Here is a 53,699-nt window from a genome sequence, read left to right as displayed (position 1 = left end):
GCCGGACCACCAGCGCGGCCAGCTCGTCATACGACGGGCGGCGATCCGGGGTCTTCGGCACCCAAAGATCATCCCATCACCAGGGCGGTACTCACACCCAGATGATCAAGAACTGCTGAATGCATACGGCACGTCAGCGTCCAGCTCATACCGGAGATCGCGAGTTCGGTACCGGACGCTTACGAACAGGCCCGCAAGTACCTCACGCACTACCTGGACGGCTGGAACATCTCCATCTTCATTGGCACGGCCAGCCAATTCTGCGAAGAACTGCGAGGGCGGATGACATGACACCCGTGCGGCGCGCTGATGGACGGGCCGGCAATCCCTACGTGGGGATGCGCCCCTATTACCAGGACGATCACAACCTCTTCTTCGGCAGGGAAAGCGAGGCACGTGAGGTTGCGACGATGTGGCAGGCCACCGGCCTGAGCGTGCTGTACGGCGCCTCCGGCGTCGGCAAGACATCCCTCCTGCACGCCGGTGTCCTGCCACGGCTCGATCCGGAACGGGCCGACGCGCTGCCCGTGGGCAGAGTTTCACCGGGCCGGGTGCTCCATGCCTCCCAGCCGGGGAATCCCTATGTCCTGGCCCTGCTCGCCTCGTGGGCACCGGATATCCCCCTCTCCGGTTTCGCCGGCATGACGATCTCCGACTACCTGAGCCTTCGGCCGGAGAAGGTCGACCGCTATGGCGATCCCGTGCTGGTCCTGGCGGCCGTGGACCAGGCTGAGGAGATATTCCAGGGTCCGACGTTCAGGGAGAACGAGCGCGCCGAGTTTCTCGATCAACTGGCCGCGGCCATGCGCACGCACGAAGGTCTGCACTTGCTTCTCGCGTTGCGCGAGGAGTATCTGTACGCGGTCCTGCCGCATGAGCAGGTGCTCGGCCAGGGCACGCGATCAAGGTTGCACCTGAAGCCGCTCAGCCGCGAGGCCGCCCTGCAGGCCGTGGTCAACCCGCTGGAGGGTACGGGAAGGTCCTTCGTCTCCGGCGCCGCCGAGCTGCTGGTATCCGATCTCAGCACGGTTCTGTTCACCAACGACGACGGCGTTGAGACCATCCTCTCGCTGGACAGCGTTGAGCCGGTCCAGTTGCAGGTGGTGTGCTCCGCGCTCTGGACGTCGCTGCCCCCGGAGGTCGGCCGGATCACTCCGGAACACGCCAGGGCCTATGCCGACGTCGACAGATTCCTCGTGCGCTTCTGCAAGACGGTGATCGACGAGGTGGCCGAGGAGCACCGGGTGCTGGCCGGTGAGATCCTGCTCTGGCTGCGCAACACCTTCATCACCGAACACGGCACTCGCAGCACCGCTTACGAAGGGCTGCGCGAGACCGCTGGCATGCCCAATTCGATAGCCCGCGCGCTTGAGGACAGGCACGTGCTGAGGGCCGAGCATCGACTGGGCATTCGCTGGTACGAGCTCCAGCACGACCGGCTGATCGGCCCGATCAAGCAGCACGAAACACCTGCCGTCTACCTGCGGGAAGCCCGAGACGCCCTCGAGCGTGAGAGCTGGCCGACGGCTCGCGCCCTTGCGGGGGAGGCGATCCGAGTCGCGAGTGACCAGGGCAGCTGGATTCACGCGGAGGCCACCGAGATATACGGCGTGGTGGCCGCCGCCCAGGGGGATGTCGAAGCGGCCCATGCCCACTTCGACAAGGCGCTGGAGATGTTCGCCGTGCGACAGCAGTTCGGCGGCGTGGCGCGGGTTCTGACCGCCGACGGCAAGCTGCTCCTCGCGCAGGGGAAGGTCGAGGCGGCGATCGAGCGGCTGAAGACGGTCCAGGCGTGGGAGAGCAACAATGTCCAGGCCAAGCTCGCGCTCGGCGAGGCGTTGTGGGCGGCGGGACAGCCCGGCGCCGCGCTGTCCCATCTGAACGGCGCGCTGGCGTTGTCGGATCAGCCGCCGGTCGCGGCGCTGGCCCTTCGCGGCGAGATCCTCGCCGACATGGGACAGGCGGAGGCGGCGCTACGCGATCTCGATCGAACCGCGGTGCGGCGGAACCAGCAGCCGGGCACCCTGGCCGCCAGGGCCCTTGCCCTTGCCCTGGTCCGGCGATTCGACGCGGCGGAGCAGGAGATCCTCGACGCCACGGCTCCGGGTTCCGCCAACGGCCCTGTCCTGCATCGCGCCGCCCGCGTCTACGCGCTCCTTGGCCGTAACGGGATATCTCATGACTACGTCACCCAGGCTCTGCGTGCCACCGAACCCGGGCTGCCGTCGCACCTGCGCGAGCAGGCCTTGCTCCTGGCCCGAGAGCCCGCCTGATCTGGTCCGGCGTAGTCACCCCTTCACCGCGCCGATGATCACGCCCTTCGTGAAGTGTTTCTGGACGAAGGGGTAGATGATCAAAACGGGGATCAGGGCGACCACGATGATGGCCATCTTGATGGCCAGGTTCGGGGGGAGGGCGCCGGCGGCGGAGTCGTACGTGCGGGTGTTGGGGACCAGGTCCATGCCCTGTTGCACGTACTGGCGGAGGATGAGCTGGAGGGGCCATTTGGAGTTGTCGTTGATATAGAGGACGGCGTTGAAGAAGGCGTTCCAGTAGCCGACGGCGTAGAAGAGGCCGATGACGGCGGTGACGCCTTTGGACATGGGCAGGACGATGCGGCCCAGGATGCGGAAGTCGCCGGCGCCGTCGATGCGGGCGCTGTCGATGACCTCGCCGGGGATGTTCATAAAGAAGGCGCGCATCACGACCAGGTTGAAGGCGCTGATCGCGGACGGCAGGATCAGTGACCAGTAGCTGTCGATCAGGCCGAGCTCGCGGACCATCAGGTAGGTGGGGATCATGCCGGGGGTGAACAGGAAGGTCAGCAGGAACAGGAACAGCAGCGGGCGGTGGAACAGCGAGTTGGTGCGGGACAGGCCGTAGGCGGCCAGGATGGTGAGGCCCAGGCTGACGGCGGTGCCGACGAGGGTGACGCCGGTGCTGACCAGGACGGCGCGGGTGACCACGCCGCCGCCGAAGAGCTCGCGGTAGGCGTCCAGGGAGAGGTCGGTGGGCAGGGTCACCAGGCCGCCGGCCGCGGTGACGGCCGAAGCGGTGGACAGGCTGGTGAGGATCACCACGTAGATCGGGTAGATCATGACCAGCACGATGAGGGTCAGCGTGAAGCCTTTGAGCGTCAGCCCGAAGAGGGTGGGCCGCTCCTGCCAGGTCGGTCGGTTATTCATGATCGTTTGTAGATTCCCTGTTCGCCGAACCGGTGTGCCACCTTGTTGGCGATCACGATGAGGATGAGGCCGACGACGCCCTTGAACAGGCCCGCCGCGGCGCCGTAGCTCCACGCGCCGGTCATCAGGGTGCGCCAGTAGACGAAGGTGTCGAGGACCTCGGCCGCGTGCGAGCCGACCGCGTCGCGTTGCAGGAAGAACTGCTCGAAGCCGACGTTGAGCGCGTCGCCCAGACGCAGGATGAGCAGCAGCAGGATGACTGGCCGCAGGCCGGGCAGGGTGATGTGCCACATCCGCCGCCACCGGGACGCGCCGTCGACGGCGGCGGCCTCGTAGAGGTTCTGGTTGATGGCGGCCAGGGCGGCCAGGAAGATGATCGTCCCCCAGCCCGCGTCCTTCCAGACCGACTCGGCGGTGACCAGGACGATGAACGCGTCCGGGTTGGTCATGATGTCCCAGGGTTCGTGCCCGTGCTGCCGCAGCGTCTGGGCGAGCAGTCCGGCGCCGCCGAGGATCTGCTGGAAGAGGCTGACCACCAGCACCCAGGAGAAGAAGTGCGGCATGTAGACGATGCCCTGGATGAACAGGCGCAGCTTCCGGGAGAGCACGCTGTCCAGCAGGATCGCCAGCCCGATCGGGATGGGGAAGTAGAAGATCAGCTGGAATGTGGTGATCGTGACGGTGTTGCGGAGGGCCTGCCAGAACTCGGGGTCGGACAGCAGCCACTGGAAGTTGTACAGACCCACCCAGGGGCTGCCGCTGATCCCGTCGTACGGGGTGTAGTCCTGGAAGGCGATGACGTTGCCCAGGGTCGGCACGTAATGGAAGACCAGCACCAGGCCGAGGGCCGGGAGCGTCATCACCAGGAGCTGCCAGTCCCGCCGCAGCCGCGCGAGGAAGGGCATCTTTCCAGGGCGGGGGCCGGGGCCGGCGGGTGAGGTCAGGTCACCCGCCGGTCCCGAGTCGGTACGGCTCCGCGAGCGGCTCCTAAGCACGGCCATTGTCGGTGAGGACCTTCTGGTAGAACTCGCGGCCCGCGTCGCCGCCGCCCTTGCGCCACTCGTCGATGGCCTGGGACAGCGTGCTCACGTCGCGGCGGCCCCGGATGATGTCCGTCACCTTGTCCTCGAAGGGCTTCACGGCGGCGGTGAAGTCGCCGGGCTCCTGCACCCGGATGCCGTCGAACGGGTCCTGGTGCCGTACCTGGACGGCGGAGTTCCACCAGGTGGTGGCGGCCTGCACGTAGTTGGGGTGGGCCTGGGATTCGAAGATCGGGTCGACCCGGCCGCCGAGCCAGACGTAGCTGCCGACGATCTCCTTGGGGCCGAGTTCGGTCTGCTGCGGCGCGCCGGTCGCGTCCCGGGTGAAGTGCTTGCCCTCGACGCCGTTGTTGAACAGCAGCTGCTCCTGGGTGCCGAAGGGGGAGGAGAAGTAGTTGAACAGTCCCAGCAGCTCCTCGATCTTCTCCTTGGGGGTGCCCTTCTTGATGAAGGTGTAGCTCGGGTCCTGGTTGACCCGGTATTCGGGCTTCCCGCCGTCCCCGCCGAAGATCGGGACGGGCTCCATCCAGAAGTCGGGGTTCTCCTTGGACATCTGGATCAGTGTCTCGGCCCAGAAGCTGAAGCCATCCGAGGTCACCAGCATCTGACCGGACTTGAACAGCTCCTTGGCGTCGGCGGCCTGCTTGGCGGACAGCACGTTGGGGTGGACCAGACCGTTGTCGACGATCTTGCGCATCCACGCGACCGTGGCCTCGTACTCCGGCGTCTCGTACGCGTGGACGAGCTTGCCGCCGTCCTTACGCCACTTGCGCGGCACCCGGAAGATCTCCCGCATGATCTCGAAGATGTCGCCGAACGCCCAGCGCTTCTCCTTGGGGTCGGTGACCTGCTTGCCCATCTCGAACAGCTCGTCGGCGGACTTGGGGGCGGTCAGGCCGTACTTGTCCCAGAGGTCCTTGCGGTGGAAGAGCACCAGGCCGAACATGGGCGTCGGCCAGGCGGGGACCGCCTTGAGCTTGCCGCCGAAGACCGAGTACTGCCAGGCCAGCGTGGGAATCGCCGCCAAAGCCGGATATTTCGTAGAAATATCGCCCGCCAGGTACGGCGTGAGGTCCTCGAACAGCCCGTCCACGGCCTTGGAGTAGTCCGGCACGGCGGTGAGCGCCCACCCGGGCACGGTGGTCACGTCCGCGACGTCGCCTCCGGCCAGCAGGGTCGGCAGCTTCTCGTGGATGGTCATGCCGTCGAGGTAGTTGAAGTCGATGGTGGCGCCGATGTCGGTGTTGACGGCGTCGTAGTAGGAGTTGCTGCCCAGCGGCGGCGGCAAGGGGCTCCAGGTCGGCACCATGACCTTGTAGCTGCCGCCCTTGCCGGGCTTGGCGGTGATCGAGTCGACGAGCGTGGCCGGATACTTGAGGAAGCCGTCCCGGCCGAAGCCCGGCACGCTGCTGGTGATGTCGGGCTTGACGACCTGGAGCGGGACGTACTTGGGGATCAGGGCGGTGAGCTTGTCCATGGCCGCGGCGGTCGCCTTGGCCGCGCCCGGCTTGGGCCCGGCGGGGGCCGCGCAGGCGGATAGGGCGGTAAGGGCGACGAGCCCTAAGAACCCGCGCCTGGTGGGGGATTGCGTCACGACGCGCTCCCTTCCTTTAGGTTCGTACGTGCGAAGAGGGGTGTTGGAGAACGACATCCACGCGATAGAGTTAGTTCGTCTTTCGACCAAACAAATTAGTCCAGGGTGGCGGTTACCACAAGGTTTCGCCCCGGCGGGACCCCCGGGACCCGATCACAGATTGATGACAGAGGCCGGATCGGGGGCACATGAGGCATGATGAGCCCGAGCAGGAACGGGGCTGACTTTTGATCACACCGCAGACATCGCACCATGGGCCTCAGCCGGCCGACTTCACCGACGTCCGCGCCACCAACCTGGCCGTCGTCCTGCGGTTCGTCCGCGAGAACTCACCCTGTTCCCGCGCGGACATCGCCGCGTCCACCGGCCTGAACAAGGCTACGGTCTCCAGCCTCGTGGCCGATCTGATCGACCGGCGCCTGCTCCGCGAGACCGGCCTCACCGAGAACCGGGTGGGCCGCCCGGCGACCATGCTGGTGCTGGACGGCTCGCCGTACGCGGCGATCGGCATCGAGGTCAACGTGGACTACTTGACGGCGGTCGCGGTCGACCTGAAGGGCGAGGAGCTGCTGTCTTGGCGGCGATCCTTCTCGGGAGGCACGGCTTCCGCGGGCCAGGCGGTGGTCGGAATCGCCGCCATCGCCCGCCGCGTGGTGAGCCGGATGGCGAAGGAGGCCCGCCAGGTGCTCGGCCTCACGGTCGCGGTGCCGGGCCTGGTGGACGTGAACGGTTCAGTGCGGCTCGCCCCGAACCTCGGCTGGCGCGACGTCGATCTGTGCGGCGACCTGACCAAGGCGATGCGCGATCCGGGCTTTCCGGTGATGGTCGACAACGACGCCAATCTGGGCGCGCTGGCGGAGCTCCGCTTCGGCCCGCACGGCGGCGTGAACGACCTGGTCTACCTGACCGGCGAGGTCGGCGTCGGCGCTGGCGTGATCATGGATGGACGGCTGCGGCGCGGCGGCCAGGGCTATACCGGCGAGATCGGGCACATCGAGATCGACCCGAGCGGCCCGCTCTGCCAGTGCGGGCGGCACGGCTGCCTGGAGGCCATGGCCGGGATCGGCGCGGTGCTCGCGCCCGGAGTGTCGCCGTCGGAGCTGGAACCCGAGCTCGACGAGGTGCTGCGGCGGGCCCGCGCGGGTGACGCCGAGATCCTCGCTTTGCTCGACTCGGTCGGCCACAACCTCGGCAAGGGCGTGGCGATCGTGGCGAACACCCTGAATCCCGAGGTCATCGTGCTCGGGGGATATTTCGTGACGCTGGCCCCCTGGGTGCACAAGCGCGCGGAGGAGGAGATGTTCCGCCGCTCGATCGCGCCCGGAGGCGGCGGCTGCCGCCTGGTCGTCTCCACGCTCGGCCACGGCGCGGGCGCGCTCGGAGCCGCTGCTAGGGTCCTTGATTCAGTCGATTCGGGACGGCTACCCGCGCTGACCTAGCCGGGTTGCTCGCCGTTATCCGGCGCCGTTCACGTGCGTGATGGTTCTCGCCGCACCGGCGCCAAGACCGGCAGCTGCAGCCCGACAAATGGGTCTTGACCGGAAGTTCCTCAAGCGGGACCCTTCGGTTGTGAGGCCGATTTCATCCGGGTGAAACCTATCGAAGCGCTTCGACAGAAGCGCCTTCTTTTGCCCGTCCATCGAAGCGCTTCGACACATGAGGATGGTGGATCCACATGACCGAGCCGTTCCGCGATCCAGGCCTGCCCACGCGGACCCGGGTCAGCGACCTCGTCGCCCGGCTCACGCTGGCGGAGAAGATCGGCCTGCTGCACCAGTACCAGGCGCCGGTCGACCGGCTCGGGCTCAAGCCGTTCCGGACCGGCACCGAGGCGCTGCACGGCCTGGCCTGGCTCGGCCCCGCGACCGTGTTCCCGCAGGCGATCGGCCTGGCCAGCACCTGGAACCCGGAGCTGGTGCGCGGCGTGGGCGCGGCCACCGCGGACGAGGTGCTCGCCTTCCACCGCAAGGATCCGGCCGGGGCGGGCCGCAACGTGTGGGCTCCGGTGGTGAACCCGCTCCGCGATCCGCGCTGGGGGCGCAACGAGGAGGGCTACTCCGAGGATCCGTGGCTGACCGGCGTGCTGGGCACCGCGTACGCGACGGGCTTGCGCGGGGACGGGCCCGTGCTGAAGACCGCGCCGACGCTCAAGCACTTCCTGGCCTACAACAACGAGACCGACCGCTGCGTCAGCTCCAGCAACCTGCCACCCCGGGTGCTGCACGAATACGAGCTGCGCGCCTTCCGCCCCCCGATCGAGTCGGGCGCGGCGGTCGCCGTGATGCCCAGCTACAACCTGGTCAACGGCCGCCCGGCGCACCTGTCCCCGCTGATCAACGACGTCCTGCGCACGTGGACCGGCGAGGACGTCCTCGTGGTCAGCGACGCGTACGCCCCCGCGAACCTCTTCGGCATGCAGGCCTACCACGCCGACCCCGCCGAGGCGTACGCACACGCGCTCAAAGCGGGCCTGGACAGCTTCACCCAAGATGACGCGAACCCCGAAGCCACCCTGGGTCACCTCAGGACCGCCCTCGACCGCGGCCTGATCACCGAGGCCGACATCGACACCGCGGTCCGGCACGCGCTGTCCATCCGGACCAGGCTCGGCGAGTTCGACCCGGTGGAACCGCAGGAGGAGATCAGCGAGGAGGTCGTCAACTGCACCGAGCACCAGCGCCTGGCCCGGGAGGCGGCCCGCCAGTCGATCACGCTGCTCAAGAACGACGGCCTGCTGCCGCTCTGCGCGCCCAAGCGGGTGGCGGTGATCGGCCCGCTGGCCGACGTGCTGCTGGAGGACTGGTACAGCGGCACGTTGCCGTACCGGGTGACGGCCAGGAACGGCATCGCCGAGCGGTGCGAGACGGTCTACTGCGAGGGTGTGGACCGCATCACGCTGCGCGCCGAAGAGGGCTACGTCAGCGCCACCGCCGACTACACCGGCGGCCCGCTCGGCATCGGCGCCTCGGCCGAGTTCGACGTGTTCGACTGGGGCGGCGGGGCGTACGCGTTCCGCAGCGTCGCCAACGGCAGGCACGTCAGCGTGGGCCGGGACGGCGTGCTGGTCAACGACCAGCCGGGCCCGAACGGCTGGGAGGTCAGGCAGACCTTCCGGATGGAGGAGCGCTTCCGCGGCGTCGTGCTCCGCCACATCTCCACCGACCAGTACGTCACCGCCGATCGCGGCACGCTCCGCCTCACCGACGACCCGGACGCGGCCACCCTGCTCGTCGTGGACCTGGTCGAGAGCGGCGCCGCGCGGGCCGCACGGGCCGCCGCGGACGCGGACGTGGCCGTCGTCGTGGTGGGCGACCACCCGCTGGTCAACGGCAGGGAGACCGAGGACAGGGCCGACCTGGCCCTGCCGCAGGGGCAGGAGAAGCTGGTCAGGGCGGTCCACGAGGCGAACAGGGCGACCGTGCTGGTGGTCTCCAGCGGCTACCCGTTCGCGGTCACCTGGGCCGACGCGCACGTGCCCGCGATCCTGTGGTCCTCGCACGGCGGCCAGGAATACGGCCACGCCCTCGCCGACGTGCTGTTCGGCGACGCCGATCCGAGCGGCCGCCTCACCCAGACCTGGTATCGCTCGGCCGGGGAGCTGCCCGACCTGTTCGACTACGACATCATCGCCACCGACGCGACATATCTGTACTACCGAGGCACGCCCCTCTACCCGTTCGGCCACGGCCTCAGCTACACCCGCTTCACCTACTCCGACCTCAGTCTGTCCAGCGACGACCTGGCCCCCGACGACACTCTGACCGTCCAGGTCACGGTGACGAACTCCGGCTGGCGCGCGGGTGAGGAGGTCGTGCAGGTCTACACCCACCAGCAGCGCTCCCGCGTCAAGCAGCCGGTCCGCGCCTTGCGCGGCTTCCGGAAGGTACGGCTCGCACCGGGCGAGAGCCGTACCGTCGAGATCGGTGTCCCGATCGAGGACCTGGCGTTCTGGGACGTCACCCGGGGGCGCTTCGCGATCGAGGACGCCTCCCACAAGGTGCACGTCGGCTCCTCCAGCCGGGACATCCGGCTGTGCGCGCCCTTCACCGTGAAGGGCGAACGCGTGCCGCCCCGGGACCTGCGCGCACTGGACGCGGCCGACCATGACGAGTACGACGGAATAGTGCTGTGTGACGCCGCCAGGGAGCGGGGAGACGCCGTGCGCTCGGCCGGGCCAGGCGCCTGGATCGTGTTCCGCGACGCCGACCTGGACGGCAAGCCGGAGCAGGCCGTGCTGAGCGCCGCCAGCACCGAGGGCGGCGTGCTCACCCTGCGCCTGGACGATCCCCTGCACGGCGAGGTCCTCGGCACGGTCACGGTCAGGCCGACGGCGGGCGGTCACGACTTCGTCGAGGCGGCCACGGCTCTTTCGCCCGCGACCGGCGTGCGCGATCTTTATGTGGTGTTCGAGAACGAGGGAGTCACGGTGCGCACGCTCGGGTTCGGCCGGTGAGGAAGGTGCGTACGGTGACCATCGCCGACGTCGCCAGGCACGCGGGAGTCGCGGTCAGCACCGTGTCGTACGTGTTGAGCGGCAAACGGGCGATATCCGCGACCACCCGGCAGCGCGTGCTGGAGAGCGTGCGCGCGCTGGGATACCACCCCAACGCCGGGGCGCGGGCGCTGGCCAGCAAGCGGGCGAACGTGATCGCGCTGGTGCTGCCGCTGCGGGCGGGCATGAACCTGCCGGTGCTGATGCAGTTCGCCACCTCGGTGGTGGCCACCGCCCGGCAGTTCGACCACGACGTGCTGCTGATGACCGCCGACGAGGGCCCGGAAGGTCTGCAGCGGGTGGCGGCGAGCGCCCTGGTGGACGGGCTGCTGCTGATGGACGTGGAGGTCCGCGATCCGCGCGTGCCGCTGCTGCGCGAGCTGGGCGAGCCGAGCGTGCTGATCGGGTTCCCGGCCGACGCGGAGGGGCTGACCTGCGTGGACCTGGACTTCGCGCGGGCGGGGGCGCTGTGCGCCGAACATCTGGCGGCGGGCGGGCATCGCGAGATCGCGCTGCTGGGCGCGCCGCGCGTGGTCTACGAGCGGGGCACGGGTTTCGCCGAGCGCACGCTGGCCGGGTTCACGGCCGCGGCGAAGGACCTGAAATCGGTCGCGGTGCCGTGCGAGGAGACCTACGACGAGGTCGCCGAGACCGTGAAGATCCTCTTCGACCAGCATCCCGGATTGACCGGTCTGGTGGTGCACAACGAGGCGGCGGTCGGGCACGTCCTGGCCGCGTTGCGCGAGCTCGGCCGATCGGTCCCGGAGGACGTGTCGGTGGTGGCGATCTGCCCGGATGACGTCGCGGAACGGGCGAGTCCCGCGCTCACCTCCGTGCTCATTCCGGCCGAGGATGTCGGGCATCAGGCGGTTAGGCTGCTGATGGCCAAGCTCGACGGCCTTCCTGCGGATTCGATGCTGCTGGAACCACGACTCACGATCAGGGAGAGCACACGTTGACCGTTGCTTCCGGCAATCCCATGCCGACTTCTGGGATCGCTGTGTCCAGCAATCCCATGCCGACTTCTGGGATCGCGACCTTCCCCCAAGGATTCGTATGGGGTGCGGCCACCGCGTCGTACCAGATCGAAGGAGCGGTGCGTGAGGACGGCCGGGGACCATCCATCTGGGACGTGTTCAGCCACACACCGGGGAAGGTGGCCGACGGGCACACCGGGGACGTCGCCTGCGACCACTACCACCGGTATCGCGAGGACGTCGCGATCATGGAAGACCTGGGGCTGCACGCCTACCGGTTCTCGGTGTCCTGGCCGCGCGTGCTGCCCGGCGGCACATTCAACGCCGCCGGCCTGGACTTCTACGACCGGCTTGTGGACGAGTTGCTGGCGCGCCGCATCTCGCCCATCGCCACCCTCTACCACTGGGACCTCCCCGCCGAACTCGACTGGCGGAACCCGGACACAGCGGCGAAGTTCGCCGACTACACGGAGATCGTCCACCACCGCCTGGGGGACCGGGTCGCCACCTGGACCACCCTCAACGAACCATGGGTCTCGGCCTTCGTCGGGTACGGCTCCGGCCGCCATGCCCCCGGGGTGACCGATCCGGCCGCCGCGTTCACGGCCGCGCACCACCTGCTGCGCGCGCACGCGCTGGGGGCGCAGGTCCTGCGCGCGGGCGGCGCGGGCGAGGTCAGCGTGACGCTCAACCTCACGCCGACGGTCGGCGACCCCGAGGTGACCACGCTCATCGACGGCCTGGCCAACCGCCTCTTCCTGGACCCGGTCCTGCGCGGCACCTACCCCGACGACATCCGCGCCCATATCGCGAAATTTACTGATCTGGATTTGGACGATCTGCCGTTCGAGCCGATCGACGTGCTCGGCGTGAACTACTACACGATCGCCCGGCTGGCCGCCGACCCCGCCTCGCCCGGGCACGAGGAGTATCCCGGCAGCGAGGGCATCGCCTGGCTGCCCCCGCACGGCGTGCCCACCGAGATGGGCTGGGAGGTCATCCCCTCCGGCCTGGAGGAGCTGCTGCTGCGGATCACCCGCGACTACCCCGGCACCCCGCTGATGATCACCGAGAACGGCGCGGCCTACGCCGACGTGGTCAAGGACGGCCGGGTGCCCGACACCGACCGCATCGCCTTCCTCGACGGCCATTTCCGGGCCGCCCACAACGCGATCCAGCGGGGTGCCGACCTGCGCGGCTACCTGGTCTGGTCGCTGCTGGACAACTTCGAGTGGGCCCGCGGCTACCACAAGCGTTTCGGTCTGGTACGCGTCGACTACGAGTCCCTGGAACGACTCCCCAAGGACAGTGCCCACTGGTACCGCGAGGTCATCGCCAGAAACGGCCTGGACTAGGTACGGACCCGGGCCTGCCGGCCCGGGTACTCGCGCACCACCACGTCCCTGGGCGTGATCCGCAGCACCTCGTTGTCGGCGATCGCCACCCCGGTCACCTCCGCCCAGAACCGCGGATCGCCGACGAAGATGGCCACCCGGGGGTCGCGCTCCACCGCCTCCCACGCCTCCTCGCCCGCGATCACCCGCAGCTCGCCCGACCGGCTCACCGACGTCACCGCGCTCACCGCGATCGACCGGGGGCCGTCCGGGCCGGTGTAGGAGAGCACCACGCTGCGCGAGAAGGTGACCGCGTGCCTGACCTCGTCGGTCAGGTCCGAGGACGGGCTGATGTCCCCCGTCGGCAGCTCGACCCGGGTCAGCGCGACCCGCCACGGCCCGGGCGTGCCCCGCCACCTGGCCCGGACCGCCCGCGCGCAGAACGCCACCGCCACGGCCAGCAGCGCCAGCCAGGCCCCCTGCCAGGCCCTGGCCATCGCCGGGACGACGCCCGCCACCGCCAGGCAGATCGCCGACGCCACCAGGAAGCCCAGCGCCCCCACCAGCCAGCGGTCTCGCCGGACCACCCCGCGCAGGTTGGCCTTGCGCCCGACCAGCACCATCGCCACCGGCACCGCCAGCGCGGCCAGCGCGATCCAGGGGACCGGCAGCACCGACAAGACCAGCAGCCCCCACCAGGCCCGCCCCGCGATGATCCACAACGCCACGTCCATGTTCCGCCGGGCCACCCGCGAGCTGGAGGCCAGGGCGAACTCGGTCAGCGCCTGCACCGGCCGTCCCCGCCACGCCTCCACGAGCAGCCAGAGCAGCCCCACGGCCACGGGGTTGAACAGGACCAGCCCGAGCGCCCCGGACCACGCCCAGCTGACCGTGTCCGGTTCGGGGAGGGTGGCCAGGCCGACCACGTACGCGGCGATCACGAAGAACGCCACGGAAAGCGCGACGCTCAGCCACAGATCCCGGCCGAGCATGGCGGGGACGTGCGACCAGATCCGGATTTTTCCGGCCTGCCGGAGCGTCACCGCGAGGACGCCGCCCAGCACGACAGCGCCGCCGATCTGCGCTTGCAGGTGCAGGTCGAAGCCCAGCGCGGCCACGGCGACGGCCGTCATGGCGATCGCCAACAGCCCCCTGACCTGCCAGGACCAGACCTGCAACGCCCTTCTCGCCTGGCCGGTCTCGGCCGGGTCGACCTCCCAGGCCGGGTCGTGGTGGACGTCCGGGGCTTCCCAGCCGAGAAAGGTGAGGCCCAGGTTCACCCGGGCCCCGACATGGTCGTGATCGCGGCGCAGTACCGCCCGATACGCGGCGGCCGCCCGCCTGTGGTCGCCTCGCGCCAGTGCGAGATCCCCGGAGAGGGAATGCGGGCCGGGTTCCTCAGGGGCGTACCTGACGGCCTTCTGGGCCTCCGCCCACGCCTCGCGCCAGCGGCCCGGAAGGTGCCGCAGCGCGCCGGCGAGGCGCAGCCGCGCGGCCCAGGAGCCCGGCGCCAGCCGCACCGCCTCCTGGGCCGAGTCGACTGCCTCCCGCGCGCGGCCCAGGCGCTCCAGGGCGAGGCTCGCCAGGCGGTGCCCCCACTCGCCGTGCGGTTCACGATCCACCGCCTGACGAGCGGCCTCCAGCGCCGCCTCTGGTTGGTCGCGGCCGAGCCTGGTAGCCGCAACCGCGCACCAGGACCGAGGGTCGGCACTGTCTTTCGGGGCCGAGTCCTCGGAACCGGTTTCGCGCCGGGCACGCGCGGATGACTCCTCGGCATCGTTCCCCACCCAACGCATGATCCGCCGCCTGTCCCTGATTGCCTAGGTGTCGGACATATACCTATATCTCTCTAGAGAGGTTCTCAGGTGTCAAGCGGGGAGCGAGCCACTTGACGGCCAGGACGTACCGATGTTCAAGGTTGCTGTGCGTGCCGTCGAAGAGTTCGAACACGACGTCCTCGGCGGGCACGCCGGCGGCCTGGACGGCGCGGTGGAAGGCCGTCGCGCCCAGGTCGAGGAAGTATTCGTCGCTCTTGCCCGCGTCGATCCAGATCGAGTGCAGGCCGCGCAGCGCCTCGGGGCGCACCGTCGCCATGGTCACGGGATCATATTCCCGCCATCTGTCCCAGACCTCGGGAAGCAGGTGGCCGAGGTCGTCGAACGGGATGTCAACCGTGCCGTCGGGGTTGGAGGAGTAGGAGGCGGCGTTGCCGTACAGGAGGATCATGTCGTGGCCCGGGCAGCGGCCGCCGGTGGCGAAGAAACGGTCCAGGAAGTTCGTCCAGGAGCCGTCGTACTCGTCCCGGAGGGTGCGGGCGGCTTTGGGGAAGTCGCGCAGGTAGAGGACGTCGAAGAGGGCGTCTCCCGCGTGGGTGGCGAGCGCGCCGAACAGGCCGGGGCGGAGCATGGGGGTGATCATCGCGCCGTAGCCGCCGCTGGACTTGCCGGTGATCGCGCGGTGTTGTTTGCCGGGGAGAGTGCGGTAGCGGGCGTCCACGTACGGGACGATCTCCTCGCACAGGTAGGAGTGGTAGCGGCCGTGGCCGGGGGAGTCGACGTACTGGCTGCCGCCGAGCCGGGTCCAGGCGTCGACAAAGACGACGATCGCGGGCGGCGTCTCGCCCGAGGCGAACAGCTCGTCCAGGAGTTCCGGGTAGTTGCGCCGCCACGCCGACCGGTTGCCCCACATCGTCACCTGCCCCGAGTAGCCCTGGAGCACGTAGATCGACGGGTAGCGGGCGTCGGTGTCGTCGTAGCCTGGGGGCAGGTAGATCCAGAGCGGCCGTTCGTACGGATCGCCGAGGGCGTTGCCGCGCAGCTGCTCGCTGACGATCGTGACCTTCTCCACGCGTCCGGACATTTCAGGACTCCAAGGCATCATGGCCTCACGATATGTGGCCAATCTCGTCCATAAATGTGTGACTTGACTGTTTGCCGGAACGCCTGAGGATCCTTCGGCTATCACCTAAGCTGCCACGCATGTCCACCCGGGCTATGACCCCCTGAGCGACCTATGATTATTTTTGGGCGCGAAATCGGCGGGGCCGGGCGGCGCGCGAACCGGTGGTCGGTCCTGGCGCTGCTCTGCTTCAGCCTCCTGCTCGTCGCCGTAGACGCCACCGTGCTGCACATCGCGGTGCCCGCGCTGACCGCCGCGCTGGAGCCCTCCGCGGTCCAGCTGCTGTGGATCATCGACATCTACTCCCTGGTCGTGGCCCCCCTCCTGGTCACTTTCGGCACCCTCGGCGACCGGTACGGCAGGCGCGCCTTCGTCCTCGGCGGCTACGTCGTGTTCGGCGTGGCCTCGCTGGCCGCCGCGTTCGCCGCCACCCCGATCGCCCTGATCCTGGCCCGGGCCTGCCTCGGCGTCGGCGGCGCGATGATCATGCCCGCCACCCTGTCCATCATCCGGCAGGTCTTCACCGACCGCAGGGAACGCGCGATCGCCCTGGGCGTGTGGGGCGCGGTCGCGGCCGGCGGCGCGGCGGTCGGCCCGATGCTCGGCGGCGTGCTGGTCGAGCACTTCTGGTGGGGCGCGGTCTTCCTCATCAACGTGCCGCTGCTGCTGGTCGCCCTCCCGCTGGCGATCCGCCTGCTGCCCCCGACCACGAGGCGCGCCCACCCGTGGGACGCCCTCAGCGCCGCTCTCTCGGTGGCCGGGCTGCTCGCCCTCGCCTTCGGCCTCAAGGAGGCCGGGTACGGCCACACGATCGGGCGCGGCCCCGCCCTGCTGGTCTTCGCGCTCGGCGTCGCCCTGCTGGTGTGGTTCACCAGGCGGCAGCGCCGCCTGGCCGCGCCGCTGCTGGACATCGGCCTGTTCACCCAGCGCGGCTTCGCCACCGGCGTGGCCTGCGTGCTGCTGGCCATCTTCGCGATGGTGGGCCTGGAACTGATGCTCGCCCAGTACCTGCAGCTGGTGCTCGGCCTGTCGCCGCTGGGCGCGGCCCTGCGGATGGTGCCGCTCATGGTCGCGGCCATCGTGGGCGGCCTGACCGCGGCCCGGCTGCTGGACCGGATCGGCCTGCGCGCCACCATGAGCGGCGGCCTGGCGCTCACCGCGCTGGCCCTGATGCCGGTGCTGAACTGGGGAGTCGAGGACCACCCGGTGACGCTCGCGCTGTGCTTCGTCGGGATCGGCTTCGGCGTCGAGGTGGCCCTGCTGGCCGCCTCCGACACGATCATGGCCTCGGTCCCGGAGTCCCGGGCGGGCGGCGCGGCGGCGATCGAGGAGACCGCCTACGAGCTCGGCGCGGGCCTGGGCATCGCCGTGCTCGGCACCATCACCACGATCGTCTACGCGCCCGCGCTGCTGGTTCCGGCCGAGCTGCCGCCCGATCTGGCCGTGCTGGCGCGCGAGTCGCTGGCCGCCGCCGCCCACGTGGCGACCGAGCTCGGCGGCCCGGCCGGGGCGTCGCTGCTGGCCGAGGCGCGGCTGGCCTTCGTCTCCGGGCTGCACGCGGCCGTGCTCGTGAGCGTGCTGTTCCTGCTGGTCACGGCCGTCTCGGTGGCGGTGCTGCTGCCCCGGCGGCAGGCCGCGCGAGCCGCGGCGCGGGAGCGTGAACGCGTCGCCGCCTGACATGACCGTGCCGGTTATGGGGAGAAATGCATAGGAAGCGTCCCCGAGGAGCTCCAGAATGGTCCCCGTGAACAGAACACTCCACGACCTCGCCTCGCTGGCGGCCCGGATGGGCGTCGGCGGGATCTTCTTCGCCCAGGGCTGGCAGAAGCTGGAGGCCGGCCTGATCGAGACCGGCGGCCAGTTCGCCCAGCTGGGCGCGCCCGCCCCCCGGTTATGGGCGGGCGCCACGATGCTCATCGAGCTGGTCGGCGGCACCCTGCTCATCGCCGGCCTCGCCGTCTCCTTCGTCGGCATGCTGCTGTTCGCCGAGGCGCTCGCGGTGTTCATCCTGACCGCCGGCGACGCCGGGCTGCCGCTCACCGGCGGCGACATCAACCTCATCGTCGGCCTCGGCGCGGCCTCCGTGCTGCTGTCGGTGAACGGCGGCGGGCGGCTCTCGGTGGACCACATGGTGGTCATCAAGCGGCGCGACGCCGAGGAGGCGGACGACCTCGCGGCCGAGGCCGAGGCTGACGCGGTGATCAACGCCCTGCGCGAGCCACGCGCCAAGACCGACCCCGACCCGAAGGGCCCGGTCACGTTCCCCGCGTCCGCGAGCACCTCCGAGGAGGTCACCGAGGCGCTGCCGAAGCCGAGAACGGCCCGGCGGTCCAAGCGGGCCGAGGAGACCACGGAGAGCAAGACCGAGGCTCCGGTGGAGGTCTCCCGCCCGACCGGCGGCGAATCGGGCGACACGCTGGTGGCCGGCCGCCGCACCGGAAAGGCGGATTAGGGCTGCTCTTTCCGCAAGGCGGCGATGGTTGTCAGCGCGCTCACATCACGGCTATGCGTCCAACAGGATGGCAGGTCGTCGGCTTGCTCGCCGTTATCCGGCGCCGTGCAGGCGGGTGATGGCTCGCACCGCACCGGCGCCAAGAGCGGCACCAGCATCAGGCGTTCCAAGCGGCTTGGTCAGGGACCTGGGGGTCGTGGTGGAGACGCCGAGGCGGCACCGGCATTGGGCGTTCTAGGCGGCCACGGAAGGCGGCAGCTGGTGGTCGAAGCGGAGAGAATGGCGTGATGGGTAGCGAACTGCCGGTTATTGATGTTTCGCCGCTGCTTGCAGGGGAGTCTGCCGCGACTGTCGCTCGGCAGATTGAGGCGGCTTGCGTGGATAGTGGCTTCTTTTACATCAGCGGCCATGGGGTGCCGGCCGATCTGATCGCCCGGATGGACGCGAGTGCCCGGCGGTTCTTCGAGTTGCCGCTGGACGCCAAGATGAAGATCTCGATGGCGCATGGAGGGCGGGCCTGGCGGGGGTTCTTCCCGGTGGGCGGGGAGCTCACCTCGGGGCGGCCCGATCTCAAGGAAGGTATCTATTTCGGAGCGGAGCGGGAGCCTGACGGGCGTCCGCTGAGTGGCCGGAATCTCTTCCCTGACGAGGTGCCCGAGTTGGGTGCGTCGGTGCTGCGCTACCTGGACGTGATGACTGAGGTGGCCCAGGCGGTCATGCGGGGAGTCGCGCTGAGCCTGGGGCTGGACGAGGACTACTTCGCGACGGGCTACACGGCCGACCCGACCATCCTGTTCCGGATATTTCACTATCCGCCCGCTTCGGCGGACGACGGGTGGGGCGTCGGCGAGCACACCGACTACGGGCTGCTCACCCTGCTCCTCCAGGACGACAACGCGGGACTCCAGGTGCACAGCGCGCGCGGCTGGATCGACGCGCCGCCGATCCCCGGCACCTTCGTCTGCAACATCGGCGACATGCTCGACAAGCTCACCGGCGGCCACTACCGCTCCACCCCGCACCGGGTGCGCAACGCCAGCGGCCGGGAGCGGCTGTCCTTCCCGTTCTTTTTTGATCCCGGCTGGGACAGCGAAGTGCCACCCCTGCCGTCCCGCCCCCGGCTGGACGGGGGCAGGGCCCGCTGGGACGGACAGGATCTCAGGGCTTTCACCGGCACATATGGCGATTACCTTCTGTCCAAGGTCGCCAAGGTATTTCCGCAACTCCGGGCCGACGTGCTGGACTGACGGATTCGGGGCAGCGGAGAAGACGCGCCGAAACTCGCTGGGGCGTCCATTCGGCGCTTCGGTGCGATATAACCGGGGGCGGACCGGGGAGGCGTCATGCGGGAGGATGGCCGGGCCCGTCCCACGGGACGCGCGGCAGCACGGGACCTGTTCGAACAGGTGCGACTTCGCTATTTCCACCTCCCGCCGTTCGCCAGACGGGCGGTCTTCATCGGCGGGCTGATCGGCGCGCTCGCTCTGGCGGTCGCCTTCGGGTGGTCGCTGTGGAGCACGTTTTTCGTCACCGTCATCCTGCTGGCCTTCCTCGCGCTGGCGCTGCGCTTCCCGCGCGCCGCCGCGACCACGCTGGTGGTGGCCGGGTGGACCGCCGTGTCCCCCCTGGCGCTGCACGCGCTCAGCGGCCAGGGCGCGACCCCCTACGTGCTGTTCATGCTCCTCCTGCTGGGCATCCTCGTGGCGGCGGCGGCGCATCTGATCCGCTGGGTGCCGCCCTGGCTGACCGCGCTCGCCGCGCTGGCACCCGCCGCCGTCGTGTGCTTCGCGATCTCCTCGATCTCCTTCGCCGCCGCCATCTGGGGTGCGTACGGCATCTCGGCGGTCGCCCTGGTGTTCAGGTTCGTCCAAGCCCGGCGCGTGAAGGCGGAACTGCCGGCGGAGGAGCAGCCGGTCCAGCAGCGCGGCCGGGCGGGCGGATTCCAACCCGCTCCCCGCGACCGGGGGCCGAAGGCGCCGCCGCCCATCACCGTCGAGCAGGCGCTCGGCGAGCTGGAAGGCATGATCGGCCTGACCCCGGTCAAGGAGCAGGTGCGCTCGATCGCGGCCTCCATCGAAGCGTCCCGCCTGCGCAAGGAGGCGGGCTACAACACCGAACCGCCAATGGGCCATTTCGTCTTCGTCGGCCCGCCCGGCACCGGCAAGACCAGCGTGGCCCGCAGCCTCGCCAAGATCTTCTACTCGTTCGGGCTGCTGGAGACGCCGTTCGTGGTCGAGGCGCAGCGCGCGGACCTGGTGGGCGAGTATCTCGGGGCCACCGCCATCAAGACCAACGAGCTGATCGACCGCGCCCTGGGCGGCGTGCTGTTCATCGACGAGGCGTACGGGCTGATCAACTCCGGGGACGGGCAGCCGGACCGGTTCGGCCAGGAGGCCGTGCAGACGCTGCTGAAACGGGCCGAGGACGACCGGGACCGGCTCATCATCATCCTGGCGGGATACGAGAAGGAGATGGCCACGTTCCTGGGCTCCAACCCGGGGCTGTCCAGCCGCTTCTCCAGCCGGGTGAGGTTCCCCAGCTACGACGCCGACGAGCTGCTGGCGATCACCGAGTCGCTCCAGGCCGGGCGCGGCGACCGGCTCGCCCCCGAGGCGCGGCCGGTGCTGCGCGGCCTGTTCGAGGATGTGCACCGGCGCGGCCTGGTCGACGAGCTGGGCAACGCGCGGTTCGCCCGCAGCGTCGCCGAGGCGGCCTCGCAGGCCAGGGACGTCCGGGTGGTCAGCGCCGGGGGCGCGCCCCGGGGCGAGGACCTGGTCACCACCACGGCGGCCGACGTGACCAAGGCGTTCCACGAGATCACCGCGCGCTTCCGCGGCTACCAGGCCACGCCGACGCTGGAGGACGCGCTGCGCGACCTGGACCGGATGGCCGGGCTCGAACCGGTCAAGCGGCAGGTGCACGCCATCACCGCGCAGCTGCGGGTGGCCCGGATGCGGGAGGAGCAGGGGCTGCCGGTGCAGTCGCAGATGCGGCACTTCATCTTCGCCGGGCCGCCGGGCACCGGGAAGACGACGGTGGCCCGCATCCTGGGGCGGATCTTCTCGGCGCTCGGGCTGCTGGCCAAGTCCGACGTGGTCGAGGCGTCCCGGGCCGACCTGGTCGGGCAGCACCTGGGGGCGACCGCGATCAAGACCAACGAGCTGGTGGATCGGGCCATCGGCGGGGTGCTGTTCGTGGACGAGGCCTACAGCCTGGCCAACACCGGATACTCGGGTGGTGACGCGTTCGGCCAGGAGGCCGTACAGACGCTGCTGAAGCGGGCCGAGGACGACCGGGACCGGCTGGTGATCATTTTGGCGGGTTACGAGCGGGAGATGGACGGCTTCCTGGCCACCAATCCCGGGCTGGCCAGCCGGTTCAACCAGCGGGTGGCGTTCCCTTCGTACTCGCCGGACGAGCTGGCCGAGATCGCGGCGATGACCGCCGCGACGGCGGGGGACCGGTTCGACCTGGCGGCCACCCGGGACCTGGCCGACGTGTTCGCGTGGGTCTGCCAGGAGCGGCTGATCGACGGGCTCGGGAACGGGCGGTTCGCCCGCTCGCTCTACGAGCGGGCCGCGTTGCGGCGCGACGTGCGGCTGGCCGAGCAGAGCAGCGCCAGCGCGGCGGAGCTCGTCACCATCACCAGCCAGGACGTTCGCTCGGCGGTCGACGAGCTGTCCTGAACAGAGTTTTGCCTGTTCATGGCATTACCGCTCCACACCGGATCACACTATTGATCCCGGGGGGTGGGCTCGGTGAAGATCCGCGACGGCATGGCGCTCGCGACGGTCCTGATATTCGTGGGGACGGCCTGCGGCCCCGGCGTCGCTCCCGGCGACGGCTCGGTCCCGGTGCGGGGCGGCACGCTCAAGGTCATCGGGTCGGGGGATGTGGACCATCTCGACCCGGCCTCCTCGTATACGACCGTGGCCTACACCCTGAACCGGACCTGGACCCGGCAGCTGGTGACGTATCCGGCGAGCAATGAATTCAACAAGGCCACCACGATCGTGCCGGATGTGGCCGAGGCGCTGCCGGAGATCAGCGCGGACGGTCGCACGTACACGTTCAAGATCCGCGACGGGGTGCGCTGGAACACCACGCCGGCCCGGCAGGTGACCGCGGCCGACTTCGTACGCGGGCTCAAGCGGCTGGCCAACCCGGTGCAGCCGTCCGGCGGGATCTCGTACTACACCGGGACGATCGAGGGGATGCAGGAGTTCTTCACCGCGTTCCAGAAGGCGCCCAAGACCGCGGCCGGCATCGCGCAGTTCATGGCGCGCAACCAGATCAAGGGCGTGCGCGCGGTCGACCCGGAGACCCTGGAGATCAGGCTCACCACGAAGGCGAGCGACTTCCTGAACATCCTGGCGCTGCCGTTCGCGTCACCCGCTCCGGTGGAGTACGAGAAGTACGTGCCCGACGGGCCGGACTTCCGGCAGAACACGATCTCGCTGGGGCCGTACCAGATCACCACCTATCAGGCCGGGCGGGCGATCCTGCTGAACCGCAGCCCCGCCTGGAAGCAGGAGGCCGACCCGGTCCGGCGCCAGCACGTCGAGCGTATCCAGATCATGCTCGGGCAGGAGAGCGCCGATGTCGTGCAGCAGCAGCTGGAGGCGGGGACCGCGGACCTGTCCTGGGACCAGCCGGTGCCGACGTCGGCGATCCAGCGGATGAACGGCGACCCGGAGTTCCACGTGTTCGAGGGCTCCTCGCTCAATCCCTTCCTGGTGTTCAACCTGCAGAGCCCGAACAACAACCGGGCGCTCGCCAACGCGAAGGTGCGGCAGGCGATCAACTTCGCGATCAACAAGGTGGCGATCGCGCAGATCTACGGCGGGCCCAGGCTGAACACGGTGCTGGACGGCGCCATCCCGCCGGGCAGCATCGGCTTCGACGTCGACGTCAAGCCGTATACGACGCCCGGGCACGTCGGCGATCCCGCCAGGTGCCGGGCGATGCTGGCCGAGGCCGGAGCGTCGGGCCTGACGTTCCAGTTTCCCTACCGGACCACCGGCAACCACCCGAAGGTGGCGCAGGCGATCGCGGCCGATCTCACCAAGTGCGGGATCGCGACCACGCTGATCGCCACCTCGCCGGACGACTTCTACGGGCGGTACCTGTCCAGCGTGGCCAAGAGCCGCGAGGGCAAATGGGATATCGGCGGGCCTTCGTGGCTGCCCGACTGGTACGGCAACAACGGCAGGTCGATCGTCGTGCCGCTGTTCTACGGGGCCAACTACGCGGAGGGCTCCACCAACTACGGCGCCTACAACAACCCCGCGGTCAACGCGACCATCGCGAAAGCCCTGACGGCCGCGTCGGCGAGCGCGGCGGAGACGTCCTGGAAACAGGCCAACGCCATGATCATGGCCGACGCCCCGATCGTGCCGCTGATCTCCCAGAACGTGCCGACCTTCCACTCCAGCCGGGTGCAGAACGCGCTCTACTCGCCGATATCGCAGCAGTTCGACTACACGCAGCTGTGGCTGGGCTGATGGCGCTCCTGGAGGTGTCCCGGCTCACCGTGTCGTTCCCGACCCCGGACGGCGCGGTGCAGGCCGTACGCGGACTGAGCTTCGACGTCGAGCGGGGGCGCACGCTGGGGATCGTCGGCGAATCCGGGTCGGGCAAGAGCGTCAGCACGCAGGCGCTGATGGGCCTGATCCGGGGGGCCGAGGTCGCCGGATCGGCGCTGTTCGAAGGGCGCCAGCTGATCGGCATGCCGGAGGAGGAGCTGCGGCGGCTGCGCGGGGCCGAGATCTCGATGATCTTCCAGGATCCGCTGTCGAGCCTGCATCCGCTCTACACGGTGGGGTGGCAGATCGTGGAGCTGATCCGGATTCACGAGCCCTTCGTGGGGAAAGCGCAGGCGCGCAAGCGGGCGGCCGAGCTGCTGGGGCTGGTCGGGATTCCGCAGCCGGAGCGGCGGGTGGACGACTATCCGCACCAGTTCTCCGGCGGTATGCGGCAGCGGGCGATGATCGCGATGGCGCTGGCGCTCAACCCGAAGCTGATCATCGCCGACGAGCCCACGACGGCGCTCGACGCGACCGTGCAGGCGCAGATCCTGGATCTGATGATGCGGCTGCAGAAGGAGTTCGACACCGCGCTCATCATGATCACCCACGATCTGGGGGTGATCGCCGACATCGCCGACGAGGTGCTCGTCATGTACGCGGGCAAGCCGGTCGAGCGGGCCGGGCGGCGGGATCTCTACTACCGGCCGCACCACCCCTACACGGTGGGGCTGCTGGAGTCGGTGCCCAGCACCACCGGCGCCAAGGAGCGGCTCAAGCCGGTGCCCGGCCAGCCGCCGAGCCTGCTCCGGCCGCCGAGCGGCTGCACTTTCCATCCGCGCTGTCCGTACGTGATGAGCCGGTGCCGGCGGGAGGAACCGCCCTTGATGGGAGAACCCGGTCATCAGTCGGCCTGCTGGCTGCCCCTGGACGTGGTCGGGCTCGGTCCCGAGGCCGCGCGGCGGCGGGAGGAGGAGTCCTCATGAGGCCGCTGCTGCGGGTTACCGATGTGCGGAAGTATTTCCCGATCCGGGAGGGGCTGTTCGTCAAGAAGGAGGTCGGGCGGGTTCACGCCGTGGACGGGGTGAGCCTGGAGGTGCGCGCGGGGGAGACACTCGGCATCGTGGGCGAGTCCGGGTGCGGCAAGTCCACGCTGGCCAGGTGCATCACCGGGTTGTATCCGGTGACGTCGGGGTCCATCGAGTTCGATGGGGATCCGCGCCGCGAGGTTCAGATGATTTTTCAGGATCCGTACGGGTCGTTGAATCCGCGGCGGCGGATCGGGTCGATCATCGCGGATCCGCTGGTCATCCATCGCGTGGGGACCAAGGCGGAACGACGCCGGCGGGTTCAGGAGCTGATGGAGCTGGTGGGGCTCAATCCCGAGCATTTCAACCGGTTCCCCGCCGAGTTCTCCGGGGGGCAGCGGCAGCGGATCGGGATCGCGCGGGCGCTCGCGCTGCGGCCCCGGCTGGTGGTCTGCGACGAGCCGGTGTCCGCGCTGGACGTGTCGATCCAGGCCCAGGTCATCAACCTGCTGAAGGACCTGCAGGCGGAGCTGGGGCTGACCTACGTGTTCATCGCTCATGATCTGTCGGTCGTGCGGTATGTGAGCGATCAGGTGGCGGTGATGTATCTCGGGCGGATCGTGGAGACGGCGGCGGGGGAGGATCTGTACAAGCTGCCGCGGCATCCGTACACGAACGCCCTGCTGTCGGCCGCGTCCGTGGCGGACCCCGACCTGTCGGCCCGGCGCGAGCGGATCGTCCTGACCGGGGATGTGCCGTCCCCGATCGCGCCCCCATCGGGCTGCCGGTTCCATCCGCGCTGCCCGAAAGCGATGCCGAAGTGCGTGACCGATGATCCGCGGCTGCTCGCGCAAGGGCGTCCCGAAGGCGGGCATTTCGCCGCTTGTCATTTTCCGGTGGAACCGGGCGAGCGTCTCGGCTCGGAGAAGGCCCAGATCGAGCAGGTATCCACCGAGCCGCATCTGGAGAAAGGGGGTGGAGCATGAGCCTGACCGAGGCGTCGGCTGAGGCCGAGCACATTCCCGAGCAGGCGGAGGCGGTCCGCGGCAAAGGGCCCTGGCAGCTGGCCTGGGAACGGCTGACCCGGGACCGCGCGGCCATGGTGTCGCTGGGGGTGATCGCCGTGATCGTGCTGCTGGCGCTGCTCGCCCCGGTCTTCGCCGCCATCACCGGGCACGGCCCGCAGGAGGCGTTCCCGGCGGCCGGGCTCACCCCGGAAGGGCTGCCCGTCGGGCCCGGCTCCGGGTTCTGGCTGGGAGCCGACAGCCTCGGCCGGGACCTGTTCGTCCGGATCCTGTACGGCGCGCGCATCTCGCTGCTGGTCGGGCTGCTGTCCACCCTGCTGGCGACCCTCTTCGGGGTGGTGGTCGGCATCGTGGCCGGGTTCTACGGCGGCTGGGTGGACGGGGTGCTGGCCCGGGTGCTCGATGTGGTGCTCAGCTTCCCGTACCTGCTGGTGGCGATCGTGCTGGTGGCGGTGCTGGGCGCCAGCGTGCCGCTGATGATCCTCGTGATCGCGTTCTTCTCGTTCGCGGCGATGGCCCGGGTCGTACGGGGGCAGACCATCACCTACAAGGAACGGGAGTTCATCGAGGCCGCCCGATCGATGGGCGCGAGCAAGCCCCGCACGATGTTCGTGGACGTGGTCCCGAACCTGATCGCGCCGGTCACCGTGCTGGCCACCCTGCTGATCCCGACCTCGATCGTGTTCGAGGCCACCCTGTCCTTCCTGGGACTGGGGGTGGATCCGCGCACGCCGAGCTGGGGCGCGATCCTGTCCGACTCGGTGGACTACTACCGGGTCGCGCCGGGACTGCTGATCTTCCCTGCCGTCATGCTGCTGCTGACCACGCTGGCCTTCAACCTGCTGGGCGACGGGATCCGCGACGCCCTCGACCCGCGCGGAGAGGGCAGCCGCTGATGTCACGCCTTTTGCTGCTAACCACGCTGGCTTTCAATCTGCTCGGTAGTGACGCCCTTGATCCGCGTGGGGAAGGTGGCCGCTGATGTCGCGTTTCCTTCTGCGCCGAGTGTTGTTTGGCGTGCTCGTGCTCTGGCTGGTTGCCACTACGGTCTTCTTGCTCTTCTTCGCCGGGCCCGCCGACACCGTCGCCCGGCGGCTGGCCGGGCCGCGCGCCCCGATCGAGGTGATCGACCAGATCAGGAACACACTGGGGCTCGACCGGCCGTTGTGGGATCAGTACCTGTCCTTTCTGGGCAAGCTGCTCCACGGTGACCTGGGGGTCTCCTTCATCAGCCAGACTCCGGTGACCACGCTGATCGCGCAGAGCCTGCCCGGCACGCTCTGGCTGGTCTTCGGGGCGGCGGTGTTGTGGATGACCGCCGGGATCACTGGGGGAGTGCTCAGCGCGACCAAGCCGCGCGGGCTGCGGGATCGGGTCACGACCGTGCTGGTGCTGGCCGGGATCTCGCTGCCGACGTTCGTGCTCGGCATGCTGATGATCTATCTGGCCCTGTCGGTGTTCCCGTGGTCAGGGCTCCAGCCAGGGCCGTACGTGTCGCCGCTCTGGGATTTCGCCGGGTTCCTGCAGGTCATGATCATGCCGTGGATCTGCCTGGCCGTCGTGCAGGCCGCCGTCTACGTCCGGCTCACCCGGGGATCCATGCTCGACACGCTCGGCGAGGACTACATTCGCACCGCCCGGGCCAAGGGCGCGCCGGAGCGGCGGGTCACCTACCGGCATGGGCTGCGCGCCGCGCTGACCCCGGTCGTCACGCAGTTCGGCGTGGACATCGGCACCCTGCTCGGCGGCGTCGTCGTCACCGAGTCGGTCTTCGGCCTGCAGGGACTCGGCCAGCTCATGATCCGTTCGGTCCGGAACGGGGACCTGCCGGTGATCATCGGGGCGGCGATCCTGGCGTCGGCGTTCATCGTGATCGCCAACATCCTGGTGGACGTCGCCTACTCGTTCCTCGATCCGCGGGTCCGGCTGGCCTGAAACTGTCACTCAGAGTCGCTAGTCTGTTGCGCACTGTTGATTTCTTTCGGTGGTGGGAGGCGATTCGGTGGCGGGGTTCCTGGCCCGGCGGCTGATCGGGTATGTGGTGCTGGTGGCGGTCGCCACCAGCATGGCCTACCTGCTGGCCGCCGCCGCGCTGAACCCGCGCGCCAACTACGCCGAGCGTATGCCGCGCCCGCCCGAGACGGCGGTCGACGCGCAGCTCGCCGCCTACAACCTCAACGACAAAGAACCTTTGGCCGCCCGCTACCTCACCTGGGCCGCGGGAGTGCTGCACGGCGATTTCGGGCGCGCCTGGAACGGCTCGTCCGTGAACGAGGACCTCGGCCGCCGGGCCGGGGTGACGTTGCGCCTGGTCGTGGCGGGTCTGCTGCTCGGGGCGATCGCCGGCGTCGCGGTGGGCGCGTGCGCGGCGGTGGGGCAATACGGCTGGTTTGACCGCCTGTCGACCGTCGCGTCCTTCGGGGTGCTGGCGGTGCCTACCGTGGTCCTGGCCAACATGCTGATCATCGGCGCCGTCTGGTTCAACGAGCTGGCCGGCGTAAAGATCTTCCTGGTCAGCGGCGAGGCCACCCCTGGCGTCGAGTCGACCCTCGACCGCGTCCAGCACCTGGCCCTGCCCACCCTCACCCTCGCCCTCGGCATGGCCGCCGTCTTCTCCCGCTACCAGCGCAACATGCTCCTGGACGTTCTAGGCTCCGACTTCGTCCGCACCGCCCGCGCCAAAGGCCTCCCCCGCCACACCGCCTACACCCGCCACGCCCTGCGCGTCGCGCTGATCCCCGTGGTCACCTACTTCGCATTCACCTTCGGCGCTCTCCTCGTCGGAACCACCATCACCGAAACCATTTTCGGGTGGTACGGCCTGGGCCACCAACTGGTGGCCTCCATCCGCACGAACGATGTCAACACCGTCGCCGCGATCAGCTGCCTGGCCGCCCTGGCCCTGCTGGTTGCCGCCGTTGCCGCCGACCTCCTGCAGGCGGCGCTTGATCCACGTGTGAGGACGACATGATGTCGGACGCGGTCACGGGAACCGCGTCTACAGCGCCGGGTTCGGGTGGCGATGGGCGGCCGGGGCCGGAAGTAGGTCCGGGGACTGTGCCCGCTGCGCCGGATCCGCATGGCGACGGACGGTCGAGGCCTGAGATGGGTCCGGGGATCGCGTCCACAGTGCCGGATCCGTCTGGAGATGGGTGCGTGAGGTGGGGAGCCGAGACTGGGGCGTTGCCTTTTGGCCCGGGCTCTGTGGGGGAGACTCGGGCGTCCCACGCGCGCGGCGATGGTCGCGTGACTTCGGAGGGTGGCCCTCACGGTTTCGCGGGTGGCGAGGTCGAGTGCCGGGAGGAATCCGGTCCCCTTGTGCTTTCGCGGTGGCGGGTTGTTTGTGGGCGGTTTGTGGGGTCTTGGGGTGGGCGGGTTGGGGTTTTGTTGGTGGGGGGGTTGTTTCTGCTGGCCTTTGTGGGGCCGGTTGTTGGGGATTGGTCGTATAAGGACAAGGACTTTCTGGCGTTTCTGCAGGGGCCTTCGGGGGCGCATTGGTGGGGGACCACGCAGACCGGGGGTGATGTCTTCGCGTTGACGTTGCGGGGGATGCAGAAGTCGTTGCTGATCGGGTTGCTGGTCGCGGTGGTTTCCACGGCGGTGGCGGCCGTGGTGGGGGCGTTTGCTGGTTATTACTTGGGGTGGACCGGTCGGGTGCTCGGCTGGGTCACGGACCTGTTGCTGGTGTTGCCGGCATTCCTGATCGTGGCGGTGTTGTCACCGGCGCTGGGGCCGGGGGCGTGGCCGGCGCTGGTGGTGTTGCTGGCGGCGTTCATGTGGATGGTCACCTCGAAGGTGGTCCGCGGGATGACCATCTCGATCAAGGAACGGGAGTACGTGCTGGCGGCCCGATTCATGGGCGTGCCCGGCTACAAAATCATCTTCCGGCATGTGATTCCGAACATGGCGTCACTGCTGATCGTTGACGCGACGCTCAACGTCAGCGCGGCCATCCTGACCGAGACATCGCTGTCCTATTTCGGGTTCGGTGTGCAGCCGCCGGACGTGTCCCTCGGCGGGTTGATCGCGGACGGCGCCAGAACGGCGCTCTACGCGCCCTGGACGTTCTGGTTCGCTGCCGGGCTGCTCGTACTCATGATCCTCGCGGTCAACCTGATCGGCGACGCGTTGCGGGACGCCTTCGACCCCACCTCGAACGGGGGGCGGCGGTGACGGTGCTGGAAGTGCGCGAGTTGGCGGTTCGCTTCGGGGATGTTCTGGCCGTCCAGGGCGTCGAGTTCGATGTCGCGCGCGGGGAAGTGCTCGGGATCGTCGGGGAGTCGGGGTCCGGGAAATCGGTGAGCGCATTGGCCGTGCTCGGGCTGTTGCCGCCTCGGGCCGTGGTGACCGGGTCGGTCCGGTTGCATGGGCGCGAGTTGCTAGGCGCGCCGGAGAAAGAGCTCGCCGCGCTGCGTGGCAAGGCGATGGCGATGGTCTTCCAGGATCCCCTCGCCGGGCTGACGCCGGTGTATCGGGTCGGGGATCAGGTCGCCGAAGCGATCCGGGCGCATCAGGACGTGTCCCGGAAGAACGCCCGAGCGCGTGCCGTCGAATTGCTCGACCTGGTCGGCATCCCTGACCCCAGGCGGCGGGCACGCGCATTCCCGCACGAGTTCTCCGGCGGCATGCGCCAGCGCGTGATGATCGCGATGGCCATCGCCAACCACCCCGACCTGATCATCTGCGACGAGCCGACCACCGCCCTCGACGTCACAGTCCAGGCCCAGATCCTCGACGTGCTCAGAACCGCCCGCCACGAGACCGGCGCCGCCATCGTCTTCGTCACCCACGACCTCGGCATCGTGGCCGGACTCGCCGATCGCGTCCTGGTGATGCGCTCCGGCCACGTAGTGGAAACCGGACCTGTCGACGACCTGTTCTACCGGCCACGCACGCCCTACACCCGAACCCTGCTCGCGGCCGTACCCCGAATCGACGACCCAGCCCGGCAGACGCGTCCCCATCCCGGCCATCCCGAGCGCCCCGGCCATCCCGAGCGCCCCGGCCATCCCGAGCGCCCCGGCCATCCCGAGCGCCCCGGCCATCCCGAGCGCCCCGACTATCCCGAGCGCCCCGACTATCCCGAGCGCCCCGACTATCCCGAGCGCCCCGACTATCCCGAGCGCCCCGGACGGCATGCTCGGCAGCAGCCGCTCGCTCAATCCGCTCGCCTCAGCCGGTCCGAGCCGCGGCATGCCGTTCAGCCTGGTGGTGCCGGGCGGCTTGTTCAGGCCGTTCAGCCTTTCGAGCCCGGGCAGGGTGGGTTTGCTCCGGGAGTGGCTGAGCGGTCGGGGGAGCTGGTGTTGGAGGTGGAGGGGCTGGTCAAGCGGTATAGGCGGGGTGTGGCGGTGGTGGATGGGGTCAGTTTTGAGGTGCGGGCCGGGGAGACGCTGGGGCTGGTGGGGGAGTCGGGGTGTGGGAAGACGACGTTGTTGATGGAGTTGCTTGCGCTGGGGCCGCCGCAGGGAGGGCGGGTCGTGGTGCTGGGGCGGGATACGGCGGAGCTGACGGGGCGGGAGCGGCTGGCGCTTCGGCGGGATGTGCAGGTGGTGTTTCAGGATCCGATGGCGTCGTTGGATCCGCGGATGACGGTGCATGACATCGTCGCCGAGCCGCTGCGCACGCATGGGTTGCCGATTGGGCAGGTGGCGGAGTTGTTACGGCTGGTGGGGTTGGAGGCCGGGCATGCCGCGCGTTATCCGCATGATTTTTCCGGGGGGCAGCGGCAGCGGATCGCTATCGCCCGGGCGTTGGCGTTGGCGCCGCGGTTGCTGGTGCTCGATGAGCCGGTGTCGGCGCTGGATGTGTCGATCCGGGCGGAGATCATCGAGTTGCTGGTGGAGTTGAAGGCGCGGCTGGGGATTTCGTACCTGTTCGTCGCGCATGATCTGGCTGTTGTGCGGAGGATCGCCGATCGGGTCGCGGTGATGTATTCGGGGCGGATTGTGGAGATCGGGCCGGTCGAGCGGATTTTCGCGGAGCCTCGGCATCCGTACACGCGGGCCTTGCTTGCGGCGGTGCCGGTGCCCGATCCGGTGCGGGAGCGAGCCCGGTCGCGCGTGCCGCTCAGCGGGGATCCGCCCGGAGATGATCCGCTCCGGTCGGTCAGCGGGCCGGTTAGACGGCCGACCGGAGGGCCGGTCGGGGCGGCGGTCAGAGGGCCGGTCGGAGGGCCGGTCGGCTGCCGGTTCCGGAGTCGCTGCCCCGTGTACGCGGGGCTGTCCGGCGCGCTGGGATCCCGGTGCGTGAGCGAGGAGCCCGAGCTTGGCGGGGCGGATGGGGCCGCCTGCCACCACCCTTCTGGAGGAACACGTTGAAAGCACGATGGATCGGGGCTGTGCTGCCAGGGCTGCTGCCGGGGCTGCTGCTGGTGGTGACGGCCTGTGGGGGTCCGCCGAACGCGACGATGCGGGCGGGGGACGCGGTCAAGGCGTACGACATCAATCCGGTCGCGCGGGATCGGGTGAGTGACGGCGGGACGCTGCGGTGGGGGCTGACGGAGTATCCGGTGCAGTGGAACCAGCACCATATCGACGGGAACCACGCGGACGTGAAGACCGTGATGGACGCGTTGCTGCCGCATGCGTTCCGGTCGGACGAGCGGGCGAATATCCGGGTCGACCGGGACTATGTGATCTCGGCTGAGGTCACGGCCACCACGCCGCGGCAGGTCGTCACGTACACGCTGAATCCGGCGGCGAAGTGGTCGGACGGGAAGCCGATCACGTATGCCGATTATGTCGCGCAGTGGCAGGCGCTGCGGGGGGTCAACACCGCCTATCGGGTGGCCACTGTCACTGGATATCAGGACATCACCGGCATCGCGAAAGGCAAGAACGCCTACCAGGTGATCGTGACCTTCGCGCGGCCCTTCGGGGACTGGCGGTCGCTGTTCTCCCCGCTCTACCCGGCCTCGGCCAATGCCACGCCGGAGGCGTTCAACAGCGCCTGGACCAGCAGGATCCCGGTGACGGCCGGCCCGTTCAAGTTCGCCGCCTTCGACCACACCGCGAAGACTGTCACGATCGCCAGGGACAATGCCTGGTGGGGTGATCGGGCCAAGCTCGACAAGATCATCTTCAGAGGGCTGGAGTCCGACGCGCGGATCGGGGCCTTCGCCAACGGGGAACTCGACGTGTTCGACATCGGGCCCTCGGCGCCTGACTACGCGCGCGCCAGGAGCACCCAGGGCGGTGTCGTACGCCAAGCGGCCGCGCCCGATTTCCGACATCTCACCTTCAATGGGGAAAGCCCGATGCTGTCCGACGTGCGGGTTCGGCAGGCGATCGCGCTCAGTGTGGACCGCAGGGTGATCGCGCAGTCCGATCTGCAGGGGCTGAACTGGCCGGCGACGCTGCTGGACAACCACTTCCTGATGAACAGCCAGGAGGGGTACCAGGCGAACGCGGGCAGTCTCGGCAAGCAGGATCCGGCGCGGGCGGCCCGGCTGCTCGATGAGGCGGGCTGGAAGATGACCGGCGCGACCAGGGCCCGCAACGGCAGGGAGCTCGCGATCCGGTTCGTCATCCCGTCCGGCCTGCAGCTGGCGAAGTCCGAGGGGGAACTCGTTCAGGCGATGCTGCGCCCGCTGGGCGTACGGATCACCCTGCAAACAGTCCCGAGCGGCGACTTCTTCACCAAATACGTCATCCCCGGCAACTATGACATCGCGCCCTTCTCATACGTAGGCACGCCATTTCCTGTTTCGTCGGCTTATGGGACCTATGCGAATGGGGTCATCGGCCCCGGGGACGACATCGTGTGGAACGCCAACCTGGGCCGTAGCGGCAGTCGTGAGATCGACGCCGCGCTGCGCCAGGCGGCGGCCGAACTCGATCCCGTCCGGGCCAGGGCGCACCTGAACGCCGCCGATCTGCTGGTCTGGCAGAAGGTCAACGTGCTCACCCTCTACCAGCGCCCGCAGAACGTGGCCGTGCGCGCCAACCTGGCCAACGTCGGCGCCAGGGGCTTCCGGGACCTGGACTACGCGGACATCGGTTTCGTCGGCGGCCATTCCTGAGCCGCGGTGAGGCGGAAGCGGATCCGGGTCCCGGGGCGGCACTGGGCGACGGCCGGCAGGTCCGAGCTCCGGACGACCCCGATGACCGGATAGCCGCCCGTCGGCGGATGGTCGGCCAGGAAGACGATCGGCTGGCCGTTCGGGGGGACCTGGATCGCGCCCGACACCATGCCCTCGCTCGGCAGTTCCCCCTGGCGGCTCCGGGTCAGGGGGCGACCGGACAGGCGAAGCCCGACCCGGTTGCTCTCCGAGGTCACCTCATAGGGTTCGGCGCACAGGTCACGGAGGGCATCCGGCGTGAACCAGTCGTCCCGCGGCCCTCTGATCACCCCGACGACCGGCTGCCGGGCGAACGGCGCGACCGGCGCGAGATCGACCGACAACGTCGCGCCGGTCTCGCCCACCGGGAGAACCGTTCCCCGCTGCAGTGGCCGGGGCCCCAACCCCGAAAGCGAATCCGTGGAACGGCTCCCCAGAACGGGTTCCACGGTGATCCCACCCCTGACCCCCACATAGGTACGCAAACCGCAAGAAGGCATGCCAATCCTGAGCTCAGCATTGGCGGGCACCCAAACCGGCCCCGACATCCCCTCCGTCCGCCCGTCAACCTCGACGGGACAGAATGCACCGGTGATGGCTACCCAGACCCCCCGCGCGAACCGGAGGACCGCCCCTCCGAAGGTGAGCTCGATCACGGCGGCGGATTCCGGATTCCCAACCAGCCGGTTCGCCAGCGCCGCACTACGCGAATCCGCCGCCCCCGATCGGGGCACCCCCAGATGCGCATACCCCGGCCTCCCCAGATCCTGAACGGTGGCGTACGGCCCCGGCTCCACGACTTCGATCACACCGGAACCATCCATGTCTGCATCCCCGGCCGCCCCAGATCCCGAACGATCGCGTATGGCCCCAGCTCCACGACTTCGATCACGCCGAAACCGTCCATACCCGCGTTTCCGGCCGCTCTTGATCCTGAACGGTGGCGTATGGGCCTCGGCTCCACGACTTCGATCACGCCGGAACCATCCGCACTCGCGTTTCCGGCCGTTCTAGATCCTGAACGGTGGCGTATGGGCCTCGGCTCCACGACTTCGATCACGCCGGAATCATCCGCACTCGCGTCCCCGGCTGCAACAACGACGGTGGCTCGGCGTGTTCGTCCCAGACCCGCATCCGGGTACGGCCCAGAAGCCGCCAGCCACCCGGCGATGCCGCCGGATATATCGCCGAATAACCCCCTGCGATCGCCACCGACCCGGCCGGGACCGATGTGCGCGGAACCTCCAGCCGAGGCACCTCCAAAGCCGGATCAAGCCCCACCAGATAGGCGAACCCCGGCGCGAACCCCAGCCACCCCACCACGAACGGCGACCCGCAGTGCCGTGCGATCACCTCATCCACCCGCAACCCCGTTAACTCCGCGACCACCTCTAAATCCACCCCGTCGTACTCGACTTCGACAACCACCTCGGCCGCTCCGGGCACACCGGCCTGACCCCGCGTGCCCCGCTCCGAGACCGCCTCTTCAATTTGCTCCCAAATCTCCCCAAAACTCCCACCAGAAGCCACGACGAGCACACTCTCCGGGCCCGGAACGATCTCCTCCACCGCCGCGAGCCGCCGGCCTCGCAGTACGGCGTCCAGCCGGTGCGACTCCGCCAGCGAACCCGTCTCCACCAGCAGCGCGTCCTCCCCGACCCGCCGCATCGCGCCGGTCATGCGAAGGGCCCGATCTCGATCCCGGCGTCGGTCAACGCGCTTCGCACGCCCTGGGCGAGGGCCACCGCGCCGGGAGTGTCGCCGTGCACGCAGATAGAGCGCGCCCGCATGGCGAGTTCGCCGCCGTCGACGGTCACGACCGTGCCGTCCGTGGCCATGCGCACCGCGCGGGCGGCCACCTCGGCGGGGTCATGCAGGACCGAGCCGGGCTCGCGCCGGGAGGTCAGCGTGCCGGACGGGGTGTAGGTGCGATCGGCGAAGAATTCCGTGACCGTCGGGACCTCGTAACGAGGAGCGATGTCGAGGATGACCGAGCCGGGAAGGGTGAGCACGGGCAGCGGCGCGGGCGCCGGGTATTCGGCGACGGCGGCCAGCAGGGCTTCGGCCTGCCGCTCGTCGTGCACGGCGCGGTTGTAGAGCGCGCCGTGGGGCTTGACGTAGGAGACCCGCCCGCCGACCGCCCGGGCGATGCCGTCGACGGCGGCCACCTGATAGAGGATCTCGGCGCGCAACTCGTCCGGCGGCACGTCCATGTCGCGCCGGCCGAACCCGGCCAGGTCGCGGTAGGAGACCTGGGCGCCGATGGCGACCCCCCGGGCCACCGCGGCCACGCACGTGGCGCGGATCGTGACCGGATCGCCGGCGTGAAAGCCGCAGGCGACGTTCGCGCTGGTCACGACGGACAGCAGGGCGGCGTCGTCGCCGAGTTTCCAGACGCCGAACCCTTCGCCGAGGTCGGCGTTGAGATCGATCATCGTCACATCATGCCCGCCGCGGGAGCTCGCCGCCCTCAGGAACTCCCCAGGCTTTGTACCCGGCACGGTGATGTTCCGTCAGGTCGGAGGCTCGTCCGGGATGTCCGCGATGTCGTCCAGGGCGGCGGCGAGCTCGTCGGGATGGTCGCCGATGCGCTCGGCGATCTCGATGAGTACGTGCAGGACGTCGTGGCGGTCGTGGCCGAGGTCGATCAGGCGCTGGGCCGCCTCCCACATCTGCGGCGGGTCGCCGTTCCAGAGCCGCCCGGCGATCTCCTGGTGCCAGGCGAGGTGCTCGGCGAAGTCCGGCCGGTCGAACTCGCTGGCGTGGTCGATCTCCAGCAGGATCCGGCGGTCGGCCTCGTCGGCGGGGTTCAGGGCGTCCAGGTCGATGTCGCCGTGCTTGCCCTGCAACATCGGGAACACGAACGCCCGGCGGGCCAGCGCCGACAGGTCGCCGTCCGGGAGCAGGCGTTCGACCAGCGAACGGTCCAGCCCGAAGGTGGTCGGGTCGCGGTAGGCCTCGGTGAAACGGCCGGTGGCCTCCCAGACCGCGTCGAGCGTCGCCCGTACCGCGTGTTCGGACAGGCCGATGCGGTAACCGGCGAAACGCACCCAGGCGGACAGCACGTGCGGCATCGCGTCCTGCTCGGCGGGGCTCAGCATGACCTTGCGCGGCAGCCAGTCGAGCAGGAACGTCTCGCACTTGGTCGGGCTGACCCGCCGCGGCCGGCCGAAGTCCTGGTCGCAGCCGTAGTCGATGATGTGGTCGGCGCAGCGGGAGGCCGCCGACGGGTCGGACAGGTTCTCGGCCGCGTCCGAGCTGAGGAACTCGGCGGCCAGCATGGCCCGCCGCTCCCGGGTGTACGGGGCCTCGCTGTGCGGCGGCGCCGGGCGCTTGCGGCCGGGCGGTAACGCCTTGATCCTGGACCGGGCGAACGCGTGGTAGGCGCTGTAGCTGTCGCTGACCAGTTTGGGGGCCTTCCGGTCGTACGCCTCCTTGGTCGCCTTCATCGCGAACTCCAGCAGCGCCCTGGCCTGCTGCGGCTCGATCTCCTCGAAGCGCAGCATCGGATTGCCGGCCGCCTCCAGGCCCGCCTGCTCCAGCAGCTTGTCGACCTGGGTGGACACCCAGGCGTCCCGGGCCATCCCGCGCATGTTGTAGTCCACGACCATCACCAGCGCGTGGGTGTCCTCGCCGTTGTACGCGAACGTGCACACCACGGTGTCCTGGTCGCCGTAGATGTCGCGCGAGACGAAGCAGCCCGCGGGTTTGACCGCGCCGACCCGCTCGGCCCAGCCCGGCCTGGCCACGTCGGACTCCATCAGCGCCAGCGCCGCGCCCTCGGCTTTGGCCGCCTGGCGCGCCGTGCCCAGGTAGGCCACCGAGATCAGCAGGGTGAGCGCGGCCGGGCTGCCCGCCTTGGCGGCGTAGTCGACCAGCCCTTCGCCGAGGATCTGCTCGACGTCGCCGCCGCGCAGGCGTTTCCCCCACCAGGCGCCCAGCATGTCGGACACCATGAGTTCGGCGTCCAGCGGGCTCCTTACGGCGAGCAGTTCGCGCGCCGCCAGCAGCATCTCCGCGAAAACGTCGTCGGGCGGATTCTCACGGGGATCTCGTCGCCGTCTTCGACTCACGGGGGCTCCTCGGTCCGCCCGTCGTTCCCCGCGTCACGACTGCCGTTCCAGTCGGCTCGCTCGTTCCGCTCACTCACGCCTCTACCTTCTCGCATTATGGCGCGAAACGGCATCCGGAACGCGGGCTGGTGACTACCCCGTTATCTGCTGCTCGGCGGGGCAGAGTTGATCATCGCGAGGAGGTGCTCGCGAGCGATCCGTTCGATAATAGCTGTTGTCACCTCAACTCCAAGGTGTTCCGCACAAGCCAGCACATCCGCGACACATCGCTCGACGGTCGGGCGGGGCACGGCAGTGAATTCGGCCGCGAGCACGGCGCTGACCGGCTGCGTCAGCCGCTGCTCCGACCTCCCCGAAACGCCGGAAATATCGGTTTTGCCGGGAATGTCGGGAATGCTGGGATTATTGGGACTGCGTGGGGCGAGAACCGGCATGGGTAGATGCACTCCTCGCTGGTTGGGGCTCTATGGCCGACAGGCGCTCGATTTCCGAAGATGTCCGAAATTTCGCACGGGGCACTGTCATCAACGAGAAACCCGTCCCGCAGCCAGCCGCAGGGCCGCGGCTGTCCAGATCGCAACTTTCTCATTGATATGGGGGGTCGTGCGTCTCTCATTCCATAACTTTCCGCGCTGGTGTCAAGCCTCATTGTGGTCTGGTTCTGACCGGATTAAGGGTGATCTTTCCCCACGATCGGCCGTCCTCGCTCCCCGGCGGCCCGTCGCGTGCGAAGCTGGACCCATGCGCATCCAGCTCGCCCAGCAGCCGGACGCCGACGCGCTGCTCGGTCGCAGCCCGCTGGCGTTGCTCCTCGGCATGCTGCTTGACCAGCAGATTCCGATGGAGTGGGCGTTCGCGGGGCCGTACACGATCGAGGCGCGGATGGGCCGCGATCTGGACGCGGCCGCGATCGCCTCCTACGAGCCGTCGGAGTTCGAGGCCCTGCTGGCCGCCAAGCCCGCGGTGCACCGTTATCCCCGCGCGATGGCCGGTCGCATCCAACTGCTGGCGGCCTATCTGGTCGAGCACTACGATGGCTCCGCCGACGGGATCTGGACCGATGTCGACGACGGCGCCGAGCTGTTGCGCCGCCTGCTGGCGCTGCCCGGGTTCGGTAAGCAGAAGGCACAGATCTTCCTGGCTTTACTGGGCAAGCAGCTCGGGGTCCGTCCCCGGGGCTGGCGCGAGGCGGCCGGGCCGTACGGTGAGGAGGGGGTGCACCGGTCGGTGGCCGACGTGGTCGACCCCGACAGCCTGGCGAAAGTGCGCGAGGCGAAGCAGGAAGCGAAGCGAGCTGCCAAGTAGTCGTGGGGTAAGCCGTCAGATCTTGCTGCGCGAGGTGGCGCTTTTTTGACAGGATGCGTTGACCGCATGCCGGGCGGGGCTTCCGTCCGCGCATGCCCATCGCCGATGATGTAGGGCAGACCTGCGCTACTCAACACAGTTATGGAGATGTGCCTCGTGGGAGACCCTGGCACGCGACGGAGGTGCCGACCATGAGCGCCGAAACCTCCGTGCCCCGTCCCCGGGAGTCGGGTTTGGACATCTCAGACTCTGGCCTCTTTCAAGGCCTTATGTCGGAGGCGCCGTTCGCCTTCGCGTTTTTCGACCCGTCTGGTCGGTTCGTCCGTGTCAACTCAACCTTTACCGAGCTGACCGGGCACCCTGTCGAGCGGCATATTGATCGTATTCCCGCTGATCTTCTGTCGGCGGATCTGGCCACGTTGATCGACTCCGCGCTGCGCAGGATCGCGGAGGAGGGGCTCCCGGTCACCGACCAGCGGCTCAGAACCCGCGCGGAGAACGGCGACACCCGGCACTGGACCGTCGCCTTCTTCCCCATGCGCGATGAGGAGGGCGCGCCGCTGGGCGCCGCCCTGTTCGGCGTGGACGTGACCGAGCGCCAGCTCACCGAGGAGGACCTGCGCCGCAGCGAGGAGCGCTACCGCTCCCTGGTGGAATCCCAGCAGCAGCTGGTCTGGATCACCTCGCCCAGCGGCGCCGTGATCGAGGACGCGCCGCAGTGGCGCGCCATCACCGGCCAGGGCCTGGAGGAATACCTCGCGCACGGCTGGCTGGACGCGGTCCATCCCGACGACCGCCCGGCCGCCGAGGAGGCCTGGCGGGAGGCGCTGCGCGGCCGGACCATGTTCGAGTGGAGCTACCGGGTCCGCACCCGGGCCAGCGGCTACCGGCACTTCGAGGTCAGGGCAGTCCCGATCATCCGGCACGGCCGGGTGGTGGAGTGGGTCGGCGCCAACTCCGACGTCACGCCGCAGCGCGAGGCCGAGGAGATGCGCGGCCGCCTCACCGACCAGCTCGGCGCCGCGGCGCTGCGCACCGCCCGCCTCCAGGGCGCCACGGCCATGCTGGCCGAGGCGCTGACCGTGGAGCAGGTCGTCCAGGTCATCATCGACGTGGGGCGTACGGCACTGGCCGCCGACCACTCTGCGGTGGCCCTGCTCGACCAGGAACGCGCCAGCCTGAAAGTGATCAACAGCGGCGGCATCCCGGACGTGCCGAGCGCGCCGGGCGAGGACATCCTGCTGTCCAGGTCCAGCGTGATGACCATGGCGGTGAACAGCCGCCGCCCGGTCTTCGCCGAGTCGCCGGACAGCCTGCGCACCCAGCTCACCGACGCCGGCGGCGAGGCGGCCCAGATCAACGGGTTCCTCTCGCACACCGAGGAGCGGGCCTGGGTGGGCCTGCCGCTGCTGGCCGCCGGGCGAGCCCTCGGCGCGCTGCGGTTCTCCTTCACCCGGCCGCAGAAGATCTCCCAGGAGGACGGCGTCTTCCTGGAGGCCCTGGCCGGGCAGTGCGCGCTCGCCGTGGAGCGGGCCACCCTGTTCGAGCGGGAGCACAAGACCGCCGAAACGCTCCAGCGCAGCCTGCTGCCGGACCGGCTGCCGGTGGTGCGCGGCCTGGTGCTGGCCCAGCGTTTCCGGTCGGGTTCCCGGCACGTGCAGGTCGGCGGCGACTGGTATGACGCGTTCGTCCTGCAGGACGGGCGGGTCGCGGCCGTGGTCGGCGACGTCATGGGCAAGGGCGTCAAGGCGGCGGCCGGGATGGGCCGGATCCGCAACGCCATGCGCGCCCTGGCGCTGACCAACCCGCCGCCCGCGGCGGTCCTCACCGGCCTGGACCGGGTGTTCGAGGCCACCGAGGAGGAAGAGCAGGTCACCACCCTGGCGTACATGGTGGTCGAGCCCGGCACCGGGGAGGGCACGCTGGCGCTGGCCGGTCACCCGCCGCCCCTGCTGGTCTCCCCGCAAGGTACGGCGATTCTTTACGAAACCGAGCCCGGCACGCCGCTGGGCTGGGCGACCAGCCGCAAGCAGTTCCGCTTCGCCGTGCCGCCCGGGCACACGGCGGTGCTCTACTCCGACGGTCTGGTGGAGAACCGCAAGCGCGGACTCGACGCCGGACTCAGGGAACTAACGGCCGTCGTGGCCGAAGCCCCCGAAGAAGTTGTGACAAGTCCGCATATGTTGCTGGATTTCCTGGTGGACAGGATGTTGTCCGGGTATGAGCAGGATGACGACGTGACGGTGCTCGCGGTCCACGTTCCCGCAGCCACGAAGAGTGACTGAATGAAACAGTCATAACGGTTGCTTTCGGGTATCGGTGACCGACTTCCGTACGCACTACTGTCTCGGTCGGCCTAGGGTGGAGAGCAACCGGCCGGAGGTGGCCGTACGGGCAGTCGTGGCGTGCCAGAATGGCATGTCGCGGTCCGCGCGGCCACGCCATCGGAAAAGAAGCAACCACCTGGGTCCATTCTCGCCATGCGTTCGTTCGAGAGGTGTTCGTGTCGCCTGCAAGTTCGACTCGCTCGAAGCCGTCGGAGCTGAACGAGCCAGTGATTCAGCAGCTCCTCGAGCGTGGGCGCTCGCAGGGTTTCCTCGAATCTGAGGATGTCCGCCGGGCCGTCGAGGAAGCGGATATCCCGCTGCCGCAAGTCGCCGGAATCCTGCGCAGCCTCAGCAAAGAGGGCATCATCGTGAGGCTCACGGCTGAGGACTCCGCAGCGCCCAAGAAGGCCAAGGGCCCGGCGAAGAGCCGCGCCAAGGCCGCGCCCGTCAAGAAGACCACCAAGGCCGCCGCCGCCAAGGAGTCGCACCCGGAGACCGTCACCGCTGTGGTGAACGATCCGGTGTCCGACGCTCCGCCGACGGCGAAGAAGCCGGTGGGCAAGAAGGCCGTCCCGGCCAAGAAGCCGGTTCCGGCCAAGCCGAAGGCCGAGACCGCCGCCGTGCCGAAGCCCGGCCCGCCGAAGCCCGGCCCGCCGAAGCCGACGGCGCCGGTGGCGCCCAAGGCGGCGGGGGCTGCCAAGGCCGAGCCCAAGCCCAAGTCGGCCGACCTGCCCGAGGACGAGGACGACATCGAGATCGAGGATGTCGAGATCGAGGACTTCGACATCGAGGATGTCGAGATCGAAGTCGAGGTAGAGGCGGAGGCCGACGCGGACGCGGAGGTCGAGGAGGAGCCCAAGCCGGAGGCCGTCGCCAAGGTCGAGGAAGAGGTGCTGATCCTCACCGACGACGATGACGACGCGCCCGTGGCCCAGGTGGCCGCGGCCGGCGCCACCGCCGACCCGGTCAAGGACTACCTCAAGCAGATCGGCAAGGTCCCGCTGCTCAACGCCGAGCAGGAGGTCGAGCTCGCCAAGCGCATCGAGGCCGGCCTGTTCGCCGAGGAGCAGCTCGGCACCGACGGCGAGCAGCTGCCGGTGGACGTCCGCGCCGAGCTGGAGTGGATCGCCGAGGACGGCCGCCGGGCCAAGAACCACCTGCTGGAGGCCAACCTCCGCCTGGTGGTCTCGCTGGCCAAGCGCTACACCGGGCGCGGCATGCTGTTCCTGGACCTGATCCAGGAGGGCAACCTCGGCCTGATCCGCGCCGTGGAGAAGTTCGACTACACCAAGGGCTACAAGTTCTCGACGTATGCCACCTGGTGGATCCGGCAGGCGATCACCCGGGCCATGGCCGACCAGGCGCGGACCATCCGCATCCCGGTCCACATGGTCGAAGTGATCAACAAGCTGGCCCGCGTCCAGCGGCAGATGCTGCAGGACCTGGGCCGCGAGCCCACGCCGGAGGAGCTGGCCCGCGAGCTGGACATGACCCCCGAGAAGGTCATCGAAGTCCAGAAGTACGGCCGCGAGCCGATCTCCCTGCACACCCCCCTCGGCGAGGAGGGCGACAGCGAGTTCGGCGACCTGATCGAGGACTCCGAGGCCATCGTCCCGGCCGACGCCGTCAGCTTCACGCTGCTCCAGGAGCAGCTGCACAGCGTTCTGGACACCTTGTCCGAGCGCGAGGCCGGCGTCGTGTCCATGCGGTTCGGCCTCACCGACGGCCAGCCGAAGACGCTGGACGAGATCGGCAAGGTCTACGGCGTGACCCGGGAGCGGATCCGCCAGATCGAGTCCAAGACCATGTCGAAGCTCCGCCACCCGTCGCGTTCCCAGGTCCTCCGGGATTACCTGGACTAACAGGAATTACCTGGGCAAAGCGTTTTACGGCCTCACTTTTCGATTTGGCGAAAGTGGGGCCGTTAACGTGTGCGTAACGTGGTTTTAGCGCCAGAAGCACGGGGAGGGCCTAGGCTCCGCCCCGTGGGAGTTATCGAAGTGGATCGGGCACGTGCTCGGGGGCCACGAGTGATCCCGGACCGCCCTTGGGCGGACATCATGCTGGATGAGACGGTAACCGCCGTCCATCGTCGAAATCTCGAAGCGGGCTTGCCCGCGCTGGCGGCCACCCGGGGTGATCCCGAAGTCCGGGCGCTCCGGGTGGAGGCGCTCGCCCGCGCGGCCGTGGGGATGAGCAAGGGCATCGAGAGCCTGATCGTCAGAGACCAGACCAACGCCGACCTGTGGCTGTGGCTGGGCCGCACCAGGATAGAGGAAGCCTGGGAGATAAAACCGGAGGTGAAGGCGAGGGCGGTGCAGGCGCACCGGCTGGAGGCCTATCACGCGGCGATGGAGCAGGCCAGGCAGCCGCTGCTGACGGCGGCGGGGCTCGCGCCGAACGATCCGGTGCCCTGGGAGTCGATGTTGTGGCTGGCGCTGGGGCTTGAGCGGCCCAGGGCCGACAAGGATTCGGTGTGGTTCGAGTGCGCGCGGCGGTGGCCGACGCTGTATTCGGCGAATGTGGCGAGGCTTGTCACGCTTTCCCCGGGCTGGGGCGGCACCGCGCAGGAGATGTTTGAATTCGCCAGGACCACCGCGTCCCGAGCGCCGGAGGGGAGCCCGCTGCCGGCGCTGCTGCCGCTGGCGCATTTCGAGAATGTCGCCGCGGAACGCACGCCGATGTCCAGGGGCGGCTGGTTTTCCTTTGATGTGCAGCGGGAGATCGTGTCGGCGGCCGGTCAGTGGTCGGAACGCCGGATCGGGCCCCCGCACCCGCGTTCGATCGAGGCGCACAACGCCTTCGGCGCGGCCTTCTACGTCGCCGATCTCCGGCGGCCCGCGCGCGGTCACCTGGTCAGGACCAGCGGGCGTTACAGCCGGGTGCCCTGGGCCCATCTCGGGGATCCGGAGAGCCAGTTCCAGCGGGCCTGCGGCAAGCTGAACGTGATCACGAACTGATGATGATGTCGAGGCGTCCAGGCGCGAGTTCGGCGCGGTAGCCGAGTCCGGTCAGCACCTGGGCGAGTTGCTCCGGCGTGGCCGGAGCTTTGGTGTTCTCGACCAGCGAGCGCGCGACCGCGCCGCGCGTCGCCTTCGCCATGTGGCTGACCACCGTGCGTTTCCCGTCCGCCTCCTGGAGCACCCGGACCGCGATCACGCGCTGCCTGGCGTCGCGCCGGGGTTTCCACGCCGCGCCGTACGTCGCCGAGCGCAGGTCCACGATCAAGCCGGGCTCCGCGTCCAGGACGGGGCTGAGAGCCGGTCGCCAGTACGCGGCGAGCCCGCCCATCGGCGGCAGCCGGACCCCCATCGAGAGCCGGTACGGCGGAACGCGGTCGGTCAGCCGGAGCGCCCCCCACAGACCTGACATGATCACGATGCGCTGCGTGGCCCTGCGCCGGGCACCGGCGGGCAGGCTCGCCAGTCCCAGATGGTCGTAGAGCACCCCCGAGTACAGCTTTCCCGCCGCCAGCGTGGGCGCCGTCCGCAGGCCGCGGTTCCTGGTGATCTCTCCGGCCAGCCCGTCGGTCAGGTCGAGGACCTGCTGGGCCGCCGGGGTGTGGCAGAGCTGCACGAGCGCGTCGAGCACTTTCTCGCGGTGGCAGGTCAGCTCGGGGAAGCTGAGGCCCGCCAGGTCCAGCGCGGGCCCGCGCTTGGCGGCGGACTTGCCCTCGGAGGGCGGCAGCAGGATCAGCACGCGCTCACCCTATCGCCAGGGAACCCGCAGGCCGGAGGGGTTAAAGTCCCGGAATGGGTACCTTCAGCGGGGAAGACCAGATATTCGATCGGCTGGTCCATGAGGCTTGGCCCGCGCCAGAGCAGGTGTCCGCCGGCTCCTGGATCTATCGCTACGCGGCCGGGGTGACGAAGCGCGCCAATTCCGTCCTCCCGCTCGGCGGGACGGGCTCCTGGAGCCGCGTGGACGACGCTGAGCGCTTCTACCGCGGCCTCGGGCGGCCCAGCGTGTTTGCGATCGGTCCCGGGGCGGAGAAGGGCCTGGACGCCGAACTGGAGGCGCGTGGCTACCAGGTGGTCGATCCGACGCTGATCATGACGGCGGAGATCTCGCCGGCGGCGGGAGCGCAGATCGCGGACGCTCCGTCAGAGGAGTGGCTGAGCACCTGGTGGGACGTGGACGGCGGCCGCCATCCGGATATTCCCGACGCCCGGGAATGGGGCCGGCGCATCCTGACCGGGGTTCCGGCCGGGTACGCCTCCGCCGGGCCTGACGCCGTGGGAAGAGGCGTGCTCCAGGGGGACTGGCTGGGGATCTACTGCATGGCAGTACGGCCGTCCGCGCGCCGCAAGGGCAACGGGACGGCCGTACTCCATGGATTGCTCGGATGGGGACACGAGAACGGTGCCCGGCGCGCCTATCTGGTCGTCACCATGGCCAACACCGCGGCGCGGACCATGTATGAACAAGCCGGATTCGTCGTCTCAGGCCGGTACCACTATCGCGTGGCCTCATAAAGATATGGACAACGGCGCGATCGGGTGTGAACCCGGTCGCGCCGTTGCGTATGATCAACGTTCGTCGGCCATCGCCGTCGCAGGGGTTTCAGAGAGTCGTGCTGACTCGTCCTGGATCTCGGCACCTTTGTCGCGCAGGACGGCCACGTGCTGACGCCCATGGTGGGCGCAGAACAGAAGTTCCGCACCAACCTGCAGCGTCGCGCGAATGTAGGCCTGAGCGCCACACCGGTCACACCGGTCCAGAGCGGTCAGCGGCTTAGCGGGGGCGAGAGCTCCAGTCACGTATCGCCTTTCGGGTCACCCCGTCTGAGCGGGGATGTTGGCGTCACAGTCACTTGGGACAACATCTAACCCGATGAGGGCGTTCCCAATCACCCCCTGGCTACGCCGAGAGCGGAATGTTCCGAAAAGTGATGGGGATCACACGCGAGGTAACGTGCATGCCGGGATCCCTGGCAAGCTATGTAGTCGGGAAATCGTGACGCACGCTAAGCTGCGTACGCGTGTTCGACTCGTGAGCGTGGGAGCTGGTGTGACGGTAGCGGAGACGGGTTACACAGCTCGTCACCTGTCGGTGCTGGAGGGGCTTGAGGCCGTCCGCAAGCGTCCGGGTATGTACATCGGGTCCACGGACAGCCGGGGGCTCATGCACTGCCTCTGGGAGATCGTGGACAACGGGGTGGACGAGGCGCTGGCCGGGTTCTGCTCCCGCATCGAGGTCGAGCTGTATGCGGACGGCTCCATCGAGGTCCGCGACAACGGTCGCGGCATTCCGGTGGACGTGGAGCCCAAGAGCGGTCTGGCCGGGGTCGAACTCGTCTATACGAAGCTGCACGCCGGTGGGAAGTTCGGCGGCGGGTCTTACGGCGCTTCCGGCGGTCTGCACGGGGTTGGCGCTTCCGTGGTGAACGCGCTGTCCTCGCGGCTGGACGTCGAGGTCGACCGGGACGGGCGGGTGCACGAGATCAGCTTCCGCCGCGGCGTGCCCGGGGTGTTCGAGGGCGACGGGCCGACTGCGAAATTTCGGAAGAAGTCAGGCCTGCGGGATGGCGGGCGCCTGACCAAGAAGATCACCGGGACCCGGGTGCGCTGGTGGGTGGACCACCAGATCTTCCTGCCCGAGGCCGAGGTGTCGCTGGACGAGATCCACGTGCGGCTGCGGCAGACCGCCTTCCTGGTGCCCGGTCTTACGCTGATGGTGCGCGACAGCCGTACCGAGGAGGTGACCGAGGAGACCTTCCACTTCGACGGCGGGATCTCCGAGTTCACCGAGTTCCTGGCCAGGGACGAGGCGTTGTGCGAGGTGTTACGCCTGCAGGGGGTCGGGCACTTCCGGGAGACCGTGCCGGTGCTCGACGAGCAGGGGCACATGACGCCCACCGACGTCGAGCGCGAGCTGACCGTGGACGTGGCGGTGCGCTGGGGCAAGGGCTATGACACGACCGTGCGGTCGTTCGTGAACGTGATCGCCACCCCCAAGGGCGGCACCCATGTGGCCGGGTTCGACCGGGCCCTGGTGCGTACGGTGAATGAGCAGTTGCGGGAGACGCGGCTGCTCAAGAACGGGGATGATCCGGTCACCAAGGAGGACATCCTCGAAGGTCTGACGGCCGTGGTGACCGTGCGGGTGCCGGAGCCGCAGTTCGAGGGGCAGACCAAGGAGGTGCTCGGCACCTCGGCGGCGACCAGGATCGTCTCGCACGTGGTCTCGCGCGAGCTGAAGGAGCTGTTCGCCACTCCGAAGCGGGCGCAGAAGCAGGCCATGCGGTCGGTGCTGGAGAAGGTCGTCGCGGCGGCCAAGGCGCGGATCGCGGCCCGGGAGCACCGGGACAACCAGCGGCGCAAGAGCGTGCTGGAGAACTCCGCGCTGCCGGCCAAGCTGGTCGACTGCCGCAGCGACGACGTGGACCGCAGCGAGCTGTTCATCGTCGAGGGAGACTCGGCGCTCGGGACGGCCAAGCTGGCCCGGGATTCAGAGTTCCAGGCGCTGCTGCCGATCCGGGGGAAGATCCTCAACGTGCAGAAGGCGTCGGTGAGCGACATGCTCAAGAACGCCGAATGCGCCGCGATCATCCAGGTGGTCGGCGCGGGCTCCGGCCGGTCCTTCGATCTGGACGCGGCCCGGTATGGCAAGGTCATCCTGATGGCCGACGCCGACGTGGACGGCGCGCACATCCGGTGCCTGTTGCTGACCCTGTTCCATCGGTATATGCGGCCGATGGTGGAGGCCGGGCGGGTGTTCGCGGCCGTGCCGCCGCTGCATCGGGTCGAGCTGACCAATCCTGGGCGGGGGCAGGAGAAGTACGTCTACTGCTACTCCGACGCGGAGCTGCACAAGGTGCTCGAAGGGCTGCGGAAGAAGGGCAAGCGCTGGAAGGAGCCGCCGCAGCGCTACAAGGGCCTGGGCGAGATGGACGCCGACCAGCTGGCCGAGACGACCATGGATCCGCGCCACCGGGTGCTGCGGCGGGTCAGGATCGAGGACGTCGAGGCTGGGGAGCGTATTTTCGACCTGCTGATGGGCAGTGACGTGGCGCCCCGCCGCGAGTTCATCGTGAGCAGCGCGGCCGAGGTCGACCGCGACCACATCGACGCCTGACCGACGCCTTCGGCCTGCTGATGGGCAGTGGTGTGGTGTCCTGCGGCGGGTTCATGTGAGCAGCGCTGCTCGGCGGCTCCTAATCGGTGGCTTGGTCGACCCTAGGGGAGTTCGACCGGCTGCAGCTTGCCGGTGTGCACGTCGTAGATCGCGCCGCCGATGGCGAGTTCCTCAATAAGGAACGGGCTGGCCTTGATTCGCGTCAGGTCGTGGCGTAGCGCCGCGTCCTGATCCGGTACGGTGCGGAACTCCAGGCTGCGGGTGTCGATGTCGTGCGCCCGGGCCAGCGCGTGCACGTCCTCGTCGGTGACCTTCGCCATCCCGCAGTCGGTGTGCGGCATCACCAGCACCCGGGTGACGCCGAGCAGGAATACGGCCAGCACGAGCGTGCGCAGGACGTCGTCGGTGACCCGGGCGCCCGCGTTCCGCAGGATCTTGGCGTCGCCGGGTTGGAGGCCGAGGAGCCCGAGCGGGTCGATTCTGGAGTCCATGCAGGTCACGACCGCCAGGCCACGGGCGGCCCGGCCGGTCAGCTGGGAGCCGGTGAAGGTGCTCGCGAACGTGGTGTTGGCGGCTAGCAGGTCATCGAACGCACCAGTCATGACCCCAATGTTCCCTTACGGCGATTTCATTGGCCTTTCTGGGGGCTACCAATACGCCGAAGATCGCACGATCACTGGTTACCTTGGGTGATGATGTCGTGACCCAAAGTGCAAGATCGGTGACTGTACGCCACGACGGTGGTGTTTTACCGAGTCCCAAGGAGAAAATCATGACCACCACCGAGACGCTGGCCGACCACCTCCGCACCCAGGCCCGCCGCCGCCTCGACCGCGTCGACCCCCGCGACGAGGGCCACAACGCCCGCCTGGCCCTCGCCCTCCTCGACGCCGCCTGCTACGTGGAATCCCTCCCCACGGACGACCCCCTCCCTGACTTGCCCGAAATCGAGGAGGTTCTCCGCCACTGGCCTTGGGGGGAGCCATCCAACCTCCTCCAGCTTCTCACCGAGGCGTGATCCGGTGGGTGGCGTGGCTCTCCCACCCACCCTGCCCGTTGTTTTCCCTCGGGCTCCGCCCGACCCCGTCAGGGCCGTGGTTGCGCAGACGAACGACAGCCACGGCACGGTGGTTCTCCCACCCATGGAGACAAGCCATCGGGGGATGGCTGGGCAGTTCCAGGTCAGAGCTTATGTCTAGGCTCTGACCTGGGGATATGCGGAGTAGATGGGGTGAAGGGTGTCTCACTAGTACCCGTTGGTAGCCGCTGTGGCTCACTATTCGCGGGCCATACACGAGCCAGATCGGGCGGGCATATTGCCTGTTCACGCGCCGATCTCGAAAGGGAGTCGTTCACGAGAGGCTCATCGCGGGCCGGTCCGCTCATTGTCTGCGCTCTTGGCTCGGATCCTCGGATACCGCGTGTGTGGTGGCTTGCGCCACACTGCTGCCTGCTCCCGCTAGCTGCCTGGGTCCGGGGCCTTTCGGGCGGGTTCCGTCAAGCGCGGCTTCGCGTGTCACTTCGCCGGTGACCTTCCACCGTTAACGGTTGTCCTACCGGCACAGCCGCGCTTGATGGGTTCCGCCTGACCCCGGATAATCGGGCGGCGGGTGCAGGGGTTACGGCGAGAACCCCGCTGCCCTTGAGATCAGCTGAGATCAGCAACATGTGGCTGTCTTCCGGTCCTAGACACTGGTGGTGGTCCGCATAAGGGGCTCTGCCCCCTCCTTGGGTTACTTTGCGCCCAGGCGCACCGTGGTGTACTCGGTAAAGTCTCGGCTGGTCGCCGAGGGTCCGCGCGCGGCCAATTCCGAGCGGAACGTCCGCAGCAGATGCTTCGCGCGTTCGGTGTCCACGTGATCCGCGAGCAGGTCCACCACATGCCGGGCGGTCGCGCAGCCCTCGTCCAGTCGGCCGCACCGGAGCTGTGCGGTGGCCACGCGCCCCAGCCAGGTCGCCCGGTCGCGGGGGTATCGTTCCCCGCAGGCGGTGGTCGCGGCCGTAAGCTCTCGCTCGGCGCCTTCGTAATCGCCCATGTCGTAGAGCGCGCGGCCCAACTGTGCGGCAATCCTGGGCTCGTCTACCCAGTACGCCCAGGGTGGCGCGTCACCGGTCACTGCTCGGTTGAGCAGTCCGGTCGCGCGATCTAGCGCTGCCCGTGCGGTGTCCTGGTTGCCTACCTTGGCGTAAGCCCTGCCCACCCGGGCCCACGCCATCGCCTGTACGGCCTGCGGCGTCCGGGCTGACTCTGTGGCTGCTAGATCCATGAGCCGGGTGGCGTCGTCCAGGCGGCCGGTCGCGTATGCCTGCGTGCCCATGAAGCCCACGATGTTCACGCCAATGGCCCGATCGCCGGTAGCGGCCGTGGCCCGGAGCGCGGCCAGGTAGTACTTCTGACCGGCGGCGTGTCGCCCGCTGTCCGCGGCGGCCCATCCGGCGAGGCGGGCTATCTCGGCGGCGGCACCGTACAATCCACGCCCGACGTCCTTGCTGTAGCTGCCGTTCTTGATCAAGTCGGCCACGTATCGGAAGTCGGCGTGCAACGCATCCAGGAGCATGGCACCGCCGCGCTCATCGTCCATACGGCGACGAGCGGCGATCAGGTTGTCCAACTCGTCGAGCAGCGCGTGACCAACGTGACGCCCGCCCTGCTGGGCGGCAATCCAAGGCTCGGGGTTGGAACGCCATTCGTATGCCGGGAGCAGGAGTTCCGCGCCGGCGAGGATGAGGAATTCTCGGCGATCCATGGCGGCCCTCTCTGCGACGGTATCGAGTGCTCTGACTGTGCCGTCGCGGTCCCACCTCTCCGTGACCCACGAGTCTGTCCCTGTGGGGAGCCAGTTCGGCCAGGTGGTCCGTACATCGTGGGGAATCTCGAACAGGGCGCGTAGTACCTGTTGAGCGGCGGCATCTGGGGTGGTGCCACGCTCCCAGCGCGTCACCGTTTTGCGGGTGGTGCCAAGTCCCCTGCCGCGCATGAGCATGGCCAGGGCTTCCTGTGACCATCCTCGCTGTTGCCGAGCGGCGACGAGCGGGTGCCGTGCGGGTTCGGTCATGGATGACCCCTCCTGACCCCTTACCTGACCCTGCTGTCCCTCGTGGTGACCCCCCGCTGACCTCTGGCGTCACATGGTCGTTCTGCCTGTCACTAGTGGTGTGACGGTCCTGAGCGGCACGCAGCGTGTGTACACAACACGACGCATTGTATTCGACCAGAGCAAAGGGCCCATGCCGGAAAGGAGGGTCCGCGTGACGCGGCAAACGATTGGCTGTTCACCTGGGAGGGCGGCTCGGTGTGGGCCGCTCACGGCGCGGCGGAGGCAGTCATGGGGGGCGGGCGTGGTCGCGGTGAATGCGGTGATGCTTGCCGATGCCTCGGTGGGGAACGGGGGCCGATGATGGAGCCTACCGCGATGCCCCGGCGAACCCGGGCGGGCTCGGCCGTGCCGGAGGATGGCGCGAGGTTGGAGGGGGGACGGCAGCAGTACCTGCATCTGGTGCGGCTGGCCTGGGATCTACGCGCTCTGGGGGTGAGCACGGTTGTGGAGGTCGGCCCTGGGCGGGTGCCTGCGGTGCGGATCGCCCGGGCTCGTGGTCCGGTGCGGGTGATGGCCTGGGCCATCGATGGAGCGATGTGGGTTTTCACTTGGGGCCACAGCCGGGACAAGCGTGTCGGGGTGTTTGATGCGAGCGCGGCGGCGCGGATCGCGAGGCTGGCCGATGACTGAGCTGTTTCCCGAACCTGCGGTCAGGTGGGGCGTGAACGACGGACAGGATGGGCCGGGCTGGCCGGGCTGGGGGGCACGCCGGAGGTGAACCGGGACGGCCCGGATCCGCTATACATGCAGATCGCCGATGTCGTGGCGGGCCTGATCAGCGGCGGAAGCCTGGGGTCGGGGGAGGCGGTTCCCTCCGAGGCCGAGTTGCGGCGCAGGTATCGGATCGCGGCGGTGACCGCGCGGCGGGTGCATCGGGAGTTGCGGGAACGCGGCCTGGTGTTCACGGTGGCGGGGGAGGGAACCTTCGTCGGAAGGCAGGACGACACGCTCCCCGCCTCCCATCTGACACCGAGGTATCAGGTGATCGCCCAGGACCTGGCCGCGCGGATTCGGGCGGGTGAGATCGCGCCCGGCCGCAGGATCTCCAGTCAGGTCGCGCTCCGCAAGCGGTACGGGGTCGGTTTGGGCACGGTCCGGCACGCGATGAGCATGCTGCGGGAAGCGGGCTGGGTGTCTGCCCGTGGGGCGAAGGGAACCTTTGCCGCGGCCACTGATCAGTGGCCTGATCCCGAGGTGTGGCACAAGATGATCGCGGTCACCTTCGGTGCGGGCGTGGTGGAGGACGCTCCCGGGGATGGGCCGCCGGATGTGCGGGCGGGGATGACCCAGCGGGCGGTGCCGCGGTGAGCGGCTTGGGGGTGCTGGGGGTCGTTGAGCTGCCCGGTGAGGCCGCGTCGGTGGTGCGAGCGCGGGTCTTCGTCCGGGGGCTGCTGGAGCGGGCGGGCGTCGGTGAGGCGTCGGATGGTCCTCCAGCCTGACGCTCTCGCCTTCTGCATTCGTGTGACACAGACTGGCCGTATGACTGACGAAGCCACAGGTCATCTCCTCGGCCGCTTTGTCCAGGCGGTGCAGTCGGTTGTGCCTGTCGTCGCCGTGTGGGCGCATGGATCACTCGCGGGCGGGGACTATCGGCCGGGCCGCAGCGATCTCGATCTCATCGCGATTCTCGGACGAGCATGCTCCTCCGAGGATGAGCAACGGTTAGAGGGGATGCACCGGCAGTTGAGCGAGTCGACCACCCTTGCATCTGAACTGCACTGCTCCTATCTCGTCCTGGCTGAAGTCGCTGACCTTGCGGGTGTACATCTCCGCTGGGCGCATGAGGAGCTGATGCGCAAGCCCGTCACGCCGGTGACGAGGCGTGAGCTTTATGAGTTCGGCTTGATTCTCTACGGCGAAGGACCGCGAGCGATCCTGCCGCCGGTGACCGACGAGCAACTCTTGGACTTTGTGGTCGAAGATCTTGAGACCTTCTGGCGTCCGTCGCTCGACCATCCGGAGTGGTGGCTCCGCGATATATGGGTTGACCTGGGCCTTCTAACGCTTGCCAGGGCAACAGTGACGTTGTGCACGGGCAAGTTGATCACCAAGGGAGAAGCCTTGGATGTTCTCGATCAATTGGGGGCACCGTCAGAGGTCGTGGAGGACATCAGGCGACGCCGGTATCGGGACGCACTTCCAGCCTCGGACCAATGGCTAGCCCGCAGAGCGGAACTGGTCCTCGCTTTTCTCGGGCCCGCGATCGAAGA

General features: G+C 69.0%; 43 protein-coding genes (1 of these 43 only partly in view). 29 read left to right on the top strand and 14 right to left on the bottom strand.

The genetic code is table 11. From position 1 onward, the window contains the following. Positions 1-287 precede the first annotated feature (287 nt). On the top strand, positions 288-2,273 hold the full coding sequence (locus ABGB08_RS09485) for a tetratricopeptide repeat protein (RefSeq protein ID WP_347588473.1): 1,986 nt from the start codon (positions 288-290) through the stop codon (positions 2,271-2,273). A 15-nt stretch (positions 2,274-2,288) separates the two neighbouring features. Here ABGB08_RS09485 and ABGB08_RS09480 read toward each other — a convergent pair whose 3' ends face one another. Genes ABGB08_RS09480 through ABGB08_RS09470 form a run of 3 tightly spaced genes read right to left on the bottom strand, consistent with a single transcriptional unit; the run spans position 2,289 to position 5,819 of the window. Continuing rightward, on the bottom strand, positions 2,289-3,185 hold the full coding sequence (locus ABGB08_RS09480; protein ID WP_347588471.1) for a carbohydrate ABC transporter permease: 897 nt from the start codon (positions 3,183-3,185) through the stop codon (positions 2,289-2,291). Continuing rightward, positions 3,182-4,186: an ABC transporter permease subunit gene (locus ABGB08_RS09475; protein WP_347588469.1), complete on the bottom strand. Its 1,005-nt coding sequence runs from the start codon at positions 4,184-4,186 to the stop codon at positions 3,182-3,184. Before ABGB08_RS09475 ends, ABGB08_RS09480 begins: the two co-directional genes overlap by 4 nt. Beyond that, positions 4,173-5,819 carry an extracellular solute-binding protein gene (locus tag ABGB08_RS09470; protein ID WP_347588467.1) on the bottom strand — a complete coding sequence of 549 codons (1,647 nt, stop codon included), beginning with the start codon at positions 5,817-5,819 and terminating at the stop codon, positions 4,173-4,175. The genes ABGB08_RS09475 and ABGB08_RS09470 overlap by 14 nt, the downstream gene beginning before the upstream one ends. A gap of 227 nt (positions 5,820-6,046) precedes the next feature. Here ABGB08_RS09470 and ABGB08_RS09465 point away from each other — a divergent pair, with 227 nt between their 5' ends. The 4 genes from ABGB08_RS09465 (at position 6,047) to ABGB08_RS09450 (ending at position 12,643) form a co-directional block, all read left to right on the top strand. Beyond that, positions 6,047-7,258, top strand: a complete 1,212-nt coding sequence (locus tag ABGB08_RS09465) for an ROK family transcriptional regulator (RefSeq protein ID WP_347588465.1) — start codon at positions 6,047-6,049, stop codon at positions 7,256-7,258. 236 nt (positions 7,259-7,494) lie between these two features. Beyond that, the gene (locus tag ABGB08_RS09460) at positions 7,495-10,272 is read left to right on the top strand and encodes a glycoside hydrolase family 3 C-terminal domain-containing protein (RefSeq protein ID WP_347588463.1); all 2,778 of its coding nucleotides are present in this window, start codon (positions 7,495-7,497) and stop codon (positions 10,270-10,272) included. A gap of 14 nt (positions 10,273-10,286) precedes the next feature. Continuing rightward, the gene (locus tag ABGB08_RS09455; protein WP_347588461.1) at positions 10,287-11,270 is read left to right on the top strand and encodes a LacI family DNA-binding transcriptional regulator; all 984 of its coding nucleotides are present in this window, start codon (positions 10,287-10,289) and stop codon (positions 11,268-11,270) included. 56 nt (positions 11,271-11,326) lie between these two features. After that, a complete protein-coding gene (locus ABGB08_RS09450) occupies positions 11,327-12,643 on the top strand; it encodes a GH1 family beta-glucosidase (protein WP_347588459.1) in 1,317 nt (438 codons plus the stop codon). Here ABGB08_RS09450 and ABGB08_RS09445 read toward each other — a convergent pair. Both ABGB08_RS09445 and ABGB08_RS09440 read right to left on the bottom strand, forming a co-directional pair. Next, positions 12,640-14,409, bottom strand: coding sequence for a hypothetical protein (locus ABGB08_RS09445; RefSeq protein ID WP_347588457.1), 1,770 nt, complete (start codon positions 14,407-14,409; stop codon positions 12,640-12,642). The genes ABGB08_RS09450 and ABGB08_RS09445 overlap by 4 nt on opposite strands. A gap of 52 nt (positions 14,410-14,461) precedes the next feature. Further along, entirely contained in the window at positions 14,462-15,481 is a 1,020-nt protein-coding gene (locus ABGB08_RS09440) for an alpha/beta hydrolase-fold protein (RefSeq protein ID WP_347588455.1), read from the bottom strand. A gap of 153 nt (positions 15,482-15,634) precedes the next feature. Here ABGB08_RS09440 and ABGB08_RS09435 point away from each other — a divergent pair, with 153 nt between their 5' ends. The 13 genes from ABGB08_RS09435 (at position 15,635) to ABGB08_RS09375 (ending at position 33,570) form a co-directional block, all read left to right on the top strand. Beyond that, complete coding sequence (locus ABGB08_RS09435) at positions 15,635-17,197, top strand: MFS transporter (protein ID WP_347588453.1); 1,563 nt, start codon at positions 15,635-15,637, stop codon at positions 17,195-17,197. Between the two features lie 67 nt (positions 17,198-17,264). Continuing rightward, positions 17,265-17,972: a DoxX family protein gene (locus tag ABGB08_RS09430; protein WP_347588451.1), complete on the top strand. Its 708-nt coding sequence runs from the start codon at positions 17,265-17,267 to the stop codon at positions 17,970-17,972. Positions 17,973-18,259: 287 nt separating this feature from the next. Continuing rightward, complete coding sequence (locus ABGB08_RS09425) at positions 18,260-19,219, top strand: 2-oxoglutarate and iron-dependent oxygenase domain-containing protein (RefSeq protein ID WP_347588449.1); 960 nt, start codon at positions 18,260-18,262, stop codon at positions 19,217-19,219. A gap of 96 nt (positions 19,220-19,315) precedes the next feature. Beyond that, positions 19,316-21,658 carry an AAA family ATPase gene (locus tag ABGB08_RS09420; protein ID WP_347588447.1) on the top strand — a complete coding sequence of 781 codons (2,343 nt, stop codon included), beginning with the start codon at positions 19,316-19,318 and terminating at the stop codon, positions 21,656-21,658. Between the two features lie 72 nt (positions 21,659-21,730). Next, entirely contained in the window at positions 21,731-23,476 is a 1,746-nt protein-coding gene (locus ABGB08_RS09415; protein WP_347588445.1) for an ABC transporter substrate-binding protein, read from the top strand. Continuing rightward, a complete protein-coding gene (locus ABGB08_RS09410; RefSeq protein ID WP_347588443.1) occupies positions 23,476-24,483 on the top strand; it encodes an ABC transporter ATP-binding protein in 1,008 nt (335 codons plus the stop codon). The genes ABGB08_RS09415 and ABGB08_RS09410 overlap by 1 nt, the downstream gene beginning before the upstream one ends. Further along, positions 24,480-25,511, top strand: coding sequence for an oligopeptide/dipeptide ABC transporter ATP-binding protein (locus ABGB08_RS09405; RefSeq protein WP_347588441.1), 1,032 nt, complete (start codon positions 24,480-24,482; stop codon positions 25,509-25,511). Before ABGB08_RS09410 ends, ABGB08_RS09405 begins: the two co-directional genes overlap by 4 nt. Then, on the top strand, positions 25,508-26,446 hold the full coding sequence (locus ABGB08_RS09400) for an ABC transporter permease (RefSeq protein WP_347588438.1): 939 nt from the start codon (positions 25,508-25,510) through the stop codon (positions 26,444-26,446). Before ABGB08_RS09405 ends, ABGB08_RS09400 begins: the two co-directional genes overlap by 4 nt. Before the next feature lie 85 nt (positions 26,447-26,531). Continuing rightward, positions 26,532-27,485 (top strand): ABC transporter permease, encoded by a 954-nt coding sequence (locus ABGB08_RS09395; protein WP_347588436.1) that lies wholly within the window; start codon positions 26,532-26,534, stop codon positions 27,483-27,485. A 67-nt stretch (positions 27,486-27,552) separates the two neighbouring features. Further along, complete coding sequence (locus tag ABGB08_RS09390) at positions 27,553-28,521, top strand: ABC transporter permease (protein ID WP_347588434.1); 969 nt, start codon at positions 27,553-27,555, stop codon at positions 28,519-28,521. Between the two features lie 383 nt (positions 28,522-28,904). Next, a complete protein-coding gene (locus tag ABGB08_RS09385) occupies positions 28,905-29,723 on the top strand; it encodes an ABC transporter permease (protein ID WP_246268880.1) in 819 nt (272 codons plus the stop codon). After that, positions 29,720-31,867, top strand: a complete 2,148-nt coding sequence (locus tag ABGB08_RS09380) for a dipeptide ABC transporter ATP-binding protein (RefSeq protein ID WP_347588432.1) — start codon at positions 29,720-29,722, stop codon at positions 31,865-31,867. Before ABGB08_RS09385 ends, ABGB08_RS09380 begins: the two co-directional genes overlap by 4 nt. Continuing rightward, the gene (locus ABGB08_RS09375) at positions 31,864-33,570 is read left to right on the top strand and encodes an ABC transporter family substrate-binding protein (protein WP_347588430.1); all 1,707 of its coding nucleotides are present in this window, start codon (positions 31,864-31,866) and stop codon (positions 33,568-33,570) included. The genes ABGB08_RS09380 and ABGB08_RS09375 overlap by 4 nt, the downstream gene beginning before the upstream one ends. Here the strand turns inward: ABGB08_RS09375 and ABGB08_RS09370 are convergent. From ABGB08_RS09370 to ABGB08_RS09350, 5 genes are all read right to left on the bottom strand, one after another. After that, positions 33,534-34,433: a biotin-dependent carboxyltransferase family protein gene (locus ABGB08_RS09370; protein ID WP_347588428.1), complete on the bottom strand. Its 900-nt coding sequence runs from the start codon at positions 34,431-34,433 to the stop codon at positions 33,534-33,536. The two genes, ABGB08_RS09375 and ABGB08_RS09370, sit on opposite strands and share 37 nt — an antisense overlap. 232 nt (positions 34,434-34,665) lie before the next feature. After that, positions 34,666-35,289, bottom strand: a complete 624-nt coding sequence (locus ABGB08_RS09365) for an allophanate hydrolase subunit 1 (protein WP_347588426.1) — start codon at positions 35,287-35,289, stop codon at positions 34,666-34,668. After that, positions 35,286-36,044, bottom strand: coding sequence for a 5-oxoprolinase subunit PxpA (locus ABGB08_RS09360; protein WP_347588424.1), 759 nt, complete (start codon positions 36,042-36,044; stop codon positions 35,286-35,288). Before ABGB08_RS09360 ends, ABGB08_RS09365 begins: the two co-directional genes overlap by 4 nt. A gap of 78 nt (positions 36,045-36,122) precedes the next feature. Beyond that, the gene (locus tag ABGB08_RS09355) at positions 36,123-37,622 is read right to left on the bottom strand and encodes a hypothetical protein (RefSeq protein ID WP_155358465.1); all 1,500 of its coding nucleotides are present in this window, start codon (positions 37,620-37,622) and stop codon (positions 36,123-36,125) included. Positions 37,623-37,822: 200 nt separating this feature from the next. Then, positions 37,823-38,116, bottom strand: coding sequence for a hypothetical protein (locus ABGB08_RS09350; RefSeq protein ID WP_347588422.1), 294 nt, complete (start codon positions 38,114-38,116; stop codon positions 37,823-37,825). A 307-nt stretch (positions 38,117-38,423) separates the two neighbouring features. Between ABGB08_RS09350 and ABGB08_RS09345 the strand changes: the two genes are divergently transcribed. The 4 genes from ABGB08_RS09345 (at position 38,424) to ABGB08_RS09330 (ending at position 44,274) form a co-directional block, all read left to right on the top strand. Then, positions 38,424-38,987: an HhH-GPD-type base excision DNA repair protein gene (locus tag ABGB08_RS09345; RefSeq protein WP_155358415.1), complete on the top strand. Its 564-nt coding sequence runs from the start codon at positions 38,424-38,426 to the stop codon at positions 38,985-38,987. A 191-nt stretch (positions 38,988-39,178) separates the two neighbouring features. Then, complete coding sequence (locus ABGB08_RS09340; RefSeq protein ID WP_347588420.1) at positions 39,179-41,272, top strand: SpoIIE family protein phosphatase; 2,094 nt, start codon at positions 39,179-39,181, stop codon at positions 41,270-41,272. Positions 41,273-41,490: 218 nt separating this feature from the next. Beyond that, positions 41,491-43,176: an RNA polymerase sigma factor gene (locus tag ABGB08_RS09335; protein WP_347588419.1), complete on the top strand. Its 1,686-nt coding sequence runs from the start codon at positions 41,491-41,493 to the stop codon at positions 43,174-43,176. 198 nt (positions 43,177-43,374) lie between these two features. After that, positions 43,375-44,274, top strand: a complete 900-nt coding sequence (locus ABGB08_RS09330; protein WP_246268876.1) for a hypothetical protein — start codon at positions 43,375-43,377, stop codon at positions 44,272-44,274. On the opposite strand, the gene ABGB08_RS09325 is transcribed toward ABGB08_RS09330, so the two are convergent. Then, complete coding sequence (locus tag ABGB08_RS09325; RefSeq protein ID WP_347588418.1) at positions 44,264-45,013, bottom strand: peroxide stress protein YaaA; 750 nt, start codon at positions 45,011-45,013, stop codon at positions 44,264-44,266. The genes ABGB08_RS09330 and ABGB08_RS09325 overlap by 11 nt on opposite strands. Before the next feature lie 53 nt (positions 45,014-45,066). Here ABGB08_RS09325 and ABGB08_RS09320 point away from each other — a divergent pair, with 53 nt between their 5' ends. After that, positions 45,067-45,789 (top strand): GNAT family N-acetyltransferase, encoded by a 723-nt coding sequence (locus tag ABGB08_RS09320; protein ID WP_347588417.1) that lies wholly within the window; start codon positions 45,067-45,069, stop codon positions 45,787-45,789. Positions 45,790-45,843: 54 nt separating this feature from the next. On the opposite strand, the gene ABGB08_RS09315 is transcribed toward ABGB08_RS09320, so the two are convergent. Continuing rightward, positions 45,844-46,074, bottom strand: a complete 231-nt coding sequence (locus ABGB08_RS09315) for a hypothetical protein (RefSeq protein WP_155338533.1) — start codon at positions 46,072-46,074, stop codon at positions 45,844-45,846. 250 nt (positions 46,075-46,324) lie between these two features. Between ABGB08_RS09315 and ABGB08_RS09310 the strand changes: the two genes are divergently transcribed. Further along, a complete protein-coding gene (locus ABGB08_RS09310; RefSeq protein WP_174900249.1) occupies positions 46,325-48,391 on the top strand; it encodes a DNA topoisomerase IV subunit B in 2,067 nt (688 codons plus the stop codon). 101 nt (positions 48,392-48,492) lie between these two features. Here ABGB08_RS09310 and ABGB08_RS09305 read toward each other — a convergent pair whose 3' ends face one another. Further along, positions 48,493-48,993, bottom strand: a complete 501-nt coding sequence (locus tag ABGB08_RS09305) for a carbonic anhydrase (protein WP_347588416.1) — start codon at positions 48,991-48,993, stop codon at positions 48,493-48,495. A 170-nt stretch (positions 48,994-49,163) separates the two neighbouring features. On the opposite strand from ABGB08_RS09305, the gene ABGB08_RS09300 reads away from it, so the two are divergent. Next, positions 49,164-49,409 (top strand): hypothetical protein, encoded by a 246-nt coding sequence (locus tag ABGB08_RS09300; RefSeq protein WP_155358407.1) that lies wholly within the window; start codon positions 49,164-49,166, stop codon positions 49,407-49,409. A 715-nt stretch (positions 49,410-50,124) separates the two neighbouring features. On the opposite strand, the gene ABGB08_RS09295 is transcribed toward ABGB08_RS09300, so the two are convergent. Next, entirely contained in the window at positions 50,125-51,447 is a 1,323-nt protein-coding gene (locus tag ABGB08_RS09295) for a helix-turn-helix transcriptional regulator (RefSeq protein ID WP_347588413.1), read from the bottom strand. A gap of 357 nt (positions 51,448-51,804) precedes the next feature. Here ABGB08_RS09295 and ABGB08_RS09290 point away from each other — a divergent pair, with 357 nt between their 5' ends. The 4 genes in view from ABGB08_RS09290 to ABGB08_RS09275 are tightly spaced (at most 40 nt apart) and all read left to right on the top strand, a layout consistent with a single transcriptional unit that may run on beyond the window. Continuing rightward, the gene (locus ABGB08_RS09290; RefSeq protein WP_347588411.1) at positions 51,805-52,119 is read left to right on the top strand and encodes a hypothetical protein; all 315 of its coding nucleotides are present in this window, start codon (positions 51,805-51,807) and stop codon (positions 52,117-52,119) included. A 24-nt stretch (positions 52,120-52,143) separates the two neighbouring features. Beyond that, positions 52,144-52,797 carry a GntR family transcriptional regulator gene (locus tag ABGB08_RS09285; RefSeq protein WP_347588409.1) on the top strand — a complete coding sequence of 218 codons (654 nt, stop codon included), beginning with the start codon at positions 52,144-52,146 and terminating at the stop codon, positions 52,795-52,797. After that, positions 52,794-52,928: a hypothetical protein gene (locus ABGB08_RS09280; RefSeq protein ID WP_347588407.1), complete on the top strand. Its 135-nt coding sequence runs from the start codon at positions 52,794-52,796 to the stop codon at positions 52,926-52,928. The genes ABGB08_RS09285 and ABGB08_RS09280 overlap by 4 nt, the downstream gene beginning before the upstream one ends. Positions 52,929-52,968: 40 nt before the next feature. Continuing rightward, on the top strand, positions 52,969-53,699 hold the 5' portion of the coding sequence (locus tag ABGB08_RS09275; RefSeq protein ID WP_347588405.1) for a nucleotidyltransferase domain-containing protein. Its footprint extends 22 nt past the window's final position; the window shows 731 of its 753 coding nt (coding positions 1-731); it begins with the start codon at positions 52,969-52,971; its stop codon lies off the right edge, out of view.

Source organism: Acrocarpospora sp. B8E8 (assembly GCF_039871605.1).
In the GTDB taxonomy this organism is placed as follows: Bacteria; Actinomycetota; Actinomycetes; order Streptosporangiales; family Streptosporangiaceae; genus Acrocarpospora; species Acrocarpospora macrocephala.
Note: the sequence above shows the minus strand (reverse complement) of the source record. Positions and strands in the feature narration are given on the sequence as shown.

Excerpts from the sequence above, each read along its gene's own strand:
- ABGB08_RS09340 (WP_347588420.1), top strand. The coding sequence starts at position 39,179 with ATGAGCGCCGAAACCTCCGTGCCCCGTCCCCGGGAGTCGGGTTTGGAC.
- ABGB08_RS09475 (WP_347588469.1), bottom strand. The coding sequence starts at position 4,186 with ATGGCCGTGCTTAGGAGCCGCTCGCGGAGCCGTACCGACTCGGGACCG.
- ABGB08_RS09410 (WP_347588443.1), top strand. The coding sequence starts at position 23,476 with ATGGCGCTCCTGGAGGTGTCCCGGCTCACCGTGTCGTTCCCGACCCCG.
- ABGB08_RS09405 (WP_347588441.1), top strand. The coding sequence starts at position 24,480 with ATGAGGCCGCTGCTGCGGGTTACCGATGTGCGGAAGTATTTCCCGATC.
- ABGB08_RS09420 (WP_347588447.1), top strand. The coding sequence starts at position 19,316 with ATGCGGGAGGATGGCCGGGCCCGTCCCACGGGACGCGCGGCAGCACGG.
- ABGB08_RS09330 (WP_246268876.1), top strand. The coding sequence starts at position 43,375 with ATGCTGGATGAGACGGTAACCGCCGTCCATCGTCGAAATCTCGAAGCG.
- ABGB08_RS09370 (WP_347588428.1), bottom strand. The coding sequence starts at position 34,433 with ATGGATGGTTCCGGTGTGATCGAAGTCGTGGAGCCGGGGCCGTACGCC.
- ABGB08_RS09400 (WP_347588438.1), top strand. The coding sequence starts at position 25,508 with ATGAGCCTGACCGAGGCGTCGGCTGAGGCCGAGCACATTCCCGAGCAG.
- ABGB08_RS09460 (WP_347588463.1), top strand. The coding sequence starts at position 7,495 with ATGACCGAGCCGTTCCGCGATCCAGGCCTGCCCACGCGGACCCGGGTC.
- ABGB08_RS09320 (WP_347588417.1), top strand. The coding sequence starts at position 45,067 with ATGGGTACCTTCAGCGGGGAAGACCAGATATTCGATCGGCTGGTCCAT.
- ABGB08_RS09295 (WP_347588413.1), bottom strand. The coding sequence starts at position 51,447 with ATGACCGAACCCGCACGGCACCCGCTCGTCGCCGCTCGGCAACAGCGA.
- ABGB08_RS09365 (WP_347588426.1), bottom strand. The coding sequence starts at position 35,289 with ATGACCGGCGCGATGCGGCGGGTCGGGGAGGACGCGCTGCTGGTGGAG.
- ABGB08_RS09480 (WP_347588471.1), bottom strand. The coding sequence starts at position 3,185 with ATGAATAACCGACCGACCTGGCAGGAGCGGCCCACCCTCTTCGGGCTG.
- ABGB08_RS09350 (WP_347588422.1), bottom strand. The coding sequence starts at position 38,116 with ATGCCGGTTCTCGCCCCACGCAGTCCCAATAATCCCAGCATTCCCGAC.
- ABGB08_RS09395 (WP_347588436.1), top strand. The coding sequence starts at position 26,532 with ATGTCGCGTTTCCTTCTGCGCCGAGTGTTGTTTGGCGTGCTCGTGCTC.
- ABGB08_RS09345 (WP_155358415.1), top strand. The coding sequence starts at position 38,424 with ATGCGCATCCAGCTCGCCCAGCAGCCGGACGCCGACGCGCTGCTCGGT.
- ABGB08_RS09450 (WP_347588459.1), top strand. The coding sequence starts at position 11,327 with ATGCCGACTTCTGGGATCGCGACCTTCCCCCAAGGATTCGTATGGGGT.
- ABGB08_RS09440 (WP_347588455.1), bottom strand. The coding sequence starts at position 15,481 with ATGTCCGGACGCGTGGAGAAGGTCACGATCGTCAGCGAGCAGCTGCGC.
- ABGB08_RS09360 (WP_347588424.1), bottom strand. The coding sequence starts at position 36,044 with ATGATCGATCTCAACGCCGACCTCGGCGAAGGGTTCGGCGTCTGGAAA.
- ABGB08_RS09485 (WP_347588473.1), top strand. The coding sequence starts at position 288 with ATGACACCCGTGCGGCGCGCTGATGGACGGGCCGGCAATCCCTACGTG.
- ABGB08_RS09300 (WP_155358407.1), top strand. The coding sequence starts at position 49,164 with ATGACCACCACCGAGACGCTGGCCGACCACCTCCGCACCCAGGCCCGC.
- ABGB08_RS09435 (WP_347588453.1), top strand. The coding sequence starts at position 15,635 with ATGATTATTTTTGGGCGCGAAATCGGCGGGGCCGGGCGGCGCGCGAAC.
- ABGB08_RS09305 (WP_347588416.1), bottom strand. The coding sequence starts at position 48,993 with ATGACTGGTGCGTTCGATGACCTGCTAGCCGCCAACACCACGTTCGCG.
- ABGB08_RS09290 (WP_347588411.1), top strand. The coding sequence starts at position 51,805 with ATGCCCCGGCGAACCCGGGCGGGCTCGGCCGTGCCGGAGGATGGCGCG.
- ABGB08_RS09355 (WP_155358465.1), bottom strand. The coding sequence starts at position 37,622 with ATGCTGCTGGCGGCGCGCGAACTGCTCGCCGTAAGGAGCCCGCTGGAC.
- ABGB08_RS09425 (WP_347588449.1), top strand. The coding sequence starts at position 18,260 with ATGGGTAGCGAACTGCCGGTTATTGATGTTTCGCCGCTGCTTGCAGGG.